Origin of the sequence: Streptosporangium saharense, from assembly GCF_014203715.1 — a bacterium.
Classification (GTDB): domain Bacteria; phylum Actinomycetota; class Actinomycetes; order Streptosporangiales; family Streptosporangiaceae; genus Streptosporangium; species Streptosporangium saharense.
Window position 1 is genome coordinate 529,216 of record NZ_JACHJP010000001.1, and the last position, 54,767, is coordinate 583,982.

At 69.0% G+C, this 54,767-nt stretch carries 59 protein-coding genes (2 of these 59 only partly in view); 31 read left to right on the plus strand and 28 right to left on the minus strand.

The window, feature by feature from the left end; all coding sequences use genetic code 11:
- A protein-coding gene (locus tag FHS44_RS02680; protein ID WP_312863509.1) for a hypothetical protein crosses the window boundary here: on the minus strand, window positions 1-237 show its 5' portion. It extends 207 nt beyond the left edge of the window; the window shows 237 of its 444 coding nt (coding positions 1-237); the start codon lies at window positions 235-237; its stop codon lies off the left edge, out of view.
- A gap of 216 nt (window positions 238-453) precedes the next feature.
- Here FHS44_RS02680 and FHS44_RS02685 point away from each other — a divergent pair, with 216 nt between their 5' ends.
- Window positions 454-1,050 carry a response regulator transcription factor gene (locus FHS44_RS02685; protein WP_184713402.1) on the plus strand — a complete coding sequence of 199 codons (597 nt, stop codon included), beginning with the start codon at window positions 454-456 and terminating at the stop codon, window positions 1,048-1,050.
- A gap of 22 nt (window positions 1,051-1,072) precedes the next feature.
- Here the strand turns inward: FHS44_RS02685 and FHS44_RS02690 are convergent, their stop codons facing one another.
- The 3 genes from FHS44_RS02690 to FHS44_RS02700 all read right to left on the minus strand — a co-directional run bounded on the left by FHS44_RS02690 (window position 1,073) and on the right by FHS44_RS02700 (window position 5,523).
- The gene (locus FHS44_RS02690; RefSeq protein ID WP_184712250.1) at window positions 1,073-3,163 is read right to left on the minus strand and encodes a tetratricopeptide repeat protein; all 2,091 of its coding nucleotides are present in this window, start codon (window positions 3,161-3,163) and stop codon (window positions 1,073-1,075) included.
- Window positions 3,164-3,165: 2 nt separating this feature from the next.
- On the minus strand, window positions 3,166-4,389 hold the full coding sequence (locus tag FHS44_RS02695) for a hypothetical protein (RefSeq protein ID WP_184712251.1): 1,224 nt from the start codon (window positions 4,387-4,389) through the stop codon (window positions 3,166-3,168).
- Between the two features lie 435 nt (window positions 4,390-4,824).
- Window positions 4,825-5,523: a DUF998 domain-containing protein gene (locus FHS44_RS02700; RefSeq protein WP_312863510.1), complete on the minus strand. Its 699-nt coding sequence runs from the start codon at window positions 5,521-5,523 to the stop codon at window positions 4,825-4,827.
- Window positions 5,524-5,627: 104 nt separating this feature from the next.
- On the opposite strand from FHS44_RS02700, the gene FHS44_RS02705 reads away from it, so the two are divergent.
- Together FHS44_RS02705 and FHS44_RS02710 are read left to right on the plus strand one after the other, a co-directional pair.
- Window positions 5,628-5,945, plus strand: a complete 318-nt coding sequence (locus FHS44_RS02705) for a YciI family protein (RefSeq protein ID WP_184712252.1) — start codon at window positions 5,628-5,630, stop codon at window positions 5,943-5,945.
- 112 nt (window positions 5,946-6,057) lie between these two features.
- Window positions 6,058-6,936, plus strand: coding sequence for a hypothetical protein (locus FHS44_RS02710; protein WP_184712253.1), 879 nt, complete (start codon window positions 6,058-6,060; stop codon window positions 6,934-6,936).
- Between the two features lie 12 nt (window positions 6,937-6,948).
- On the opposite strand, the gene FHS44_RS02715 is transcribed toward FHS44_RS02710, so the two are convergent.
- Complete coding sequence (locus FHS44_RS02715; protein WP_184712254.1) at window positions 6,949-7,512, minus strand: TetR/AcrR family transcriptional regulator; 564 nt, start codon at window positions 7,510-7,512, stop codon at window positions 6,949-6,951.
- Window positions 7,513-7,602: 90 nt separating this feature from the next.
- Here FHS44_RS02715 and FHS44_RS02720 point away from each other — a divergent pair, with 90 nt between their 5' ends.
- From FHS44_RS02720 to FHS44_RS02730, 3 genes are all read left to right on the plus strand, one after another.
- The gene (locus FHS44_RS02720; RefSeq protein ID WP_184712255.1) at window positions 7,603-7,971 is read left to right on the plus strand and encodes an ester cyclase; all 369 of its coding nucleotides are present in this window, start codon (window positions 7,603-7,605) and stop codon (window positions 7,969-7,971) included.
- 46 nt (window positions 7,972-8,017) lie between these two features.
- Window positions 8,018-8,428, plus strand: a complete 411-nt coding sequence (locus tag FHS44_RS02725; protein ID WP_184712256.1) for a VOC family protein — start codon at window positions 8,018-8,020, stop codon at window positions 8,426-8,428.
- A gap of 147 nt (window positions 8,429-8,575) precedes the next feature.
- The gene (locus tag FHS44_RS02730) at window positions 8,576-9,763 is read left to right on the plus strand and encodes an oxygenase MpaB family protein (protein WP_221460296.1); all 1,188 of its coding nucleotides are present in this window, start codon (window positions 8,576-8,578) and stop codon (window positions 9,761-9,763) included.
- A 75-nt stretch (window positions 9,764-9,838) separates the two neighbouring features.
- On the opposite strand, the gene FHS44_RS02735 is transcribed toward FHS44_RS02730, so the two are convergent.
- Window positions 9,839-11,065, minus strand: coding sequence for an amino acid permease (locus tag FHS44_RS02735; protein WP_184712258.1), 1,227 nt, complete (start codon window positions 11,063-11,065; stop codon window positions 9,839-9,841).
- A gap of 80 nt (window positions 11,066-11,145) precedes the next feature.
- On the opposite strand from FHS44_RS02735, the gene FHS44_RS02740 reads away from it, so the two are divergent.
- Both FHS44_RS02740 and FHS44_RS02745 read left to right on the plus strand, forming a co-directional pair.
- Window positions 11,146-11,598, plus strand: coding sequence for an Lrp/AsnC family transcriptional regulator (locus FHS44_RS02740; RefSeq protein WP_184712259.1), 453 nt, complete (start codon window positions 11,146-11,148; stop codon window positions 11,596-11,598).
- Window positions 11,599-12,469: 871 nt separating this feature from the next.
- Window positions 12,470-13,426 carry a hypothetical protein gene (locus tag FHS44_RS02745; RefSeq protein ID WP_184712260.1) on the plus strand — a complete coding sequence of 319 codons (957 nt, stop codon included), beginning with the start codon at window positions 12,470-12,472 and terminating at the stop codon, window positions 13,424-13,426.
- A 1,186-nt stretch (window positions 13,427-14,612) separates the two neighbouring features.
- Here FHS44_RS02745 and FHS44_RS02750 read toward each other — a convergent pair.
- Window positions 14,613-15,986, minus strand: coding sequence for a xylan 1,4-beta-xylosidase (locus FHS44_RS02750; protein WP_184712261.1), 1,374 nt, complete (start codon window positions 15,984-15,986; stop codon window positions 14,613-14,615).
- Between the two features lie 360 nt (window positions 15,987-16,346).
- Here FHS44_RS02750 and FHS44_RS02755 point away from each other — a divergent pair, with 360 nt between their 5' ends.
- A complete protein-coding gene (locus FHS44_RS02755; protein ID WP_184712262.1) occupies window positions 16,347-17,189 on the plus strand; it encodes an SGNH/GDSL hydrolase family protein in 843 nt (280 codons plus the stop codon).
- A 6-nt stretch (window positions 17,190-17,195) separates the two neighbouring features.
- On the opposite strand, the gene FHS44_RS02760 is transcribed toward FHS44_RS02755, so the two are convergent.
- Window positions 17,196-17,972 carry a GNAT family N-acetyltransferase gene (locus FHS44_RS02760; RefSeq protein WP_184712263.1) on the minus strand — a complete coding sequence of 259 codons (777 nt, stop codon included), beginning with the start codon at window positions 17,970-17,972 and terminating at the stop codon, window positions 17,196-17,198.
- Between the two features lie 417 nt (window positions 17,973-18,389).
- Between FHS44_RS02760 and FHS44_RS02765 the strand changes: the two genes are divergently transcribed.
- Complete coding sequence (locus FHS44_RS02765; RefSeq protein ID WP_184712264.1) at window positions 18,390-18,659, plus strand: GlsB/YeaQ/YmgE family stress response membrane protein; 270 nt, start codon at window positions 18,390-18,392, stop codon at window positions 18,657-18,659.
- Window positions 18,660-18,840: 181 nt separating this feature from the next.
- Here FHS44_RS02765 and FHS44_RS02770 read toward each other — a convergent pair whose 3' ends face one another.
- A complete protein-coding gene (locus tag FHS44_RS02770) occupies window positions 18,841-19,866 on the minus strand; it encodes a sporulation protein (RefSeq protein ID WP_184712265.1) in 1,026 nt (341 codons plus the stop codon).
- Window positions 19,867-20,118: 252 nt separating this feature from the next.
- Here FHS44_RS02770 and FHS44_RS02775 point away from each other — a divergent pair, with 252 nt between their 5' ends.
- Complete coding sequence (locus tag FHS44_RS02775) at window positions 20,119-20,742, plus strand: YoaK family protein (protein WP_221460297.1); 624 nt, start codon at window positions 20,119-20,121, stop codon at window positions 20,740-20,742.
- Here the strand turns inward: FHS44_RS02775 and FHS44_RS02780 are convergent.
- Window positions 20,737-21,276, minus strand: a complete 540-nt coding sequence (locus tag FHS44_RS02780; RefSeq protein WP_184712267.1) for a hypothetical protein — start codon at window positions 21,274-21,276, stop codon at window positions 20,737-20,739. The genes FHS44_RS02775 and FHS44_RS02780 overlap by 6 nt on opposite strands.
- Window positions 21,277-21,690: 414 nt before the next feature.
- Between FHS44_RS02780 and FHS44_RS02785 the strand changes: the two genes are divergently transcribed.
- On the plus strand, window positions 21,691-22,842 hold the full coding sequence (locus FHS44_RS02785) for a methyltransferase domain-containing protein (RefSeq protein ID WP_221460298.1): 1,152 nt from the start codon (window positions 21,691-21,693) through the stop codon (window positions 22,840-22,842).
- 164 nt (window positions 22,843-23,006) lie between these two features.
- Window positions 23,007-24,149, plus strand: coding sequence for a methyltransferase domain-containing protein (locus tag FHS44_RS02790; RefSeq protein ID WP_221460299.1), 1,143 nt, complete (start codon window positions 23,007-23,009; stop codon window positions 24,147-24,149).
- A gap of 3 nt (window positions 24,150-24,152) precedes the next feature.
- Here the strand turns inward: FHS44_RS02790 and FHS44_RS02795 are convergent, their stop codons facing one another.
- Window positions 24,153-24,959, minus strand: coding sequence for a class I SAM-dependent methyltransferase (locus FHS44_RS02795; protein ID WP_246435055.1), 807 nt, complete (start codon window positions 24,957-24,959; stop codon window positions 24,153-24,155).
- 72 nt (window positions 24,960-25,031) lie between these two features.
- On the opposite strand from FHS44_RS02795, the gene FHS44_RS02800 reads away from it, so the two are divergent.
- Entirely contained in the window at window positions 25,032-25,634 is a 603-nt protein-coding gene (locus FHS44_RS02800) for a TetR/AcrR family transcriptional regulator (protein WP_184712268.1), read from the plus strand.
- Between the two features lie 160 nt (window positions 25,635-25,794).
- On the opposite strand, the gene FHS44_RS02805 is transcribed toward FHS44_RS02800, so the two are convergent.
- Window positions 25,795-26,742, minus strand: a complete 948-nt coding sequence (locus FHS44_RS02805) for a helix-turn-helix transcriptional regulator (RefSeq protein ID WP_184712269.1) — start codon at window positions 26,740-26,742, stop codon at window positions 25,795-25,797.
- Between the two features lie 101 nt (window positions 26,743-26,843).
- Between FHS44_RS02805 and FHS44_RS02810 the strand changes: the two genes are divergently transcribed.
- The gene (locus FHS44_RS02810; protein WP_184712270.1) at window positions 26,844-27,791 is read left to right on the plus strand and encodes an alpha/beta fold hydrolase; all 948 of its coding nucleotides are present in this window, start codon (window positions 26,844-26,846) and stop codon (window positions 27,789-27,791) included.
- 45 nt (window positions 27,792-27,836) lie between these two features.
- Here FHS44_RS02810 and FHS44_RS02815 read toward each other — a convergent pair whose 3' ends face one another.
- The 3 genes from FHS44_RS02815 to FHS44_RS02825 all read right to left on the minus strand — a co-directional run bounded on the left by FHS44_RS02815 (window position 27,837) and on the right by FHS44_RS02825 (window position 29,247).
- Complete coding sequence (locus FHS44_RS02815) at window positions 27,837-28,049, minus strand: DUF397 domain-containing protein (protein ID WP_184712271.1); 213 nt, start codon at window positions 28,047-28,049, stop codon at window positions 27,837-27,839.
- Between the two features lie 170 nt (window positions 28,050-28,219).
- Complete coding sequence (locus FHS44_RS02820) at window positions 28,220-28,432, minus strand: DUF397 domain-containing protein (RefSeq protein ID WP_184712272.1); 213 nt, start codon at window positions 28,430-28,432, stop codon at window positions 28,220-28,222.
- Window positions 28,423-29,247 (minus strand): helix-turn-helix domain-containing protein, encoded by an 825-nt coding sequence (locus FHS44_RS02825; RefSeq protein WP_184712273.1) that lies wholly within the window; start codon window positions 29,245-29,247, stop codon window positions 28,423-28,425. The genes FHS44_RS02820 and FHS44_RS02825 overlap by 10 nt, the downstream gene beginning before the upstream one ends.
- A gap of 215 nt (window positions 29,248-29,462) precedes the next feature.
- Between FHS44_RS02825 and FHS44_RS02830 the strand changes: the two genes are divergently transcribed.
- Complete coding sequence (locus FHS44_RS02830; protein WP_184712274.1) at window positions 29,463-29,930, plus strand: ATP-binding protein; 468 nt, start codon at window positions 29,463-29,465, stop codon at window positions 29,928-29,930.
- A 189-nt stretch (window positions 29,931-30,119) separates the two neighbouring features.
- Window positions 30,120-30,314, plus strand: a complete 195-nt coding sequence (locus tag FHS44_RS02835; RefSeq protein ID WP_184712275.1) for a hypothetical protein — start codon at window positions 30,120-30,122, stop codon at window positions 30,312-30,314.
- A 126-nt stretch (window positions 30,315-30,440) separates the two neighbouring features.
- Here the strand turns inward: FHS44_RS02835 and FHS44_RS02840 are convergent, their stop codons facing one another.
- The gene (locus FHS44_RS02840) at window positions 30,441-31,031 is read right to left on the minus strand and encodes a dihydrofolate reductase family protein (RefSeq protein ID WP_184712276.1); all 591 of its coding nucleotides are present in this window, start codon (window positions 31,029-31,031) and stop codon (window positions 30,441-30,443) included.
- 168 nt (window positions 31,032-31,199) lie between these two features.
- Here FHS44_RS02840 and FHS44_RS02845 point away from each other — a divergent pair, with 168 nt between their 5' ends.
- Genes FHS44_RS02845 through FHS44_RS02855 form a run of 3 tightly spaced genes read left to right on the plus strand, consistent with a single transcriptional unit; the run spans window position 31,200 to window position 33,024 of the window.
- Window positions 31,200-31,922: a CPBP family intramembrane glutamic endopeptidase gene (locus FHS44_RS02845; protein WP_184712277.1), complete on the plus strand. Its 723-nt coding sequence runs from the start codon at window positions 31,200-31,202 to the stop codon at window positions 31,920-31,922.
- A 14-nt stretch (window positions 31,923-31,936) separates the two neighbouring features.
- The gene (locus FHS44_RS02850) at window positions 31,937-32,302 is read left to right on the plus strand and encodes a PadR family transcriptional regulator (protein ID WP_184712278.1); all 366 of its coding nucleotides are present in this window, start codon (window positions 31,937-31,939) and stop codon (window positions 32,300-32,302) included.
- Window positions 32,299-33,024, plus strand: coding sequence for a hypothetical protein (locus FHS44_RS02855; protein WP_184712279.1), 726 nt, complete (start codon window positions 32,299-32,301; stop codon window positions 33,022-33,024). Before FHS44_RS02850 ends, FHS44_RS02855 begins: the two co-directional genes overlap by 4 nt.
- Here FHS44_RS02855 and FHS44_RS02860 read toward each other — a convergent pair.
- The 4 genes from FHS44_RS02860 to FHS44_RS02875 all read right to left on the minus strand — a co-directional run bounded on the left by FHS44_RS02860 (window position 32,998) and on the right by FHS44_RS02875 (window position 36,007).
- Window positions 32,998-33,861 (minus strand): class I SAM-dependent methyltransferase, encoded by an 864-nt coding sequence (locus FHS44_RS02860; protein ID WP_184712280.1) that lies wholly within the window; start codon window positions 33,859-33,861, stop codon window positions 32,998-33,000. The genes FHS44_RS02855 and FHS44_RS02860 overlap by 27 nt on opposite strands.
- A 220-nt stretch (window positions 33,862-34,081) precedes the next feature.
- Window positions 34,082-34,267 carry a hypothetical protein gene (locus FHS44_RS02865; protein WP_184712281.1) on the minus strand — a complete coding sequence of 62 codons (186 nt, stop codon included), beginning with the start codon at window positions 34,265-34,267 and terminating at the stop codon, window positions 34,082-34,084.
- Window positions 34,268-34,568: 301 nt separating this feature from the next.
- Window positions 34,569-34,766, minus strand: coding sequence for a ferredoxin (locus tag FHS44_RS02870; protein ID WP_184712282.1), 198 nt, complete (start codon window positions 34,764-34,766; stop codon window positions 34,569-34,571).
- Window positions 34,767-34,795: 29 nt separating this feature from the next.
- A complete protein-coding gene (locus FHS44_RS02875; protein WP_184712283.1) occupies window positions 34,796-36,007 on the minus strand; it encodes a cytochrome P450 in 1,212 nt (403 codons plus the stop codon).
- A 152-nt stretch (window positions 36,008-36,159) separates the two neighbouring features.
- Here FHS44_RS02875 and FHS44_RS02880 point away from each other — a divergent pair, with 152 nt between their 5' ends.
- Entirely contained in the window at window positions 36,160-36,741 is a 582-nt protein-coding gene (locus tag FHS44_RS02880; RefSeq protein WP_184712284.1) for a TetR/AcrR family transcriptional regulator, read from the plus strand.
- A 9-nt stretch (window positions 36,742-36,750) separates the two neighbouring features.
- Here FHS44_RS02880 and FHS44_RS02885 read toward each other — a convergent pair whose 3' ends face one another.
- Complete coding sequence (locus FHS44_RS02885) at window positions 36,751-37,224, minus strand: RrF2 family transcriptional regulator (protein ID WP_184712285.1); 474 nt, start codon at window positions 37,222-37,224, stop codon at window positions 36,751-36,753.
- Window positions 37,225-37,304: 80 nt separating this feature from the next.
- On the opposite strand from FHS44_RS02885, the gene FHS44_RS02890 reads away from it, so the two are divergent.
- A complete protein-coding gene (locus FHS44_RS02890; protein WP_184712286.1) occupies window positions 37,305-38,048 on the plus strand; it encodes an SDR family oxidoreductase in 744 nt (247 codons plus the stop codon).
- 459 nt (window positions 38,049-38,507) lie between these two features.
- Complete coding sequence (locus tag FHS44_RS02895; RefSeq protein ID WP_312863511.1) at window positions 38,508-40,169, plus strand: fibronectin type III domain-containing protein; 1,662 nt, start codon at window positions 38,508-38,510, stop codon at window positions 40,167-40,169.
- Between the two features lie 168 nt (window positions 40,170-40,337).
- Here FHS44_RS02895 and FHS44_RS02900 read toward each other — a convergent pair whose 3' ends face one another.
- Complete coding sequence (locus tag FHS44_RS02900; RefSeq protein WP_312863512.1) at window positions 40,338-41,384, minus strand: GlxA family transcriptional regulator; 1,047 nt, start codon at window positions 41,382-41,384, stop codon at window positions 40,338-40,340.
- A gap of 42 nt (window positions 41,385-41,426) precedes the next feature.
- Between FHS44_RS02900 and FHS44_RS02905 the strand changes: the two genes are divergently transcribed.
- Window positions 41,427-42,116, plus strand: coding sequence for a DJ-1/PfpI family protein (locus FHS44_RS02905; RefSeq protein ID WP_184712288.1), 690 nt, complete (start codon window positions 41,427-41,429; stop codon window positions 42,114-42,116).
- A gap of 40 nt (window positions 42,117-42,156) precedes the next feature.
- Here the strand turns inward: FHS44_RS02905 and FHS44_RS02910 are convergent, their stop codons facing one another.
- The 5 genes from FHS44_RS02910 to FHS44_RS02930 form a co-directional block, all read right to left on the minus strand.
- Window positions 42,157-44,019, minus strand: a complete 1,863-nt coding sequence (locus FHS44_RS02910; protein ID WP_184712289.1) for a siderophore-interacting protein — start codon at window positions 44,017-44,019, stop codon at window positions 42,157-42,159.
- A gap of 155 nt (window positions 44,020-44,174) precedes the next feature.
- On the minus strand, window positions 44,175-45,188 hold the full coding sequence (locus tag FHS44_RS02915; RefSeq protein WP_184712290.1) for an ABC transporter substrate-binding protein: 1,014 nt from the start codon (window positions 45,186-45,188) through the stop codon (window positions 44,175-44,177).
- Window positions 45,185-45,976, minus strand: a complete 792-nt coding sequence (locus FHS44_RS02920; protein WP_184712291.1) for an ABC transporter ATP-binding protein — start codon at window positions 45,974-45,976, stop codon at window positions 45,185-45,187. Before FHS44_RS02920 ends, FHS44_RS02915 begins: the two co-directional genes overlap by 4 nt.
- Entirely contained in the window at window positions 45,973-47,031 is a 1,059-nt protein-coding gene (locus FHS44_RS02925; RefSeq protein WP_184712292.1) for a FecCD family ABC transporter permease, read from the minus strand. Before FHS44_RS02925 ends, FHS44_RS02920 begins: the two co-directional genes overlap by 4 nt.
- Window positions 47,028-48,065 (minus strand): FecCD family ABC transporter permease, encoded by a 1,038-nt coding sequence (locus FHS44_RS02930; RefSeq protein ID WP_184712293.1) that lies wholly within the window; start codon window positions 48,063-48,065, stop codon window positions 47,028-47,030. The genes FHS44_RS02925 and FHS44_RS02930 overlap by 4 nt, the downstream gene beginning before the upstream one ends.
- Before the next feature lie 130 nt (window positions 48,066-48,195).
- Between FHS44_RS02930 and FHS44_RS02935 the strand changes: the two genes are divergently transcribed.
- The 6 genes from FHS44_RS02935 (at window position 48,196) to FHS44_RS02960 (ending at window position 53,553) form a co-directional block, all read left to right on the plus strand.
- Window positions 48,196-48,924 (plus strand): helix-turn-helix transcriptional regulator, encoded by a 729-nt coding sequence (locus tag FHS44_RS02935; protein ID WP_184712294.1) that lies wholly within the window; start codon window positions 48,196-48,198, stop codon window positions 48,922-48,924.
- 205 nt (window positions 48,925-49,129) lie between these two features.
- Window positions 49,130-50,152 (plus strand): ABC transporter substrate-binding protein, encoded by a 1,023-nt coding sequence (locus tag FHS44_RS02940; RefSeq protein ID WP_184712295.1) that lies wholly within the window; start codon window positions 49,130-49,132, stop codon window positions 50,150-50,152.
- Between the two features lie 13 nt (window positions 50,153-50,165).
- Complete coding sequence (locus FHS44_RS02945) at window positions 50,166-51,182, plus strand: FecCD family ABC transporter permease (protein ID WP_312863513.1); 1,017 nt, start codon at window positions 50,166-50,168, stop codon at window positions 51,180-51,182.
- Window positions 51,179-52,240 carry a FecCD family ABC transporter permease gene (locus FHS44_RS02950; protein WP_184712296.1) on the plus strand — a complete coding sequence of 354 codons (1,062 nt, stop codon included), beginning with the start codon at window positions 51,179-51,181 and terminating at the stop codon, window positions 52,238-52,240. Before FHS44_RS02945 ends, FHS44_RS02950 begins: the two co-directional genes overlap by 4 nt.
- A gap of 36 nt (window positions 52,241-52,276) precedes the next feature.
- Entirely contained in the window at window positions 52,277-53,065 is a 789-nt protein-coding gene (locus FHS44_RS02955) for an alpha/beta fold hydrolase (RefSeq protein ID WP_246435057.1), read from the plus strand.
- The gene (locus FHS44_RS02960; protein ID WP_184712298.1) at window positions 53,062-53,553 is read left to right on the plus strand and encodes a GbsR/MarR family transcriptional regulator; all 492 of its coding nucleotides are present in this window, start codon (window positions 53,062-53,064) and stop codon (window positions 53,551-53,553) included. The genes FHS44_RS02955 and FHS44_RS02960 overlap by 4 nt, the downstream gene beginning before the upstream one ends.
- A 14-nt stretch (window positions 53,554-53,567) precedes the next feature.
- Here the strand turns inward: FHS44_RS02960 and FHS44_RS02965 are convergent, their stop codons facing one another.
- A complete protein-coding gene (locus FHS44_RS02965; protein ID WP_184712299.1) occupies window positions 53,568-54,203 on the minus strand; it encodes a TetR/AcrR family transcriptional regulator in 636 nt (211 codons plus the stop codon).
- 94 nt (window positions 54,204-54,297) lie between these two features.
- Here FHS44_RS02965 and mca point away from each other — a divergent pair, with 94 nt between their 5' ends.
- Window positions 54,298-54,767, plus strand: partial view of a mycothiol conjugate amidase Mca gene (gene mca / locus FHS44_RS02970; protein WP_246435058.1) — the 5' portion only. It continues 427 nt past the right edge of the window; only the first 470 of its 897 coding nucleotides appear in the window; it begins with the start codon at window positions 54,298-54,300; its stop codon lies beyond the right edge, outside the window.

Consider the following 54,767-nt stretch of genomic DNA (forward strand, 5'->3'; position numbering starts at 1 on the left):
CAGGGCCCCCGTGACGACCGTGACCAGCACGACCACCGCGAAGACGGCCTCGGCCGTGTTGAGCGCCCTGAAGACGAGCCTGCCGATGCCGAGCCCGATCGCGAGGCTCACCCCGGGGGCGCGGAACTTCAGCGGCGCCTCGACGAACGAGATGGCCACCACCATGCCGAGCCAGACATACGTCACCGCCGTCGCGACCGCGTGCCCCACCGCAACGCCCTCCTCACCGGGATTCACCGGAAACCAGATTAGTCCGTGGTGAGTCCCGGCTCGGGACAAACCCCTTTCACGGAAGGTGGAATAAGCGCGGCCCCCATTTGGCCCCCAAATCAACCCGCGATATGGCCGGGGGGCCGGAACTGGGTTAGAAGTGGAGCTCTGGCGAAGGAAAAAGCACCGGGGGGCATTCACCAAAGGCAATTCATCAGGCAAGGAGGAGAACGGGTGCATCGAATGGTCTCGATGTTGCTCGCCATGCTCGCCGCGACGATGACGGTGAACGAGTCAGCGCTCGCACGGACGGAGACCGACGGTCCCGGAGGCGACGGCGACTATCCAGGGCCGGGAGGCCCCGTGGCGGCCGACACGCTGCGCCTGCTGTGGGCCGCCTCCCACGGCGGGCAGGACCTGGCGCGCGAGCTCGCCGGGAACGGGCCGAAGCTGGGGGTGTTCACCCGCCACGAGGACCTGTGGTGCTGGGACGTGACCCCCGACTCGGCCGGGGAGTGGCTGGCCGGGCTGATCGGCTCCGGCGGGGCCGTACTGGACGAGGCGCAGCTTGAGGCGCTGGAGACGCTGGTCAGGCCCTACACGGCGATCACCAGGACCGCGGAGCCCGCCCATGACGTACGGCTCACGCCCAGGGAGCACGACGTGCTGCGCCTGCTCTGCGCGGGCCTGAGCGCGGTCGCCATCGCCCGCAAACTAGGACTTTCCCCGCGTACGGTGACCAAGCACCAGGAGCGGCTCTACCGCAAGCTCGGGGTGTGCGACCGGGTCAACGCCGTGCTGCTCGCGCAGCGCCTCGGCATCGTCGCCGGTCCCCCGTGACCCCCGCCGGTGGCGCGGCCGGTCACACCCCGGAGAGCTGCCGCCGGCACCGCTCCCGAACGGGTTCGAGCTCGGCCACGTCGGCGCCGGGCAGTTCGAGCGCGGTCTCCACGTCTCGCAGCGCCAGGTCGGCGCTGCCCGCCGCCTCGTGGGCCAGGCCACGGTTGAGCAGTACGTCGGGGTCGGGGCCGAGCAGGTCGAGCACCCGGGTCAGGTCCTCGACGGCGGCCCGTGGGTGACCCAGCTCGAAGTGCGCGACCGCCCGGTTGACCAGCGCCGCCGCGTAACCGGGGTCGGCGTCGAGCGCGGTGTCCAGCAGCCGGGCGGCCCGCTCGGCGTCGCCGCGCTCCAGGGCGACCGTGCCGCGCATGCACAGCAGCTCAGGATCGGTGGGCCGCAGGTCGAGGCCCGCCACGACGTCGGCCTCCGCCGCCTCGAAGTCCCCGAGGCCGAGGAACACCTCCGCGCGTCGCATCCGGGTCGCCACGTCGTCCGGTTCCATCTCCAGCACGTAGTCGAAGTCGGCGAGCGCGCCCTCCACGTCACCCGCGTCGAGCCGGGCGGTGCCCCGGTTGTAGTACAGCTCGGGGAAGGGCGGCGCCATGGTGACGGCCCGGTCGTAGTCGGCGAGCGCCGCGTCGAGGTCACCCCGCCTGCGGGAGATCTTGGCCCGTTCGCAGAGGTAGTCGGTGTAGTACGGGTCCATCTCGATCAGGACCGTGAAGTCGGCGTAGGCCTCGTCGACCCGGCCGAGCGCGGCCAGCAGCCGGGTCCTGTTGTAGAGGAGCTGGGAGCGGTGCACCACCCACTCGTCCGGCTCAAGCATGGCGTCGAGCCGTTCGATGCCCACCCGGATGAGGTCGAGGCCGTGCTCCAGGTTGCCCCGGTGCATCTCGATGAGCGCGAGCGCGTTGTCGTTGAACACCTGGCGCAGGGTGCGCTCCCTGGCGTCGGGGAGCAGGGCGGCGATGGCCACCGCGTTGTTCTGCCAGGCCAGCGCCGTCTCGTGGTCGCGGGGCGAGAAGAACCGGGTGTACAGCATGGCGATGCCGTAGCTGGAGATCATGTGCGCGTTGGGGTCGGTGTAGCGCCTGCGCAGGTCCATGTAGAGGTCGAACGACTCCTCAAGGCGGTGCAGCGGCACCAGCGCGTTGGCCGCCAGCGCCGTGAAGCGGCGGAAGTCGTCCGGGTGGGCGACCGGGTCGGTCACCGCCCTGCCGCGCAGCCCCATGTCCAGGGTCATCGCGGAGAAGCCGATCTCCGCGCTGATCCGCAGCCCGTCGGTGAGCGCCTCCCGCCCCAGCCCACCGGGGTCGGCGCCGCGCTCACGGTGGTAGGGGATCGCGCCCATCCTGGTCCCCACGTCCGCGCCCACGGACAGCTCCTCGGCGCGCAGGTCGTGCAGCCGCCGTACGAACTCGGGGTCCGCCGCCTCGTAGGCGGCGAGTTCGGCCGGGTCGTCACCGATGCCGTCGGCCATGACGTGGGCCCTGACCAGCTCCTCCGCGGAGCGCCCGTCGAGGGAGCGCTCGCCGGGTACGGCGTGCACGCTCAGCGCGTGGCGGGCCAGCGCCCCTTCGAGCTCCTCCGTCAGAGCGGCCGTGGAGGTCGTGCAGACGAGGACCCGCAGCCTTTCCGGGTCCGCCCTGCGCAGCAGCAGCGCGATCAGCTCCTGCGTCGAGGACTCGGCGGCGTGCGCGTCCTCGAACACCACCAGGAGTGACGGGTCGCCTGCCTCGGCGAGCCGCCGCGCGTGCTCGTTCAGGAACGTCACGATGCCCTGGTTCATGCACCGGATCATCTGCGAGCCGTAGAAGCGGGTGCGCTCCTCGAACGGCCCCTTGAAGGCGAGCTGCTGCGGCGCCTCCCCGACCAGCTCCGCCAGCTCGGGGACGCCGTAGAGCAGCTCGACCCGGTGCCGCTCGACCAGCTCGGGCCAGCGGCCGTACGCCTCGGGGAGCATGGCGCGCAGCAGCGTGTCCACGCCCGTGTAGGGACCGCGCAGCCGCTGGTGGCACCCGGCGACGACGGCGCGCTCGCCGTACGGCTCCTCGGTGGCCCGGCGCGAGCGGTCGGTACGGCGCTCGCCGACGATCCTCAGGTGGGCAGGCATCTCTAGTTCACTCCCTTGCTGGTTACCGGCTCGGCGACCGTCCGCGCGCTGTTCTGACGGGCCTGGCGGCGCTTGCGCCGGGCGAGATAGGCCGGGGTGACGAACCAGTTCACGAGGATCAGCAGTCCCAGCGCCCCGTCCCAGAAGGCGGGGGTGCCCACTCCGCCGCTCATGCTCCGCAGGGCGGTCTGGACGTACTGCACCGCCACGGGCAGCGAGCCGAACACGGTGATGAGCAGCATGGCCAGGATGCCGAGGCTGATGAAGGGGCCGTACCACCGGCCGACCCTGCGGTCGTACTCGGTCCACTGCTCCTCGTCCACGAGCCGTTCGGGACGCCGCAGCAGCCGCCAGATCCTGTTGCGCAGCAGTGCCGTACTGGCGTTGTGCAGGTCGTGGCAGTTGAGCGCGGTCGCGAACACGTAGTAGAGGTCGGTGCGCAGGTAGAGCTGGAACTGCCAGGCGAAGCGCATCAGGACCGTGAAGGCCAGCGCGAGACAGACCCGCCCGGTCAGTGAGAAGGTGCCGTCGTCGGCCCTGGTGAGGTGCGCGGCCAGCCCGAGCAGGCCGAAGACGACGACGTCGCACACCATCCCGACCAGGAACGGCAGGTAGCGTTTGCGGCGCTCGACGCTCAGCAGGCCGTTCATCTGGGTCTCGAAGACGATGTACAGGTAGCGGTTGCTGATGCTGAGCCTGCTGCGCAGCCCGAGCCGCCTCCCGGCGAGCATGTGGAACGCCTCGTGCAGGAAGACCAGCGGCAACTGCCCGAAGATGATGCCGAACTGGACGACGAGCAGCGAGTCGGCGAAGAAGATGTGGTGGGGGCTGGGCAGCAGGTCGCGGTTGTTCACGGCGGTGAACAGCCACACGCAGAACACGGCGCCGTAGAGCACCCAGGCGAGCGGCGAGAAGGCCGCCTCTCCCAGCCACCGGAGCGGCAGAGGTCTTTCGGGAGCGCTCTTTTCCGAAGAGCCGTCGGAGCGGACGAACCCCAGTTCGTGCAGCGTCTCCAGGAACTCGTCGATGTCGACCTGTTCGCCGTAGGTGTCCTCGTACCACCGCGCTGCGCGTTCCGGCGGCATGCCCCGGGCCATCTCCATGAGCAGGGCGGCGCCGTCGCCGGGCAGCACCGCGTAGGAGTCCGCGTCCACCCTGCCGACCACCACCTCGTCCCCCTCGGGGACGAAGCTCAGCTCGTGGAAAGCGATCCTGACGTCGTCCACGACCCTCACCTTTCCGCCGTACGGCCCGGCCGGATGGCTGTGCGCACAACCGGTGCGCACAGCCTCGTTCCGTTACCCGGTGGCTCCTAGTTGGCCTGGGGGTAAGGGCAGGAGCACGTGGCGCTGGTCAGACGGACGTCGCCGGCGCGACGGACAGTGATCTTCTTCATCTTCGTGGTCGGCTTCATGGCTCCTCCTCCAGTGGGACATCCCGGGCCGAGGCCGCGGTCGTCGCCGGTTCTTCGGGCGACACGACAAAGGATGCATGCCAAAAACGACCCTAGATATCAGGAGAAATGCGTATACGTCGGAATTCAATTCATGGGTACATTCGCAATGTGCCACGGGGGCGGTCCAGAGGTGGTCGCCCGGGGAAATGCGGAAACCGCGGCCCATGTCTTCCGCGTGGGCCGCGGTTTCTCCTCCCGGTGGTTCTCACCGGCAGCGGACGGCGACCACGGAGACCCAGAGCATCGCGGTGATGGCGCCGACGGCCAGCGTCAGGGAGCCCGCCGTACCACCCGTCATGGCCCACAGGTCACCGACCAGCAGGGCCGTGCCCGCGACCCGGGAGGCCACCGCGAGTCCGCGCTCACCGGTGCGGGCGAAGCGGTGCCCCAGGACGTAGCAGGCCGCGATCAACGTGCCGAAGGCGACCGTGCCCGCCGCCATGTGGCCGTAGCTGTGCCAGCTCATCACCTGCGGCATGCCGTACGGCGTGCCGACCGGGAAGCCGTCGGCGGGGTCCATGACGAGGAGACCCGCGGCGACCATGCCGAGGCCGTAGGCCCTGACCAGGCGTGGCGCCCACCGGCCACCGGGGCCGCCTTCCAGGGCGCGGCGCAGACCGCTCGCCCCGGCGACCGTGAGGGCCCCGGCGAGCAGGAAGTTGGCGATCTGCAGCCAGCCGAGGGAACCGGTGCTCAGCGCGCTCAGCGGGTGGCGGAGCAGGTCGAAGCCCTCGCGGGTCGCGGCCTGGGCCAGGGAGACGGCCGCCCACAGGGGAGAGGCGACGGCCAGGCAGGTGAGCAGGGCGCGGGGGCTGGCGGTGGAGGCGGCGGTGGAGGCGGTGGTGCGGGGGAGCTGGACGGCGGTCATGTCCTTGGCCTTTCTGCGGGGCTTGTTCGCTGACACGTCGTCTGGGCGATGTGACAGGGAACGCTGCCATTCCCTGTCACATCGGTTGTTCGACGTAGGGGCGGAGAATGGAACAGCACACCGAACAGAAGAGGTAAGACATGCGTTACCTGATGACCACCAAGCCCACCGACGCCGCCCCCGACGAGCGCCTCTACGCCGAGATGGCGGCCTTCGTCGAGGAGCTGACGGCGGCGGGCGTCCTGCTGGCCACCGGGGGCCTGGAGCCGGGAGGCGTGCGGGTGACCTCCTCCGGCGACGAGATCACGGTGACCGACGGCCCGTTCGCGGAGGCCAAGGAGGCCGTCGCCGGGTTCGCCCTGGTCGAGGTGCGCTCCAAGGAGGAGGCGATCGAGCTGACCCGCCGCTTCCGCAAGATCGTCGGCGACGGCGAGAGCGTCATCCAGCAGGTCTTCTGATCTCACCCGCCCAGGGCCTTCGCGGGGAGGCCCTGGGCGGGTATTCGTGATCATCCCGTGATCACAGTCCAGGATGATCTTTCCCCTGTTTGTTGATACAGGGGGAAATATCATGAGACGTCTCGCCATCGCGGTCGCCGCCTCGGCGGCGGCCGCCGTCGTCGCAGGCAGCGGCCAGGCCCAAGCCCAGGCCGCCCCGGTCCCGCGTCCCGTCGAGAGCGTGAAGGCCCAACTCGTCCCGGGAGGTGGGGTCCTGATCTCGGAGACCGCCCGGGCCACCTACACGGGGATAAAAGGCACCTTCTCCGTCAAGACCACGGGGTCGGTCGGATTCGGACGGGCCGGAAACACGGACTACGACCTCGTCTCCAGGGGCCAGATCTCCCCGGAGGCCGAGAAGTTCTTCTCCGAGAAGGACCTGGAGCGGCTGCGGACCCCCATCCACACGATCAAGGTGGGCCGCCACACCTACGTCTCCGGCCTGAGGCCGGACAGGGGAGCCGATGACTGGCTCAGGTTCGGCGGCGACGTCACCTGGGGTGAGGAGGACCAGCGGGGCAGTCAGTTCCTGGACGTCCTCAATGTGACGGTTCTCAAGAAACTGATCGCCAAGGCCGTCAGCCCCAGACCCGGGGAGTACCAGGGCACGATCACCAGGAGGGAGCTGTACGGCGAGCGGCCCTGGGAGATGGACGTGCGCAAGCTCTCCTACCGGCTCTTCGTCGGCACCGACCAGCTCCCCGTCCGCCTGGTCACCGAGACCAGCCAGAAGACCACCGTGAACCTGGGGGAGAAGGGCAAGCCGGTCCGCCGTACCGAACACGCCGTGGTGGACACCCGCTACCGCGCCTGGGGAACCAGGGTGACGATCACCGCCCCCTCGGAGAGCGAGGCCGTCACGGCCGGGAGCCTGATGACGCAGCTGTTCACCCCGCTGTCGCCGGTCCCGATCGGCCCCGCGGGAACACCCGACGCCAACCGCCCCCGCTGAGCCCCGGCCCGCTCATCGCGGGACGATCCCTTCGAGCAGGAGGTCGAGGAAACCGGCCGCCTGCTCCGGGGTTCCCGCGCGGGCCACGGCGGTGGTGAGCGCCACCAACTCCGCCACACCGAGGCCGGGCCGTACGGCTCCCGCCTCCTGGGCCGCCGCCAGCAGCGGGGCGGCGGCCTCGCGCACGGACCGGTGCCAGGCCGTGATCTGCGGCGGCTCGGCGTCGGCCGGTCCCTGGTAGGCGGCCATGAACGCCTCGCCGAGCACCCGGCTCTCGGTGATGTGGACGACCACCTCGCGCAGCCAGCCGACCAGGGCCTCGCCGGGCCGCCCCGCCGCCGCCCACTTCTCCGTGGCGTCGCACAGCGCCCGGATCCGTCGGTCGTAGACGGCCTCGATCAGCTTCTCCCTAGTCGGGAAATGCCGGTACAGGGTGGCGTTGCCGACTCCGGCGACCTTGGCGATGTCGTCGAGTGAGGCGCCCGCCCCCTGCGCGTTGAGCACGGTCTCCGCGGCGGCCAGCAGGCGATCGTAGTTGCGCTGCGCGTCCGCCCTACGCGGAGGTCGAGAAGTCACCTCCCCATCCTAGTTGCCAACCGGGGACGAGTCCCCGTATCTTCCTTTCCATGGAAACGGGGACATGTCCCCATTTATGAGGGAGAGCGGATGACCGAGGGACCTGCGGCCGTGGTGAGGGCGATCATCGCGGCCCGCGAGGACAACGACCTGGACGCGGGCCTGCGCCGTATCGCATCCGACTCGCTCGACCAGGGCAGGCACGTCAGCCGGGAGGACTGGCGACGCAAGTGGGAGCACATGCTGACCGGCTGCCCCGACCTGGAGGTGGTCACCGAACACAGCGTGGAGAACGGCGAATGGGTCGCCAACCGCTACACGATCCGAGGCACCCACACCGGAGACTTCTTCGGCCAGACCCCGACCGGCGAGCGCTTCGAGATCCACGGAATGGACATGGTCCGCGTCCGCGACGGCCAACTCGTCGAACACTGGGCCTTCGCCGAACCCCTGCCTTAGTGTCTGCCTCAAAGTCCGGCTTTTGATCTTGTGACAGGATCGCGGGATGCTGCGACTCACCGACTTCATCATCGACTGCCCGGACACGATGAAATTGGCGGCCTTCTACTCCGAGGTGACGGGTCACCCGGTCAAGGAGGGCAGCGACGAGAGCTGGGCCGGTATTCGGTTCGGTGAGATCGAGCTGGCCTTCATCCGGGTGGAGGACTACCGCGCCCCACGGTGGCCCGACAGCGAGCACCCCAAGCAGTTCCACCTCGACTTCGAAGTCGACGACATCGAGGCCGAGCAGAGCCGCGTCCTGGCCCTCGGCGCGTCCCTGCAGCAGGACTCCATCGGCTCCGACGGCTACGGCTGGCGCGTCTACACCGACCCCGTGGGCCACCCCTTCTGCCTCTGCCACAACAGGGGTGTCGTCTGGACCGACCAGGGCCCCATCTGGCCCAAGCGCGGCTAGCCGCAGTCGCCCTCCCCGGCCACGGACAGGGCCGGGTGGGCGAAGGCCTCGTGATCCCAGACCGGTTCAGCGGATCGATCCTGCTGAGGCGCTTTCCGGATATATGCGGATTTTGTGCGGGTGATTTCTCGCATTATGAATGGAGGTATGGCCCCCACCCGCTTCCGGGAGGCCGAGCGGCGCGGCCGGGCCATCTCCCGCCCCCTGCTCCGGCTCGCCCACGTCAGCCCCGAGATCGACGAGTCGCTCATGGAACGGCTCCGCGCCGCCCTGATGGAACGCGACGAACTCGGTGCAGCCCTGGCCGGGGCGATGCGCCTTCCGCCCGGCGACCCCGGCCGGGTCTCCCACCGACAGGTGGCCGCCGCCCTGCGCGACGCGCCCCACCTGGCCGACGACCTGCCCCCGGCGCTCGAACGGTTCATGGCCGAGCTGACCACGGTGCCCGGATGGGTGGACTGGGAACGGGTCGAGCGGGGGGCCGCGGCCTTCCGCTATCTCGGGAGCAACGCGAACGACGTGCTCCTGCAACTGTCGCTGATCGGGGGCTACCGCTTCGGCGGACCGGCCGACCTCCTCGTGCTCACCGACGGTCTCGGCGGAGAGAACACGCTCGGGCGCCTTGCCGAGACCCAGAAGTGGACCCACGAGGTCACCAGGGCCGGTGGCCTGCGCCCCGGCGCCGAGGGCTGGCGGCTGACCGTCCACGTGCGGGCGATGCACGCCCTGGTCAACGCACGCTTCGAGCCGAGCTGGGACAGCGGGCGCTGGGGACTGCCGATCAACCAGTCCGACCAGGCGGGAACGCTCGGCCTCTTCGACAGCACCGTGATCCTGGGCTGCCTCGGGCTCGGCGTGCCCCTCAGCCGTCGGCAGCGCGACGACCTCATGCACCTGTGGCGCTACGTCGGCTGGCTGATGGGCGTCGCGCCGGACTTCCTCACGGACGTGGAGAGCGTGCGGCACCGGCTGAACTACCACATCCTGCTGTCCGCGGGAGGCCAGACGGAGGCGGGACGGACCCTGGCCCGCGCGGCGGTCGAGACCCAGCGCATGCGCGCCTTCGGCCACCGGAACGCCCTGGTCGAGCGCCTGCACCAGCGCTACGAGCGTGCCCGCACCCTGAGCATGCTCACCGCGTTCCTCGGCCTGTCCGGCATGCGTGACCTCGGGCTTCCGGTGCGCCTGCCCTGGGCGCTCGTCCTCGCGTTCGTCGGAAACACCCTCCGCTACCGCGTGCTCGGAGCCCTGCCGGGTGGCCGCCGCCGTACCGAGGAACGCGGAGCCCGCGCCCAGGAACGCGTCCTCGCCTCCACCTCCCGCGAACTGCCCTAGGCGTGTTCTACGCCTGGGGCAGTCGCTTAGGCGGCGCGTCCACCTGGACGATCCTCGCAACGGCGAAGACCCACCCTAGGTCGTCGCCACGCGAACCCGCAGTCCGAGTACGGCGAGCGCCGCCAGGGCCAGGGTGAGCGGGACCAGGAGATACCACCCGCAGAACGCCGTGGCCACCCCCGAGAAGACCGTCGCCGTGACGGCGACCGCCCGGCGGCTCCCGGTGAGCGTCGGGATCGCGGCGGCGGTGCCCGCCGTCGTCACCGCCGCCAGACACGCGGAGGTGGCCCGCATCAACGGATCGACGTCCAGCCCGGAAACCAGCGCCACGGCCGCGACCCCACCCGTCAACGCGCCCAGCAGCGCCAGGCTCCGCCGTACCCCACCGGCCGGGTCGGCGAAGCGGCGTGGCAGCGCGCCCTCGGCGGCCAGGGCGGCACCGAGGCGGGCGGCTCCCGCGATGTAGGTGTTGACCGCGCCGAACGTCAGCAGCAGCGCGAGCACCCCGGTGACCGGCCGCGCCACGGGTCCGACTCCCGTCTCCAGCAGGGCCGTCAGCGGCACCGGGCTCCCCGTGGCGCCGGTGCCCGTGGCCACGACCGCCACGCCTAGATACAGCACCGCGACCACGGCCAGCGTGATCCGGGTCGCCCGGACGAGACCGCGCCGCCGGTCGGCGAACTCACCCGACAGGTGGCTGGCCGCCTCCCAGCCGACGACCGCGAACAGCAGCACCCCGGCCGCGTCGGCGACCCCGGCCATGCCGTACGGGGCGAAAGGGGTGAAGTGGGTGGTCGAGACCGAGGGGGCGGCGACCACGACGGCGACCGCCAGCAGCCCGACCAGCGTCAGCACCATGACGAGCTGCAGCCGTCCCGAGACCCGCAGCCCCGCCGCGTTGGCCGCGAACGCCCCCGCGAGCAGCGCTCCCGCCACAGCGTTCGCCAGGCCGGAGCCACCCCCGAGACTCGCCGCCACGTATCTGCCGCCGACGAGTGCCCCGGCCAGCGTGCCCAGGGGAACCGCGCCGTAGAACCACCAGCCGACCACCGCCTCGGCCCGTGGCCCGAACACCGGTCGCACGAACGCCGCGACCCCGCCGCCGCCGGGGCGAAGCGTGCCCAACGCCGCGAACGTGGCCGCGACCGGCACGCTCAGCGCGAGCAGCCCGGCCCACGCCAGCACCGAGGCGGGTCCCGCCGAGACGGCCGCGAGGTGGGGGAGCACCAGCATCCCCGGCCCGAGAACCGCTCCGACCAGCAACGCCGTTCCCTGCCAGGCGCCAAGCCTGTGTCCTGTCATAGCGCCAGAAACTAGTCATGTGCACGGTTGATCAGCGTCGTCACCGAACGTTCGGCCGGAAAACGCGCGATGATCGAGGGATGGACGAACTTGATTCGGAGATAGTCCGTCTTCTCCAGACGGATGCGCGGCAGTCGAACAGGGAACTGGCCAGACAGCTCGGCGTCGCCCCCTCAACCTGTCTGGAGCGGGTCCGCTCCCTCACCCGGCGCGGCGTCATCCGTGGCTACCACGCCGACATCGACCCGGCCGCGCTCAACCGGGGCACCCAGGCGATGATCTCCGTCCGGGTGCGCCCGCCGAGCCGGGAGGTCATCGACACCTTCCAGCGCACGGCGGCGGCCCTGCCCGAGGTGCTCAGCGTCTTCGTCGTGGCGGGGGACGAGGACTTCCTGCTCCACGTCGCCGTCCAGGACCTCGACCACCTGCACGCCTTCCTGCTGGACCGCCTCAGCAAACGCCGCGAGATCGTCGGCTTCAAGACCTCGGTGATCTTCCAACAGGTCCACACCCCACCGACCCGCCTCGGATGACCCTGTACGGCATGTCGTTGAAAAGGCCGGTGTACCAGGGGCGGCCGGTGATGGCTTATGGAGATCGACTATTCCGAAGCATGAGGTATTCCAAGGGCGGCAGGCTGACCGCCGCGGACCGTGCCAGGCGGGATTTGAAACCGCAGAGTCGTTCGCGCAAGGAGTGCCTGAACTGGAGGTGGCGCGGTAGTTTCGAATGAGCCGGACGTCGGCCAATCGCTTCCCGGCGCGGCGGGCTGTTGAGTGCGGCGAGGGGGTGATCGAGTCGTGGGCCGCCGAGCAATGGCCGGTGATAAAAGAGGCGGCGCTTGACATGGGCGCCTGACTGTATTGGGAAGACGAGTTTAGGTAGAACCTGAGGACGCCCAGAACGACCGGCTGGGCGCCGTGCGATCGCACTCCGGTGGCGAGGGTGACAGGCAGAGGGTATGGACGGGTAGCGGTGACCGGGTGGTGCGTGCTCGGCTGATGTACCGGGTCTTAGTCCTGCGCGGGCAGCCGGGTGAGGTCAAAGGCTCGGGGCGGCCGATTCATCGACTCGTTCTTCGTCGAGATGTCAATGTTTGAAATCTCGCTTAGCTGTGCTTTCTTCGCTGGTGCCCAGCTTAGAGGAAAGCATCTCTCTGGCGGAGAGTTCTTGCCCGGCAGTCGAGCTTATTGCAATAGCATCCAAAAATTGGCTTCGCCTGTCTAACTCGCCGCCATCATGAGGAGGGAAGGCAGACTTGCCGCACAGGCAGAAACACCCGTTACGCACAGCAAGGAAACGAGTCGACTCGCACGCACTACTATCAGTTTTGGGCAGCCTTCTCCAGGCAGGCTTGCTATATTGATAGTCCCCGGCCAAGGACGACTTGTCGAGTGAGGCCCTATGGCGCGCACGAAGAAGAAGTCTCCACGCAGTACCCGCGCCACCAAGCCCTGGTGGGAGAAGTGGGGCTTGCCCGCAACGATCGCGACCAGCCTTGTGGGTCTGGTCTTCGCGTTCGTGCAAGGCTACGGTGAAAAGCTGCTCGGCCTAGATGGTGGCACACCTGAGACAACGCCTGCTCCATCGGCCCCTGTCTCCCCGACACCCTCGGGAGAGCCACTGCGCGTAACCAAAGTGACTCCCGTGCAACGCTTTGATGATCACACATGGGTGATGAAAACGGCTCTCGATCGACCCCAACTAGCTCAGGTCAATAAGGAGATCGAGGCGGCAGGAGGGTTGGAAAGCGAGGGCGGTGAAGCGATAATGCGGAAGCTGGGTGCAGTGGAAGCAGAAATGGCGACTGTCGAGATAGAGCTGGAAGGAAATCATCCAAAAGGCGTCAGAATTATCGGTATTCAAGCGCAGAAAAAGTGCTCCGCGCCTTGGAGCGGGACTCTACTCTATGGAGCCCCGCAGGGAAGCGTGGATCCGGTTAAATTGGGCTTTGATCTGGAAAAACCAACACCATACGCTCAGTATATTGAGATGGACGGCAGAGATCTACCTTCCTTTCGAGGTGATTATTTTGCCGACCACAAGTACACCCTCGCCCAGGATGAACAGGTCACGTTTCGAATGGCCGCACGCACGCGCACACAATCATGTGAATACAGATACCAGTTCAAGTTAATCATCAACGGAAAAACCTACATTCAGGCCGTCCCCAAAGAAAGCGACTCGCCCCTCCTTGTGTCTGCCCTGTATACCGATGGCTTGGATGGCGAAAACCTCTGTTCGCCTTACAAGAGGGTGTATGCCTGGAATTCTTATTCGAAAGGAATAATAAAAGGAATGATAAATGGCCAAAATCCTACCTGGATAGAAAAATCTGAGGCATGGCCTTTCTGTAAGTGATGCACCATTTCTGTGATCCCACTTGCGTTGGTTCGAAAATCTCTGGACATATAGTGTTCTGTCGGTCAAGAAATGCGAGCGTGGTGTAACGCCAGCTCCTTTCTGAGTCAGACTTTCCCTGGTGGCAGGCTTGAGGGATGAGATTCTCCACAGAAGTGGGGCCATCGACAGCAGAACGGGAGCAGCGCCAGGAGCTAGGGTTCCAGGCATCGCTGACATGTTCGCCGAGAAGATCACCTCTCCGTGACTACCCACCTCCTGGGCATCATCCGTAAATCTGCCGACGAATAGCGTGCGCTGTAGAAACACAGTGGCAAGGACGCGCTGATTTCCAAGGGTGCCGGGACCGGCTGCAAACCCACCGACAAGCAACTGGGCCGACTACGGGCACTGCTGGACGGGGGCGCGGCCGCGCACGGCTGGGACGCCCCGTGCTGGATCACTCTGCGCATCGCGATGCTGATCCCCGACATGTTCCACATCCCTATATCCCACGCGGATGTCCAACCCGCTCAAGCGGCTGGGCTGGTCGTTCCAGATCTCGGCGCACCGAGCGATCCGCCGTGATGAGGCCCGCGTGGCCACCCGGGTCAGGCGGGGGCGGCTGGCAAAACCTAGGGCTCTGGCACGTCTTCGCCGACGAGTCCGGCCATGCCTGAGACCGCTCAAAGGCCACACTTGAGCCCGCACGGGACACACTCCGAGGCGGCCGGTGTCCTACTGCGGCTCGGGTCTCGATCGCCTCGCTAATCTGTGTCAAACCTGGATAGCGCACCCGGCTGAGCCCGCCGCACGCTCACCTACCACTGCCGCGCGAACGAACCCAAGGGCTTCAGTGAGGAGACCTTCCAAACCCTACTGAGTGCCGCTCATGCCCAACTGGGCGAAGTCTGGGGCAAAGTGCCCAAGCACGTCAGCATCCCGATGCGCGAGCGGATCGCCGCACACGAGGACTGGCCGCGAGTTCACCGGCTGTCGCCGTACGCGCCCGATCTCAATCTGGCCGAGGCGTTTGGCCGGCATTGCGCACCAAGCTGTTCACCGTCAGCGACATGGACCAGCTCGCCAGCCAGCGCAAACCCATGCGGTACCATTCCGACCTGTCAACGGATTCATCGCCGAGACAGGTCTCACGCTCGACCCGCTGCAATCCCTGGCTTTCTTCCTCGGGACGAGGAGATCCGTTTTAGCGGGCGCTCCACCTGACCTCGTGGGGCTGGAGGGTGACCTTCTTGCCGTCCACGGTGGCGTCGATCTTCTTCTCGGTGGTGTTGACCATCACCAGTTGTTCGGGCTGGGCCAGCACCCGGATCGCGGGGTTGGAGGAGGTGACGTCCTCAAGCTTGGCGTCGGCGGGGAACCATTTGGCGAAGCCGCTGACCAGCTTGCCGGTCGGCAGCAGGGCGCCGGTCTTCGGGTCCCACATGCAGCCGTCACAGGCACCGCTCTTGGCCTGCGGGTTCCAGTACAGCGCGGTCGCCGCGCCGCTCCTGGCGAACTCGATCATCGAGGCGGCCTGTACGGCGAGCCGCTTGGCAGCGGGCCACGCGGTGCCGTCCTCGGGGACGAAGTACCACTCCGACCACCAGATCGGCATGTCCCCGGTCTTCTTCCGCAGCCAGGAGGTGACCGCGCTGAACTTGCCCAGCGCGCCGAAGGCGTCGGGCAGCAGCTCGTGGGCGTCGGTCAGCGAGGCGCCGTCGACTACGACGAAGTCGGCGCCCTTCTTGTTCTCGAACCAGTAGGTGAAGGCGTCCAGGACGTTCTGGTTGACGACCCCCCACGACCCGCGCAGCTCGGAGGTGCCCTCGCGGTTGGTGTCGAACCCGATGTACGGCCCGCCTATCTTGGCGTCGGGCCTGACCTTCTTCACCGCGTCGTAGACCTTGTTGTACAGCTCCGTGTAGCCCTTGTAGTCGGCGGGCTTCGAGTGGTCCTTCCAGAATCCCTTGAGCTCGTTCCAGACCATGAAGTACTTGACGTCGCGATACCGGTCGGCGACGGCCGCGGACAGTTTCGCGAAGTCGTCGAAGTGCTCGGGGTAGGGGGCGTCCTCAAGGTGCTCGGCCCAGGCCGACTCCTCCGTCGGTCCCTGGGGGCCGCCCTTCATCCAGTCGGGCGCGCAGCACAGCGTGATGACGGGTGTGCCACCGGACTGCCGCATGAGGTTCGTCCGGCTGTCGAGGTCCTCCCAGTAGTAGTCCCCGGGATGCGGCTCGGGGTTGAGCGCGCCGAAGCCCATGATGTGCTGGTTCTGCAGCATCGGAATCGGGGAGAGCGCCTGGCTCACGTCCTGTTCGAACCGCTGGGTGACGTTGTTGGCGCTGATCCCGGTGTGGGTGAAGCCCCAACGTGGCCAGTCGGGATCGACCGAGGGCGGCGTGGCGATCTCACTGGCCGCCTGGGGCGAGGCGCTGAAGCGCTGCGCGTCGGGGGTCGCCCCACCGTCGTCGCCGGAGGAGCAGCCGGCCGCGACCAGCGTCACCGCGACGATCGCGGCGGCCGAGGCGATCGCCCGGCCGCGGAGACGCCACGTCGATCCCGCGTTACCCGATGACACCTTGGTCTCCATCCGATACTCACTGTTCGCTTTGTCCAGAGCGTTCCATGGTCGTGGAGTAAGCGGAGAACACGGGAGATGGTTCACAGGCAAGCGTTATGCCAACTTCACCGGCCTCTGCCGTGCCGTACGGCCTGAGCTGGGGTGATTTAACAGGGAGTAAGCAGAAGGTGAGGAAAGTCACCGGCTCTCCCGAGAGCCGGGGGTCGCCGGGGCGGTGTGGGATCTACGACATCCGGGGCTCGGTGCTCGGCACGGCCCTACAGTGGGTCTCCGAAGAACGGGGTGTCCCGTTCCCGTTTCCCCCGAAAAACCCGGATATTTGCTCATTTGTCCACCGAAATGGTGCAGCATGGCCGGGTGTCTCCTCCTGACAAGAGCGACATGACCACGGACGATCCCCATCCCCGAAGGACCGCGCGGACGGCCCTCCTTCTCCTGATCGTCCTGCTCGGCCTCACGCTCGACCTCCCCACCACCGCCCCGGTGCGGGCCACGGCGGTCAGCCGTACGGTCGTCAAGGAGAAGCAGGAGAAGAACGTGGTGCGGACCGTCGTCGGGCTCGGGGACTCGGTGCCCGCGGGGTCCGCCTGCGACTGCGACCCCTACGTCTCCCTGGTCGGCGACGCCCTGGCCACCCGGCAGGGCACCGGCGTCGCCACCGAGAACCTCGCGGCCGCGGGGCTCACCACCCGGGGACTGCTCGACCAGCTCGACGACGACACGACCAGGCGAACCCTGCTCGCCGCCGACCTGACGATCATCACGATCGGCGCCAACGACTTCGACAGCGGCACGGTCACCGACGACGCCTGCGGCCCCGGCAACGACCTGGCCTGCTACCACGACGATCTGGTACGGCTACGCGCCAACATGGACGCCATCCTCGCCAGGGTGCGCGCCCTGCGACCCCGCCGTGAGACCCGCGTCCTCGTCACCGGCTACTGGAACGTCTTCATGGACGGTGCCATGGCACGGGCCGAGGGAACGGCCTACGTGACCAACAGCGACAGCCTCACCCGCGCGGTCAACGCGACCCTCGCCGCGTCGGCCGACGCCGCGGGCGCCCGGTACGTGGACCTCTACACGCCCTTCAAGAACGGTGGCGACGACACCGCCCTGCTCGCCGAGGACGGCGACCACCCCGCCGCGACCGGCCACAGACTGATCGCCCGCGAGGTGCTCTCGGCGATCTTCCGCTGACCGGCGTCAGGGAGCCCAGACGTAGGGGGTGGTCGTGGTCACGGCGTGGAAACCGAGCCGGGTCAGGATCGGCCTGCTCTCGTCGGAGGCGTCCACCTGGAGATAGCGCACCCCACGCGAGGCCGCCCTGCGCGCCCGCTCCGCGACCAGCGCCCGGTAGATGCCCTTGCCCCGCCAGGAGGCCAGCGTCGAACCACCCCAAAGTGAGGCGAACTCCGTGCCCGGCCGGTAGGCCAGCCACGCCGCGGAGACCACCTGCCCGTCGGCCTCGGCGACCAGCACGGTCAGGTCGTCCGGCGCGGCGGCCAGCCGTGCCGCGAGGTCGTCGACAAGCCACCCCATGTCGGTCTCCCACACCTGGGACTCCATCGCGGCGATGCGCCGCAGGTCGGCGAGGCTGTGGACCTCCCGCAGGACGACCCCGGCGGGCAGAACCGGCTCGGCCGCGGTCTCGGCAACCAGGCCGATCATGACCGTCTCGGTCTCCTCGGCCTGGAAACCGGCCTTGACCAGCCGTTCCACGATGTCCTCCGGGTGGTCGTGCCCCCGGGTCTTCCACTCGACCGCCTCACCGCGCGCCGCGAAGAAGTCGCGCTGCCTGGCGATCAGTTTGTCCAGCGCCGCGCCCTCGATCCCCAGGTCACGGGGGCCGGTCACCAGACCCCGATGCTCGCCGACGACCCGCAGCACCGGGCCGTCCTTCTCATGGGAGACACCGGCCGCGGGCCTGGGAGGGACACCGCGCATCTGCTGGTCATAGACGTTCAAAAGGCCGCGGATCATATCCCGAGCGTACCGGCGAGGGACGGAGCACACGCTAGGCCCAGGAAATCGTTCTCGGCGGGCGGACACGGACGGGAAGGAACACGGCGTGGCTTTGCGGAACGTTAACCCCGAACCCCGGTCGCATCGGGCAGAGTAGGAGGGGGGCCGCGATCGAGGGAGAAGAACATCGTGGTTCTGCCTGGCGGGGGTGGTCTCTGGCGGAGACACACCCGGTTTCCCGCCGTCGCGCTGTGGATCCTGATGACGCTGCTGAACGTCTACGAATTCCTGATGACCTTCTGAAGCGCCGCCGCCCCGCGCGGCGGCGCTTCAGAGCACCGGGAACCACGGCGGGGTGTCCGGCCGTTGAACGCGGTGTCAGGTTGACCGCCTCCCACCCCCGGTCGGAGGCAGCCTCACAGGAGTGTGCGCACCATGGCAGTGACCGGCATAATCTCCGCCCTCATCGTCGGTCTCGTGGTCGGAGTCCTCGGACGGCTCGTCGTCCCCGGCCGACAGAACATCCCGATCTGGCTCACCATCGTGATCGGCATCATCGCCGCGCTGATCGGCACGGCCATCGCGACCGTGCTCGGCGTGGCCAGCACCCGAGGGATCGACTGGATCGAACTGATCATCCAGATCGCCCTGGCCGCCGTCGGCGTCGCTTTGGCAGCGGGCCAGTACGGCAGGCGCCGCCCGTAGCCGCCCTCCACGAGAACGAACGTGGCCCCCACCCACATCGGGCGGGGGCCACGTTCGTTTCACCGTTCAGGCAACCGAGCCATCTGAGAACTGTTCAGAACCGTCCGGTGGCCGAGCTGCGGAATCACCGGAGACCAGGCGTGAAGGTCGAACGGCCAGAACCACGTGATGACCGGACCTATCAGTCGTCGTCGCCCTCGTCGTCACCCTCGAAGATCTCCTCGACGATCTCACCGGCGACGAAGCCGCCCACCACACCGGCCGCCCCGGCCGCCGCGACCGTGCCCCACCCGGGCCCGCCACCATGGTGACCGCCGTGGTGACCGCCATGGTGATGGTCCCCATGGTGCCCTCCGTATCCTCCGTGGCCCCCATGGGCATAGGGGTCGTGGTGACCGTACGGGTCATGGTGACCGGACTGGAAAGCGCCGTGACCGCCCTGGGCCAGACCGGCGAGCCAGCCGTTGATCTCCGCGGCCCAGTCGCGGTGCGGCGCCCCGTGATGGTCGGTCTGCCAGTGGGCGTAGACGTCGCCGCCGTGGCTGTAACCACCGGAGCGCTTGTCGGCCTCCAGGATGATGTCGATGCCGCCGGGGTTGGTGACGAAGGTCAGCTCGACCTCGTTGATCCGCCCCGAGTACGCGGGCGGCGGATAGAACTCGATCTCCTGGTAGAAGGGGAGCTGCTGGTGGACGCCACGGATGTGGCCCATCTCCAGGTCGGCGCTCTTGAAGTGGAACCCGAGCTGGGAGAAGGCCCGCAGCACCGCCTCCTGGGAGGGCAGCGGCTCGACCACCAGCGGGTCCAGGTCGCCCTTGTCCACCGCGGCGGCGATGGCCAGCTCGGTGCGCACCCCCAGGGCCATGCCGTGCAGGTGCTGCCCACCGATCTCGGAGATCGGCGCCTCCCAAGGAACCGGGATCTGGAAGGGGATCACCCTGTCCTGTCCGGTGCGCAGGGAGAACGGCCCGGAGACCGTGGCGTGGTGGAACTCCAGCAGCCCGACGTGCTCTCCTTCGCCGCGCTCGGACTCGGCCCGGGCGACCAGCCCGAGCGCGACGTACTCGATCTCGGCGTCGAAGTCACCCCCCTTGATGCGCACCTCGCCGTGCAGCGCCCCACCGGGCTGCACGCGCGGGGTGGACAGGACCGTGTCCACCGAGGGACCTCCGACACCGAAGGCGCCCAGCATCCGTTTGAAGATCACAGCTTCCTCTCCTGCTACCGATGCGTGTGAGATGTGATCATCTGCCCAAACGGCCGCGCCACCACCGGAGTTCCCAACGACCGGATGCGGCCACCCTCCGGTTGGGGCCGTGCGTTTTCGCGGGTAGGAACCGTCTCACGTCGGCACGGCGGTGGGGAGCACGGGGATGAGCCGTACATGGGGACGGTTGTGAGGGGTGGGTTTCGGTGGGTTTCTGACCTGCTGTTTGATTTTGGGGAGAACCGGCACGGGGTGCTGCCCGCTCTGCTGGTGGTGCTGACCGTCACGACCGGGCTCGTGGACGCGCTCAGTTTCCTCGGGTTGAGCCGGGTCTTCGTCGCCAACATGACCGGAAACGTGGCCTTTCTCGGATTCGCCCTGGCCGGGGACCCGCAGTTGTCGGTGTGGGCCCCGCCCCTGGCCGTCGCCGTCTTCACTGCGGGGGCCTGGAGCACCGGGCGCCTGGCCCGGTGGATGCCGGACGCGCGGCGGGAGTTCACGATCCTCACGGCCGCGCACGCGCTCCTGGTCGCGGTGGCCCTCGTGGTCGCCCTGCTCGCGGGTCACCGCACGGTGGGTGTCCGGGCGGCGCTGATCGCCCTTTTGGGGTACGGCATGGGCCTGCAGAACGCCGCGGCGCGTCGGCTCGCGGTGCCCGACCTGGTGACCATCACCGTCCTGACCAGCACCCTCACCCGCCTGGCCGCCGACCCGCCGGAACGGGCAGGGCTGCGCCGTTCGGTCTCGATCGCCGCCCTGTTCACCGGAGCCCTGGCGGGCGCCGCCCTCTTCCTGAACCTCGGCGCCGTACCGGTCCTGGCCCTCGCCGTGGCCCTTCTCACGGTCGTGACCTTCGCCTCGCGTTCCCGGTCATGACGCGTTCTGCGGAACTCCCGTGTGCGATGCCCTGACCCATTTCTCGTCGACCTTTTCTCCGAAGAGCGACTCGGCGGTGATCAGGGCGGCCCTGGCCCAGTCGTCCTTCCATGTGTCGTATCCCGCGGGTGTGGCGGAAATCCATTTATTGACGCTTTCGATGTCGGGTTCTGGAATGAATTCCCAGTCGAAGGGATCGAAGAAAATCGCGGGTTTTTCGCCCGTGACGTAGGTGATTCCGGGCGGCGTGGTGTCGCTCCAATGGACGCTCAGACACGGTCCGTACTGGGCGAGAGGTCGCAGGACATCGTTCGTTGGGCAGCCGTTGGGCTGAATCACCAGCGTGCCTTTGCCGAGACGGCCGACAAGCAGGCGAAGCTCGGGAAGCAGGGCGAGAGTGGTGGGCTCCGCCTCGGTGGCGGCCACGCCGTACGCGGCCAGGACGTCGTGGGGTGACGTGGCCGAACACCATGTCAAACCATCCACGTAGCCAAACTCGTCATTGAACCAGGTGAGATACTTGTCGTCGATCACGGGTTTTCGCCTTTCTTATTTTGAATTCGGCGTGTAGCCGGTCATCGACTTCGTTCCTTCCCGGAACGGGTCTTTCCCAACAGTCCGATCCGCGTTCACACGGGACAGGATGGCGACAACATCTCCGAATTACCATGGAGAGCCGCACGTCGCCATTGCGTACAGACCAGACTTACCGCCCCACACATCGCCCATCATCCCAGAGATCTCGTAATACCGTGGTTATTGAATTGTTTCTCCCTGGTATCTCATCGTGAGATTACGATGACCGCGAGCGCTCCAGATTGGGGGCAGGCGAGGAAAGGAAGACAGCCGAATGGGAGACCACGAAGGCAAGCTGACGCCGGCGCACTCGGACGGTGCCGTCCCACATGGAAAGCACGAGAAGCCGAACGAGGGCCCGAAGAAGTGAGCATGCAGCGGGAGCTGCGTGATCTGTTGATGGAGACGGGGATGCTGACCCCGGACTGGGAGACCGCCTTCGAGACGGTTCCCCGGCATCTCTTCCTGCCCGAGGTGATGTGGCCCGCCACTGAGAAGGGGCATATCACCGTCTCCAGGACCAACGATCCCGATGGGTGGTGGCACTGGGCCGACGCCGACGTGCCCATCGTCACCCAGTGGGACGACGGCCGTCACACCGGCTCCGCGCCCGGCGCGCTGGCCACCAGCTCCAGCTCGATGCCCACCGCCGTGCTGCTCATGTTCGACGAACTGTCGGTGTTCGATGGAGCGAGGGCGCTGGAGATCGGCACCGGCACCGGCTGGTGTGCCGCCCTGCTGTCGGCTCGGCTCGGCGAGGCGAACGTCACCTCCGTCGAGATCGACGAGGCGGTGGCCGACACCGCGCGCAAGGCCCTGGAGGTCGCCGGTTGGCACCCCGAGGTCGTCACCGGGGACGGCCTGCTCGGCTGGCCGGAGGGCGCGCCGTACGATCGCATCCTCGTGACGGTCGGCGTTCACGAGGTTCCCCGGGCCTGGATCGAGCAGACCAGGCCCGGCGGGGTGATCGTGATGCCCTGGGGCACCCGCTACAGCGGGCAGAACGCCGTCGTCCGGTTGGTCGTCGCCGACGACGGCACCGCCAGCGGGCGGTTCTCCAGGGCCACCCGGTTCATGCACGTGCGTTCCCAACGTCTGGACTGGCCCGAGTTCGATGACTACCTCCCCGGAGAGGGATGGCCCGCCGACACACGCAGCTCGACCACGGATCTGCCATCCGCGCAGATCATCGACGAATCCGACTACGCCGCCTCCGACTTCGCGATCAGTCTCCTGGTGCCCGACTGCGTCCGTACTTTCGCGCGCAGCCCACAGGGGGTGCAGACCATGTGGCTGTACGGCCTGGCCGACCGGTCCTGGGCGGCGGTGTACTTCGACGAGGACTCGCAGGTCTACCAGGGCGGTCCGCGCAATCTGTGGGATGAGGTTGAGAGCGCGCATCGGTGGTGGGTCGAGCGGGGAAGGCCGGGGCACGAGGAGTTCGGCCTGACCGTCACCGCCGATGGACGCCAGGAAGTATGGCTGGGCGAGCCATCCACGCCCGTGCCGCATATCGTTTCTTGATCATCACAAGCTCCCGAGCTGGGAGCCCGCCAGAGGAAGGAAGGCACGCGCATGGGAGACCACGAAGGCAAACCGGCCGAAGACCGACCGAAGGGGCCGGAGTTGGATGGGGGAGCGCCGAGGGGTAAGCACGCGAAGCCGGAGCCAAAGCCGGAGTCCGAGAAGTGACCTTGGAGGCCGGGCGGCGGGAGCTGCGTGGGCTCGACTGGGAGGCGGCCTTCGAGGAGGTTCCTCGGGAGCTGTTCCTGCCCGAGACGATGTGGCCGGACGGTGGGAGTGCCGTCTCCAGGGCCGACGATCCTGAAGGGTGGCGGCGCTGGGCCGACGCCAATGTGCCGATCGCCACCCAGTGGGACGACGGCCTCCACACCGGCACCGACCCCGGCCAGGTGGCCAGCAGTTCGAGCTCCGCTCCAAGCCTGGTGTTCTGGATGTTCGCCGAGCTGTCGGTGTTCGACGGGGCGAAGGTGCTGGAGGTCGGCACCGGTACGGGGTGGTGCGCAGCCCTGCTGTCGGCCCGGCTCGGCGAGGCGAACGTCACCTCCGTCGAGATCGACGAGGCGGTGGCCGAGGTCGCGTGCGGGGCGCTGACCTCGGCCGGGTGGCATCCGAGGCTCGTCGTCGGGGACGGCCTGCTCGGCTGGCCGGGGGGCGCGCCGTACGATCGCATCCTCGTGACGGCGGGTGTGCGGAACGTGCCGCGGGCGTGGATCGAGCAGACCCGGCCCGGTGGGGTGATCGTGATGCCCTGGGGGACTCGCTACAGCGGGCAGAGCGCCGTCGCCCGGTTGGTCGTCAACGGCGACGGCACCGCCGGTGGGCGGTTCTCCTGGGCCACCCGGTTCATGCACGTGCGTTCCCAGCGCCTGGAGTGGCCCGACCACGAGGACTATCTCTCCCCGGGCGAGGACTGGCCCGACGGCACTCGCCGCTCGATCACCGGCGTGCCGGTCGCGGAGGTCGTGGACGAGTCGGGCTACGAGGCGTTCGACTTCGTGCTCGGCCTGCTGGTTCCCGAGTGCGCCCGCACCTACGCGCGCAGCCCTCGGGGAGTGCAGACGATGTGGCTGTACGGCCTGGCCGACCGGTCGTGGGCGGCGGTGTATTTCGACGGGGACTCGCGGGTCTACCAGGGTGGTCCGCGCAGTTTGTGGGACGAGGTTGAGGTGGCGTATCGGTGGTGGGTCGAGCGGGGGAGGCCGGGGCACGAGGAGTTCGGCCTGACCGTCACCGCCGATGGACGCCAGGAGGTGTGGCTTGGCGGGCCGTCGGCGCCGGTGCCGTGTGCCGCGTCAGCCGTACGGTAGACGTCAGGTGGTCCGGGGTGCGGTGAGGGCCAGGGTTGTGTAGGGCATGGTGAAGCCGCCTCCGAGGGTGTCGATGGCGGCTCCGACGCTCTCCAGGACCTCGGTCAGTTTGTCCGGGGGGAGCTGGGTGAGCGCGCCGGTGGTGGGGAGCAGGTCGAGCCAGTCGGCGCGGCTGTAGTGGCGCTCCCAGTCGAACCGCCACTGTTCCGGCTCGCCGAACCCGGCCTCCTGCCGGATGCCGTCGGCGAACGTCGCGAACATCAGCCGGTAGATGTCCCCGGCCGGTTTCGGCGGCGCGGCGCTGAACGGTGAGTCGGGGACGACCTTCCTGAGGGCCGTGGCGAAGGCCTCGGCGACGAGGGGCGGTGGGTCGTAGACGTGCGCGAACACCGCCAGCAGGCCGCCGGGCCGCAGCACCCGCGCCGCCTTGGCCGCGCCCGCGACCGGGTCCACCCAGTGCCAGGACTGCCCGGCGACGACCGCGTCGAAGGTACGGCCCGCGTCATCCCAGTCCTCGAAGGTCGCGACCTCCACCTCGACTCCGGTACGGCGGGCGAACCCGGCCATCCGCGCGTCCGGCTCGACCCCGAGGACCGTGCATCCGGCCGCCAGGAACTGCCGGGCCTCTATGCCGGTGCCGCAGCCGACGTCGAGGAGGTCAGGGCCGGGGGCGGCGGCGATGATCCGTCGCACCAGGTCGTCGGGATAGTCGGGCCTGGCCCGGTCGTAGCGTTCGGTGTCCACTCCGAACGACTCGGCCATCTGCCTGGCCTCATGTGCCTTGTTTCGCTGGGGCTCTATAGTGGGCATGCGCCCACCATAGTGGGCACGTGCCCACTCGACAACCGGGCAGTGGTTCGCGGTGAGCGAAGGAGGAACGGGATGCCGACCGGGGTGGCCCTTCGGGACGTACGGCAGCAGCTTTTCGACGCCGCCGAGCGCATCCTGCTCAGGGACGGGGCGAACGGCCTGACCAGCCGGGCGGTCACGACCGAGGCGGGCGTCGCCAAGGGTGTCCTGCACCGGCACTTCGAGGACTTCGACGCCTTCCTCGCCGACCTCGTGGGGGACCGCATCACCCGGCTTGAGGGCCAGGCCGCCACTTTGCGAGGCTCGGCCGGGACCGGTGACGTCGCGGGCAACCTGACCGAGGCGCTGGCCGACCTGTTCGATCCGGTCGCCGTGGCGATCGTCGGTCTCATCATCTTCCGGGACGAACTACGCGTCCGGCTGCGTCGGACTCGTCCGGCCCCGGGCATCCCGGTCCTGACGGAGGCCGTGACCATGGTCGCGGCCTACCTGAACGAGGAGTGCGAGATGGGCCGCATCGCGGCGGACGCCGACGTGGACGCGCTGGCACTCTCGCTGATCGGTGCCGGGCACCTGCTGTTCGCCGACCGGGGGAGACCCACGCCGGGTCCCGGGGAGGTCGGCAGGGTCGTGAACGCGGTCATCGCCGACGTCGTCCAGAGACGCCTGCTGTAGCTGAGGCTTGGTGGCGAACTTCTCCTGTCCGGGGGTCTTCGCCGCCCAGGCGTTCTCCTGCGGCCGACACGGCCACCGCATGATCTTCAGGTCGAATGGTCACAGCGAGGGCCGTTCTCTCCAGAACCTGATGGTACGTACACACGCGCACCTGCCGGTCTCAGCCGTATCGCTCGATGAGCGCGTTGCCGATCGAGGCCAGGTGGTTTCGCACCTCCGGAGGGCCGGTCACCTCGATCCATTCGACCAGTCCGGCGAGCTCGCCGGCGATCATGTGCTCGTCCTGGCCGCGGATCGCGACCTCGACGCGGCCGTCGGGCGTGGGACCTCCCACTTCGAGTCGGCCGCCGAAGGCTATCCGGAGCAGGCCTATCCCGTGGGGTACGCATACCGCCCGGATCTCAAGGGGCGTTCGCCTGCGGTCGACCTCGTCGGCGATCTCGCGCCAGCTCTCGGCGAGGTCGAAGTCCTCGGGCCGGTGCACGGGGTCGTCGGTCGGCTCGACGGATGACACGCGGTCGATCCGGAACGTCCGTCGACCGGCGTCGGTGTCGGTGACGAGGTACCACGTCGGTCCTTTGGCGACGATGCCCAGCGGGTGGACGGTTCTCTCGGTTTCTGCGCCTTTGCTGTCGACGTAGCCGAGCCGTACCTGGACGCCGCGGATCACCGCGTCCTGGAGTTCGTCGAGGAAGCGAGGTGGTCGGTGCTCGACCCGGCTTGACCCCCAGCGTCGCGGGTCCATGACCACCGACGACGCCGCCGCCTCGGCCTGCACCCGGAAGGGCTCCGGCAGGGCATGGACGAGCTTGCGCAGCGCCGCTTTCACGGTCGGCGTCGCGGCCGAGGCCGGACCGGCGACCAGGAACAGGGCGCGGGCCTCGCTCGCGGTCAATCCGGACAGGTCGGTACGGGCGCCGCCCACGAGGCGCCAGCCGCCGCCCCGGCCCTGCGTGGAGTACACGGGCACCCCGGCCATGGCCAGGGCGTCGAGGTCGCGGCGGGCAGTGCGCTCGGAGATCTCCAGCTCTCGGGCGACCTCCGCCGCTGTCACCTGCCCGCGCCGTTGGAGCAGGAGGAGGGCGGCCACCAGCCGGTCGGTTCGCACCCCACAAAACTCTCACACAAACCGGTCATGAGGTGACCGGTTTCGGTCGGCAAGATGGCGACACGAAACCGATCACCCAGAAAAGATGAAGAGGAAGCGCGATGCTCAGTCCAATCGATTTTCCCGAGCCCACCATCGTTCCGGTCAACGGTGTGGAGCTCGAAGTCTTCGAAGCGGGCCGGGAGAACGCGGGAAAACCCATTGTGCTCTGTCACGGCTGGCCGGAGCACGCCTTCTCCTGGCGCCACCAGATGCCCGCTCTCGCCGCGGCCGGTTATCACGTCATCGCACCGAACCAGCGGGGTTACGGCAACTCGTCCCGCCCGGCCGAAGTGACGGACTACGACATCGAACACCTGTCGGGTGACCTTGTCGCGCTCCTCGACCACTATGGATACGAGGACGCCACCTTCGTCGGCCATGACTGGGGCGCGTTCGTCGTCTGGGGGCTGACCCTGTTGCACCCCAGCCGGGTGAGCAAGGTGATCAACCTGAGCCTGCCCTACCAGGAGCGCGGAGAGAAGCCCTGGATCGAGTTCATGGAGGACATGCTCGGCGGCGACTTCTACTTCGTCCACTTCAATCGGCAGCCGGGTGTCGCGGACGCCGTGTTCGAAGACCACACCTTCCAGTTCCTCCGCAACCTCTACCGGAAGAACGAGCCCCCCAGAGAGCCTCAGCCGGGCATGGCGCTGATCGATCTCGCCAGATCGGAAACACCACTCGGTGAGCCCATCATGAGCGACGGCGAACTTGCCGTCCTCGTCTCCGCCTTCGAATCATCGGGATTCACGGGCGGCATCAACTGGTACCGGAACCTCGACCGCAACTGGCACCTGCTGGCGGACGTGGACCCGATCATCCGCCAGCCCGCACTCATGATCTACGGCGACAGGGATGTGATCGCACGGGGCGCGAACCTGGCGGAGTTCGTGCCCAACGTGGAGGTGGTCAGCTTTGACTGCGGTCACTGGATCCAGCAGGAGAAGCCGGAAGAGACGAACCAAGCGATCCTGAAGTGGCTGGACCAGCACGATGCACTGACCTGAGAGGTCGGGAACAGGGCGGTGCGCAGGTGTTCCTGCGGCGGAAGGTCAGAAGTCGAACTCGCCGTTCTTCGCGCCGTCGATGAAGGCGTCCCAGACGGCGGCGCGTACGACGTAGGGGGCCTGGTCGGGGGCTTCGGTGTCGCGAATGCCGACGCGGCCTCCGGAGAGCGGAGCGACCTCAAGGCAATTGCCGCCGTTGGAGCCGCTCCTGGTGGCCTTTCTCCAGGAGGCGTTTTCAAGCTCTTCGCTCAGGTTCATCGCTGGCATCTCCTCTGACTCCGAGTCGGCTTTCGGTTAAGGGAGGGGTTTTGCCTGGTGGGGGGCGCCGTCCGAGGGTGGGCGGAGCCCCCTTTTTTTGTTGCTGTACGGCTCGCGGGCGTTTTGGCATTCCCTACGGCCGCTGGGAACCGTGGTCCGCGAGATAGGGGTTAGAAGTCGAACTCGCCCTTTTTGGCGCCGTCGATGAAGGCGTCCCAAACGGCGGCGCGTACGACGTAGGGGGCCTGGTCGGGGGCTTCGGTGTCACGGATGCCGACGCGGCCTCCGGAGAGCGGAGCGACCTCAAGGCAGTTGCCGCCGTTGGAGCTGCTCTTAGTCGCCTTCCTCCACGAGGCTTCCTTCAGCTCGTCGTTTAGGTCCACTTTCGGATCTTCTCCTCTATTAGGCGCTTGCTCTCCCTGCGAGACAGGGCGTCCGCCCTAATGGCCTCATACCGGATGCTTATGTATCTAACTGTCTCGGGCTGGTCGGTGACCTGGCCCGTTCCTGCGGACTCCAGATACGCCGTGTCCCTGGCTCCGGGAATCGTTGCCAAGGCGAAGCCACCGAGCATGCCGGTGGTTGAGCCCAACTCCAGGGGGGAAACTTGGACGCTGATGTAAGGAGACTCTACCGTTTCAAGTAGATGCTCAAGCTGTCCACGCAGCACCTCCTTGCCTCCCACGGGCCTGATTAGGGCGCACTCATCAAGCACCGCCCACAGCATGGGAGGAGTTTCCTGGAGGAACACGTTCTGGCGAGCCATTCGTACCGCCAGCTTGCTCTCCACGGCCTCCTCCGTCAGTCCAGGCTCTCCCCGGATAGCTGCTCTGGCATACTCCTCCGTCTGGAGCAGACCCGGGACGACCAGCGGTTCCCAGGATCGGATCGAGGTCGCGACCCGTTCCACTTCCACCCACGACCTGAACCAGCTCGGCGTGCTCTCTGCCTCTGTGGCGTCGTAAAGCTTGAGCAGCTCGCCCTCCGCACCCAGCACTCGATCGCATCGTTCGACGAGACCCCTTGCCGGACGGCGACCGGCCCGCTCCACCTGGCCGATCTGGCTGTGGCTGTAGGAGACACGGTCGGCGAGCTGTTCCTGGGTGAATCCTGCGGCCTCTCTGTAGTAGCGGAGTGCCAGGCCTAGGGCGGCCAGCGGGGTCTTCGGGTTGGGGTCGAGCTTCTTGGGGGCAGGCACGGACCCTCCTGATACCGAGGTGCTACAGATGCGACATACAGATTCCGCGCATCCGTCTAATAGATGTGCGCGGAATCCTCGTTCAGAAGGTAACCGGTTGACGGCACTCTGGGAACTGCCCAAGGGAACACAAGGGCACAGTCAAGGACTTCGTTGTACGGCTCAGCGGATATTTGCGCTATAGCCGGACGGCCTGGAGAAGGTGGGTGATTCCTATGGCAATCGGACAATCCTGGCGGGAAAGGCCGCTGGGGGAATTCGTCCTGGAAAGGGATCCGGAGTCGGTTCCGATTGCCAGGGAGAAGGCGCTGAGCATTGTCGGGGAGGACTGTTCCGTACGGGACGACCTCCTCCTCGTGGTCTCCGAACTGGTGACCAACGCGATCCAGCACCCGGAGCTGACGGGCACGATCCATGTCGGCCTGACGGCGGGCATGGGGTTGCTCATCGTGGAGGTTCGTGACCCCGGGACCTGGTACGAGGCGCCCAGGGTGGTGCCACCGTACGACCCGCTCGCCGTCGGGGGCAGGGGGCTGCTGCTGGTCGTGCTGCTGTGCGGGGGACGGTGGGGGACCTACGTCATCCGAGGTGGTGAGCGGATCGTGTGGGCCGCGATTCCTACGGCGGAGTGGGCGCCACGCGCGCAGGACGTGATCGTCGCTCGCAGACGGCTGGTGGCCTGAGCCCACAGGCGGCCGATGGCCTGAGCCGTCTCTTCGAACGGCCTCGGCGGGGGTGTCCATGGGCGATCTCGCCTGGCTCCGTCTTCCGGAGTCCCTCCCGCCGAGGTTGTCCATCCGTTCCGGAAAAGCCGAAAAGCCGGAAAGCCGAGAAGCCGAAAAGTCCGGAGAGCCGGAGAAACCGGAGAACCCATGTCCTCGAAGACGAAAAGCCTGGTCGAGTTCGTCGCCGCCCTCGTATTCCTGGGCGGGCTGCTGTCCCTTTCCATCTGGGCCGTGGCCGACCCCGCCTCGATTTCCGTGCCGATTCTGATTCTCATGGCCGTGTTGAGCGTTTCCGCGCTGATCGCGGTGCTCAAGCCGCCGAGTCGCGGGCGGCGCTGGTAAAGACTCCCCGGTAGGGCCTGAGCGGCCTTCACGGCGGCGGTCGCGGTTCATTCTGTGAACCGTACGGGCCCTACCGGGGTAAAACGCAGCAGCCCTCTCCGACGGCATCCGGAGAGGGCTGCTGTTCTACCGGTGGGACCGGTAGACGCACACCTGGGCGCCCGTGGTGGTGGTGATCGAGGAGACCAGGTCGAAGGTGCTCAGGGCGCCGTCGGCGGGGAAGATCGTCTTGCCGCCGCCGAGGAGCACCGGCATGACGACGAGTCTGAGTTCGTCGACCAGGCCCTCGCCCAGCAGGGTGCGCACCAGCGTGGGGCTGCCCATGACCAGGAGGTCGCCGCCGTCGCGTTCGCGCAGCTCCCGGATGTGGGCGACTGCCTTCTCCCCGGGCAGCAGGGTGGTGTTCTCCCAGGTCAGGTCGTCGTCGCGGAGGGTTCCCGAGACCACGTACTTCTGGATGGAGTTCATCCGGTCGGCGAACGGGTCGCCGCCGCGCTCCGGCCAGGCCGAGGCCATCGTCTGCCAGGTGCGGCGGCCGAACAGCAGCGCCTGCGCCGCCGTGAGCCCGTCGTCGAAGAAGCCGCCGATCACCTTGGGGTCGAAGAACGGGTGTGACCAGCCGCCGTGGGTGAAGCCGCCGTCGGTGTCCTCCTCGGGGCCGCCCGGTGCCTGCACGACGCCGTCCAGGCTCATGAACTCGCTGATCACGATGCGCATGGGTCTCGCTCCTTCGCTGTGCTCTCGTCCGACCGCAGACTATTGCCGACGATTTTTCCTGTCAAGACAACTCAATTCGTCGGTAGGAACGGCAGAGCAACCTAGGTTGTATCCCTAACTAGATTGCTCTACGGTTTAGGTAGCGAAGCACCAAACGGAGGTTCCCCCATGTCGTTCACCCCGCTGGCCCTTGGACTGTCGGCCGTCCTGGTCGTCTATCTGGTCGCCGTCAGCCCCCTGATCGGCAAGCGCACCTACGACAGGCTCGGCCGTACCCGAGACCAGGACCCCACCATCTACCGCAGGATGATCATGCTCTGGAGCGCCGAGCTGTGGGCGCTGGCCGGGGTGGCGCTGCTCATCGTCGCCATCGAGCCGAGCCTCGACCTCGCGGACCTCGGGCTGGAGTTCAGCAGGCCGCCGAGCACCACCCTCGGGATGGTCGTCGGCGCCGTGCTCTTCCTGACGGTCATCCTGTTCGCCCGCAGATGGGCCTCCTCCAGGAGCGCCACCCCGCGGAAGCAACTGGCCGCCGAGCACCTGCTGCCGCGCACGAAGGCCGAACGCTGGTACGCCGCGGGCCTGTCGGTGACCGCGGGCATCACCGAGGAGATCGTCTTCCGTGGGCTGCTCATCGCGGTCGGCACCGAGGCGTTCGGCCTCAGCAGGGAGGTCGCGGCGGCGCTCGCGCTCGCGGTGTTCGTCGCGGGCCACCTCTACCAGGGCTGGTTCGGCATGCTCGCGGTCTCCGTGGCGGGGCTCAGCCTGACCTTCGTCTACTTCAGGACCGGTGACCTGCTCGTGCCGATCCTGGTGCACGCGATGATCGACCTGTTCGCCATCGTGTTCACCCAGCGGAAGCGAACCGAGCTGGTCAGGGAAGCGGCATAGGTAGGATCGCCAGCGTGACGAGCGACCGACGTGCGAGCTGGCTCAAGGGCGTTCTCGACCTGCTGGTCCTGGCCAGTCTGACGGCCGGGGAGAACTACGGCTACGAGATCGCCAAGGACCTGGCCGAGTCGGGTCTTGGCCAGATCAAGGGGGGCACCCTCTATCCGGTGCTCAACCGGCTTGAGGAGGCGGGGCTGGTCACCGCCGAGTTCCGGGTCACCGAGCGCGGGCCGGGGCGCCGCTACTACCGGCTCACCGAGCAGGGCAGGCAGACGCTCGCCGAGCAGAGCGGGCTGTGGCTGAGCTTCGACGAGTCGGTGCGCGCCGTACTCGGCAGGGGCGAGGCAAGCAGGGGCGGCGGGGAGAAGGTGTCACGATGAGCGGTTACTTCGAGCGGCTGACCACTGCCCTGACCGGGGCGGGCATGTCCGCGGAGCGGGTCGAGGCGACAGTCGCCGACCTGCGGGCCTACCTCACCGAGAGCGGGGGCGACCCCGAGGAGGAGTTCGGCCCCGCGGACGAACTGGCCGTCGAGCTGACCGGCGCCTCGGCCCCACCGGAGGAGGGCGCCCGCGCATGGCGCTGGACCGCCGACCTGTTCCACGACGTCAAGATGCTCGACGAGTACGGCGCGCAGGGCTGGGAGGTCGAGCGGGTCGACGCGAAGGGGCTGTTCGTCAGCGTCCGCGACCCCGGCAGGGCCCAGCAGTGGGAGTACCGCAGGGAGCCGCGCCGTCCCGGGGTCGCCGCGCTGCTCGCCCCCGACGGCTGGGAGCCGTGCGGCACCTGGGTGGCCTTCGAGTACTACAAGCGGCCAAGAGCCGCCAGTGTGGGACCGGCCGCCGAGCTGAGCGCCCCGCCACGGGCGCCGAGGCGGGGCGTCTTCCTCAGCCCGAAGTTCTACGCCCTGGCCGCCGCCGTCCTGGCGGTCGAGGTCGTGATCCTGGTGCTGCTGGTGGTCGTCATGGGGGTCGAGCTCGGTGAGTCCGAGGGTCTCGACACCCTGCTCGGCCTGCTCACCGGGGGAATCCTCAGCGTGGCGGCCGTGACGGCCGCGCTGTGGCTGCTCAGCAGGTCACGCGGCGGGGGCCGCGACCACTGAGCGGACCAGACGGCAGCTCTCCGCGGGCAGCAGCTTCTCGTTGCTCCGCCAGCTCTCCGGATCGGCCACCTCCCGCTGACCCACATGTTCGGCGACCGTCAGGCCGTGCTCGGCGAGCGTGGCGGACAGCTCCTCGGGGGTGAAGAAGCTCAGCCAGGGCTCACCGCGCTCGGCCGCCGCTGCCGTGGCCAGCTTGGTGAAGGCGGTCGCGGTCTCGTCGCACAGGCCGGGTGCCAGGGCGTACTCCATGACGAGCTCGCTGCCGGGGGCCAGACCGGCGACCGCCGTGAGCGTGGTGCCGATGGCCTCACCCGTCAGATACATGCTGACGCCGAGCCAGCTCACCAGCGCGGGCTCGGCCGGGTCGAACCCGTGGGCGACGAGCCGTTCGACGAGGTCGTCTGTCTCGAAGTCCGTCTCGACGAAGACGGGCCCCGCCTGGGGGGCGAGGCCCGCCGCCGTGAGCAGGTCGCGTTTCCAGCGCTGGGTGGCGGGGTGATCGACCTCGAAGACCGTCACCTGCCCGGCCAGCGGCGAGCGGTTGGCGAAGGTGTCCAGGCCCGCGCCGAGGATCACGTACTGCTTCAGCCCGTCCTCGACCAGTTCGGCCAGGCGGCGTTCGGTGTACCGACTGCGGGTGGTGACCTGCGCGCGGACCCCCGACAGGATGAGGTGCTCCCCGTAGGCGCGGTGGTAGCCGACCAACTCCTCCGCCCGGTCGCCGAGCAGGGAGTGGGCGAGGGTGTCCTCGAAGACGAAGGGCTTCCTGTCGACCACCAGATGGGCCGCGCGGGCCGCCGCCGCCATGAGCGCGGTCTGGCTGTGTTCGTCGTTCATCGGCTGATTCCTTTCGCGGTTTCCAGGCCGTTGAACGACGATGCTAGGCGCACGTCAGGGTGATTGTTTCCAGCATATCATTTGAACATTAATTTCATGTAACGAGCGGATGATGATACGGAATCGTCGGGCTTTCCGTCCGCGCACGCGAAAAACGGGACCGCCCGTTTGGGCGGCCCCGCTGAGGGGTCAGACGCTCGCCGAGATCAGAACCGGACCGTCAGAGGAAGTAGTAGACGTCGACCCGGCCGTCGGAGCGGTTGGCGAAGGAGACTTCCCCCGCCTGCTGGGCCGGGGCCCTGTTGACGAACGCGGCCGCCGCGGCCGGGTTGGCCTGGATGGTGTGCCGCCAGATCTTGGGGGCCGCCGCCAGGCTTTCCTTGCTGACGCTCTCGGTGTCGCTCATGAGGTTCTGCCTTTCTGTCGAATAGCCGTCGTGGAGAGGTGGTGCAGCTCATGTATCGCACGACGAGAAAGGCGGTGTGTATGGCCCCAGGGTATGGATTGCATTTCTTTTCGAGCGGCCTGGGCATTGTTTTGAAAGGGGAAGCGCTTAATATATGCCTTTGTGTGGAAATGGCGTGCCGGGTGATTGTCGCCATTGACGGTATATGTGGCCGGGGTGGGGTGTGACATGGCGAGAAACGCGAGGCCAGAAGAATGGGCACCGGGAGTAATCGTAACGTCACGGAAATGGCTCCCGGGGGTCAGTCCTCGTGGACCGTGATGGCGGAGGTGGGGCAGACGGCGGCGGCCTCACGGACCGTGGAGTGGAACTCCTCGGCGGGTTCGGGATCGAGCAGCACGACGATGCCGTCCTCCTCGCGCTGGTCGAAGACCTCGGGCACGGTCAGCACGCACTGCCCGGCGCCGCAGCACCTCGTCTGGTCCACGCTCACCTTCATACTCAAGGCTCCTCTCGTCTCCGGGGGATTCACCACCGGACCGGCAGCTCGCTCAGCCCACCGACCGCCAGCCCCTCGACCCGCCGCAGCTCCTCCTGGGGTACGGCCAGCTCCAGGGTGGGCAGCCTGCGCAGCAGTACCTCAAGGACCACCTGCAGTTCGGTACGGGCGAGCGCCTGGCCGAGACAGGAGTGAATCCCGGAACCGAAGGCCAGGTGCTGGTTGGGGGAGCGGCCCAGGTCCATCTCGTCCGCCGCGTCGAAGACGCCCTCGTCCCGGTTGGCCGAGGCCATGCTGCAGATCACGGTGGTGCCGCGGGGCAGCGCCGTACCGCTGACCTCGATCTCCTCGTGCAGGTAGCGCGGCAGGCCGAAGCCCGCGTTGGCGTCCAGGCGCAGCGCCTCCTCGACCGTGGTGCGCACCAGCGAGGGGTCGGCCAGCAGCCGCTCCCACCGGCTCCGGTCGCCGAGCAGCATGGCGACCATCTTGCCGATCATGTTGGCGGTGGTCTCGTGCCCGGCGACCAGCAGTCCCATGCCGGTGACCACGATCTGCAGGTCGGACAGGCCGCCGTCCTCCGGGGGACCGACCGCGATCAGCTCGCTCAGCAGGTCCTCGCCGGGCTCGGCGCGCTTGGCGGTGACGTGCTCGGACATGTACTGGAAGAACTCGACCTGGGAGGCCTCGGTCTCCGCCTTCGTGTAGCGGGTGAGGTTGAGCAGCGCGTCCGACCAGTGGGAGAAGCGGTCCCTGTCCTCCGCGGGCACGCCGAGCATGTCGCAGATCACGTAGACCGGCAGCGGGAAGCCCAGGGCGGCCCGTAGGTCGCCGGGCGGCCCCGCGGCGACCATGTCGTCCACGAGCCGGTCGGCGATCTCCGTCATGGCGGGCCGCAGCGCGATCATCCGCTTGGCGGTGAACCACCTGGCGACCAGGCGCCGCCAGTGCAGGTGGCCCTCGCCCATGTCGGGGATGATCTGCGACATCTCCCCGCTGAACACCCCGCCGCCCTCGGCGGAGAGCCGGGCCGCGTCGGGCGCGGTGAGTTGGCGGGTGAAGCGGGGGTCGGCCAGCACTCGCTTGACGTCGTCGTACCTGGTCAGCAGCGTCGCCTGGTCGCCGCTGGGCAACCGCACGTGGGCCACGGGACACTGCTCGCGCAACCGCTCCCACTCGGCGGGCGGCTCAAGTGCCGTCTCGCCGGGAAACGGGTAGTTCAGGACCTGCTCGTCGGTAGTCACGCGGGCCTCTCCTCCGAACCTCCGAACGGAATGGTCTACGGGGCCTCGCCTCGGGCCGTGATGCCCGCGCCGTCGGCCTTGACCCCCGCTGTCAAACGTAACCTACATATGGAGGAAAACCTACATGTGTAGGGAGAAGGTAGATTTGTCCTGTGACCACGAGCAGAGCCCTCGGTGATCGGCGGGTGCGCCGTACCCAGAAGGCGTTGCAGCGCGCGCTGATCGAGCTCGTCGAGGAGCGGGACCTGTCGCGTCTCAGCGTGGCCGACGTCGCGGAACGGGCCGGGGTGAGCCGCTCCACCTTCTATGACCACTACCGGGACGTCCACGAGCTGGCCGAGGCCGCCTGCACCGTGATGATCGACGAGCTGATCGGGTCCGTACCCGGTCCCGGCACGGACGCGACGCGGGACGCCCCCGGGAAGCTGCTGGCCTTCTTCACCACGCTGGCCGAGCACGCCGGGCTCTACCGCGCCCTGCTCGGGCCGAGCGGGAGCGCGCGGGTGATCGACCACATCCGCCGCCGCGCCACCGCCGCCGGACATGCCGGGGCACGTCAGGCCGCGGGGGAGAGCGCACCGGACGGCGATCCGCACGACGTGCCCGCGGCCTTCGCCGCCGGGGCGCTGGTCGGGGTGGCGGCCGACTGGCTGGAGCGCGGCTGCCCGCGCACGCCCGCCGAGATGGCCGACCTGACCTGGCCGCTCTTCGTCGCCCTCTACCGGCCCCTTTAACCCCCGACGTCAGGGCTGGGTCAGCAGCCGGGAGCGGGTGCGGGCGGGGGCCGTGGCGGGCAGGGTGTCCAGGATGTCGGCGAGGGAGACCCCGGCCAGACTGCTCCGCCAGGCGTCGTGCGCGTCGGCCATCTTCCTGGCCAGCACGCAGGTGTTCCGGCAGTCCTCCTCGGGCAGCGCGCCGCGTCCCTGCCTGCGGATCTCCCTGCACTCGTACGGCGAGGCCGCCCCGCCGACCGCCTCGACGATCTGCAGGAGCGTGATCTCCGAGGCGGGCCGCGCGAGCCTGAACCCGCCCCGGGGACCCGTCGTCGCGGCCAGCACCCCGGCCCTGACGAGCAACTGCAACTGCTTGGCGAGGTAGGGCGAGGGCAGGTCGTAGTACAGCGCGAGCTGCGTCGCCGACGCGATCTCTCCCGGCGCGAGCTGCGCCAGGGACGTGGCGCAGTGCAGGACCCACTCGGTGCTCACGGGCAGCTTCATGCCATGAGTCTATCTAAGACATTGCAGATCTTTTTAGTCCGAGATACCGTACGGAGGTCAACTGGGGAGGAAAGATCATCATGCGGATCGCAGTCGCCGGGGCCACCGGCAACATCGGGGCTCTCACCGTCGCCGCCCTTGAGGGGCAGGGGCACGAGGTCGTGCGCGTCAGCCGCTCACTCGGCGTCGACCTGACGACCGGAGAGGGGCTCGACGCCGCCCTGGCCGGGGTGGACGCCGTCGTCGACGCCACCAACGCGGGCCCGGGGGACCGGGACGAGACGGTTGCCTACTTCGGCACCACGACGCGCAACCTGCTGGCGGCCGGGAAGCGGGCGGGGGTCCGCCACCACGTGCTGCTGTCGATCGTCGGCATCCACAAGGTGGACGGCAACGCGCACTACGCGGGCAAGCGGGAGCAGGAGCGGCTCATCTCCGAGGGGCCGGTGCCGTGGACGATCGTGCCCTTCACGCAGTTCCACGACTTCGCCGCCATGGTGGCGAGCTGGACCGAGCAGGACGGCGTCGCCACCATCGCGCCGCTGCTGGTGCAGCCGATCGCGCCCGCCGACGTGGCAGCCGTCCTCGCCGAGGTCGCCACGGGTGAGCCCGGGGGATACCACCCCGACGTGGCGGGGCCGGAGACGCAGGACCTGGTGGACATGGCCAGGCGCACCCACGAGGCGCTTGGCCGTACGGTGCGGCTGGTGCCGACCTGGGAGGGGCCGTTCGGGGTCCAGATGGCCGGTGAGGTGCTGCTGCCCGGTGAGGGCGCCCGCATCGCGCCGACCACCTTCGAGGAGTGGCTCGCCGGGCAGCGGTAGTCCCCGGCAAGGAGGAAATGTCGCGGTCTTTTTCCGGTGCGTTCTCCCCGGGCGATTGTGTGGCGGGTCCGGGGAGAACCGGCAGATGGGAACGCGCCAGAGGGTGCCGGGTGCCTGCCCGTTCATGACGGGAAACGGCGGACCGGTTGTCAGAGGCGCTTTTACGGGGGTTCTTGCAGGGGCGTCAGAGCGACGTTACAATCCGAATCTATTAGGAAAGTTTCCTAATGGAAAAAACGGTGAAGGGGTGTTTACCTGCCCCTTCGCGCTTAACGGGATCGCTTCAGTGCGTGCACGGAACGCGGCCCTGTCTCGCTCCACATGCCGGCCAGGCAGTGCCGACGTGACATCTCGGTACGGCCCGCCCGGTGGAAGACGCACTCCGGCCCGTGGCCGTCCCCGCTCGTGCGGGACAGCGGCGGGCATGCCAGAACACCCCCCATCCTCTGGAAGTGTGACGTGAGATTTCGTGTCCTCATCCTCGCGCTCTTAGCCGTCGCCATGACGGGCTTGGGCGCTCCCGCGCTGGCGGACGTCGGCGCGGCGCAGACGAGCATCCAGGCCGTCGCGGCGGCCTGGGCTCCCTACACGTCCTACGCGACGGGCGCCGTGGTCACCCACAACGGTGTCGACTACCAGTGCCTGCAGGGCCACACCTCGCTGCCCGGCTGGGAGCCCGACCGGGTCCCGGCCCTGTGGAAGGTCAGCACGGGCGGTCCCAGCGACCCGACGCCGCCCTCGACCCCGGGCAACCTGCGGGTCACCGGCACCTCGGCGAACAGTGTCTCCCTGGCCTGGGACGCCTCGACCGACAACGTCGGCGTGACCGGCTACGAGGTCTACCGCGGCGGCACCCTGGTGACCACCGTGACCGGCACCAGCCACACCGACTCGGGCCTGACCGCCTCGACGACCTACACCTACACCGTGCGCGCCCGTGACGGCGCGGGCAACCGCTCGCCGGAGAGCTCCCCGGTCAGCGCGACCACGCAGGGCGGCAACGGCGCCCCCGGTCAGCCCGGTACGGCCTCGGCGACCACCACCAACAGCAGCATCACCCTCACCTGGGGCGCGTCGAGCGGCACCGTGACCGGCTACCGCGTCTACGAGGGCACCACCCAGAAGGCGCAGGTCACCGCGACCACCGCGACCATCTCGGGTCTGGGCACCTGCGAGGCGCACAGCTACACGATCAAGGCCTACAACTCCGTCGGCGAGTCGGCGGGCCGCGACGTGAGCGCCACCACCAGCGGCTGCACCAACCCCAACCCCGGCAAGCTGCCCGGCGCGCCGTACCTCTACATGGGCTGGGGCAACCCGCCCAACCCCGGCACCGTGATGGACGCGACCGGCGTCAAGGCCTTCACGATGGCCTTCATCCTCGCGCAGAACGGCTGCAACCCGGCCTGGGACGGCCAGCGTCCGCTGACCGGCGGCTCCGACGCCTCGGCGATCAACACGATCAAGTCCAAGGGCGGCAGCGTCGAGATCTCCTTCGGCGGCTGGAGCGGCAACAAGCTCGGCCCGAACTGCTCCACCCCCGAGGCCTTCGCCGGTGCGGTGCAGAAGGTCATCGACGCCCTCGGCCCCGCGGCCGTCGACTTCGACATCGAGAACACCGACGAGTTCGAGAACTACACGGTCCAGGACCGCATCCTCAACGGTCTGAAGATCGTCCGGCAGAAGAACCCGAACGTGAAGATCGTCGTCACCATCCCGACGTTCAAGACCGCGCTGAGCGCGGCCGGCGTCCGGCTGGTCAACCAGGCCAAGGCCCTGGGCTCGCCGATCGACAACTTCACGATCATGCCGTTCAACTTCAGCGGCACCGACATGTACCAGGACACCGTCAACTCCTCCGAGGGCCTCAAGAGCGCGCTGAAGAGCGCCTACGGCTGGAGCGACGCCGACGCCTATGCGCACATGGGCATCTCCGGCATGAACGGCAAGTCCGACCAGGGCGAGACCACCAGCCCGGCCCAGTGGACCCAGATCCGTGACTGGGCCAAGTCCAAGGGCCTGACCCGGTTCAGCTTCTGGGCGGTCAACCGTGACCGTGTCAACGGCGGCGGCGTTCCGCAGGCCGAGTGGGAGTTCACCAGGATCACCGCGGGCTTCTGACCTCTCTGACCTGGTCTGACCAGTGATCTGAGCGGAAGCGGGGAAGGGGACGGGGCGCCACCCGTCCCCTTTCTCGCTTTTTATTTAGCTTTTTGTGGATTTATCCGGATTTGTCGGGTGGCTTCTGGGACGTCTCCCGGACATTCCCGGGACGCCCAGGACGTCCGCTCAGACGTCCTGAACGTTCCGGTTTTCCCGGCGGGCGGTCTCGTGGAAGCGGAAGGCCGCGCGGTAGGCGCTGGGGCTGACGCCGGACCGCTGGGCGAAACGGGCGCGGAAGGTCGCGGGCGAGCCGAAGCCGCAGCGCTCCGCCACCCGCTCGACCGGCAGGTTCGTGCTCTCCAGCAGCTCACGCGCCCGATCGACCCTGGCCCGCAGCAGCCAGCGCAGCGGGGTGGTCCCCACCTGGTCCTGGAAGCGGCGGTTGAGGTTGCGGACGCTGGTGTTCGCCCGGCGGGCGATGTCGGCGAGCGTCAGCGGCCGGTGCAGGTGCTCGCGCATCCAGCCCAGTGTCGGCCCCAGGTCGGTCTCGCCGGGCCCGGGTGGCGGATGCCGTACGAACTGGGCCTGCCCTCCCTCGCGCTCCGGGGCCATGACGACGCCCCTGGCGACGTCCGCGGCGACCGCGGGGCCGTGGTCGCTCCGCACCACGTGCACGCACAGGTCGAGCCCGGCCGCGACCCCCGCCGAGGTGAGGACCTGCCCGGCGTCGACGTAGAGGGCCTTCGGCTCGACCTCGACGAGGGGGCGGGCGCGGGCCAGCTCCCCGGTCATCCGCCAGTGCGTGGTGGCCCTGCGACCGTCGAGCAGCCCGGCCCTGGCGAGCACGAACGCGCCGGTGCAGATGGACAGGACCCGGGCGCCGTGCCGCACCGCCGTACGGAGAAGATCAAGCACTTCCGGCGCCACCTCGGGGGCGTCACGGGCCAGGCCGGGCACCACGATCGTGTCCGCGCGGGCGGCGTCGCGCAGCGGGTGTTCCGGGCGCAGGCGGAAGCACGCGGTGCCGACGGCCGTGGCCATCACGTCGTCGGGCCCGCAGACCATGACCCGGTAGAGGGGAGTCCCGTCGGGCGCGTACGCGCTGGAGAACACCTGACAGGGCACCCCCAGGTCGAACGCCACAACCCCGGGAAACGCCAACACGGCGACGGTCCGCACAGTGGGTACGGCGGGGGCAGACACGGCCAGAACCTGGCGCACGACGGCACTCACGCCGCTGGTCCGTCCCAGCTCTCGCGCACAGACTCGTGATCCATGGAACGCAGAACCCTTCTCCAGAGCGCCGCCGCGCTCGTCCCGACCGCCATGACCGGCGGTGGAAGCCACGTGTCCCTGCGGCGGGTGCACATCGTGCTCTTCGACGGTGTCGAGGAGCTCGACTTCGCCGCGCCGCTGGAGACGCTGGACATCGCGAGCAAGTTCGGCGCGCCGATCGAGACGACGCTCGTCACCTGCGAGGGGCCGAGGACTGTCGTCGCGAGCTGCGGCACCAGGATCGAGGTCCGCGCCCCCTGGCAGCCGGAGAGCGCGGACGTGATCCTGGTGCCCGGCGGCGACGTGCTCGACCCCGAACGGCCGGGCGTGGCCAGGGAGATCAGGCGGGGCGTGATCCCCGCCGCGCTGCGGGCCGCCCGGCGCCGACGCCCGGTCATGGCCTCGGTCTGCACCGGAGCGCTGCTGCTCGGGGCGGCGGGCCTGGTCAGGGGACGGCCCTGCACGACCCACCGGATGAGCAGGGACAAACTCGCCGAACAGGGCGGCAAGGTCGTCGACGCCCGGGTGGTCGACGACGGCGACCTCGTGACGTCGGCCGGGGTCACCAGCGGCCTCGAACTGGCCCTGTGGCTCGTCCAGCGCGGCCACGGCATCGACCTCTCCCTCGACGTCGAACGTGTCCTTGAGTACGAACGCCGGGGCGCCGTCTACCGAACCGGCCAGGGGTGAGCCGGGGGACCCTCGGATCCCCCGGCGTGGAGTACGAGCCTCAGCGGGCGGCCTCGAAGACCCAGAGGCGGTGGTCCCAGCCGATGTCCTTGGACTGGCGCGTCCGCAGCCCGGCCTGGGAGGCGAGCTTCTCGACCTGCTCGGCGGAGCGCAGCCCCGAACCGAAGGCGCACTTGAGCCGCAGGTGCTGGAGCGCGTCCTCGGGGTCGTCGAAGCTGCCCGGCATGCACGGCTCGACCAGGACCAGGTCGGCGCCGTCGGGCAGGCCGTTGGCGGTCTCGGCGAGCACCTGCACGGCGTCGTCGTCGGGCAGCCAGTTCAGCAGGTGCGCCAGCAGGTAGGTGCCGTCCCCGCCGGGCGGCACCGCGCTCGCGGAGGGGAGAAGCTCGACCTTCGGCAGCACGTCGGTGTCGAGGACGCTGTCCCTGAGCACGCCGAGCGCGGACGGCAGGGCCGCGATCCGCACCTTCAGCGCGGGGAAGGCCTTGACCAGGGAGTTGACGATGCTGCCCGCCCCGCTGCCGCCCGTGGTGAGCGAGGTCGCCGCGCTCCAGTCGTAGGCGCCGACGACGCCGGGCGCGACCCACAGCGCGGTCTCCTCGACGACGGAGCGGGCCGAGCCGCCCAGTGCCTCGTCGGTCCGTACGGCGGCGCCCAGCGTCTCCCCGGCGAAGGTGCGGTAACCGGCCTGGCCGGTGCGGAGCGTGTGCACCAGCCCGGACAGCGACAGGTCGAGGGCCGCGTGCGCCCCGCCCAGGTGGTACTCCTCGGCGGAGTGGTCATCCTCGACCAGCTCGTCACTGATGGGCGTGAGCCGGTAGCCGCCGTCCTCGTCGAGGCCGAACACCTCCAGCGACACCAGGTAGGACATCAGCACACCCAGGGTCTCCGGGTCGGCCGAGGCGCGCCGGGCGAGCTCGGGCAGGTCACGCACCCCGGCGTTGACCAGGTCCACCAGGCCGAGCGTGATCGCGGCCCTGATGGCGAAGCCGGGCGCCAGGTCGGTCAGCTCGTGCAGCCGCTCGTGGGCGTCGTCCTCGTCCTCCTCGTGGACCTCCGCGTCCGGCGAGTCGGCGTTCGCGGGGGCGTGCGAGGTCTCGGTGCGCCGCCAGTAGCCGGTGAGGTGCATCCACTCGCGGGGCACCTGCCGCTCGTTGACGAGGTGGCGCCGGACGCCCTTGAGGGCGATCGTCTCCCCGGCCGCCCAGACGAACACGGTTCCGGGCAGCCACTCCAGGTCTCGTACGGCGCGCTCAAGCAGGTCGGTCGTGCCCGCCGGGGCGCCGTCGCGCGACAGCCAGATGATGTCCGCTTCGGCCCTGGTCGGCAGTTCCTGCTGGTGAGAGGGGTTTCCGATCTCGATGAGGACCTTGGCCCTGGTGCCCTCGGGCATCTCCTCAAGCCAGCGTCCGATGGCGGGCAGCGCGGTCTCGTCGCCGATGACCAGGATCCAGTCGGCCCCCTCGGGGTGACCGTGGGACATCTTCGGCCCGGCGATCCAGGCGCTCTGCCCGGGGCTCGCCTGCTCGGCCCAGGACGAGGCCACGCCACCGTCGTGCCGTACGAAATCGAAGTCGATCTCACCGGCCTCGGGGTCGAAGCGGCGCGGGGTGTAGTCCTTGGCGAGCGGACGCTGGCCGACCGGCCAGTCGAGGCTGCTGACGTTCTGCCTGGGCAGCACGGGCGGCTCGTCCCCGACGCCGAAGAAGAACTTCACGTGGTCGTCGAAGCCGTCGGAACGCAGTCCGGGCAGGTCGAGCCCGTCGCGGGTGAAGGCGCGCAACTGTTCGCCGCCGAGGGTGACACGCCGCATCCCCGGCGTGACGTCCGAGACACGCAGGACGGTCAGCTCTCTCAGCACGATGGGAAAGGTGACGACCGCACGGGGGTTGCGGGTGGGCATCTGCGCTTCTCCTTAGTAGAGGGCGTGCCGGGTCTGTTTCCTGGGGTCCTCGAAGGTGACGAGGGTCCCAGGAAACAGACCTTAGGACGATCCGGGCGAGACGGATCCAACCGGGTGGTCAACCCGTGTATCCGACTGGGCCATCGAAAGGCCACTCAGGCCCCGGCGACAGCCTTGGCGAGGATCGGGGTGAGCTGCTCGACGACCCACGACGAGCTGAGCGCGTCGGGGTAGGCGATCGAGGAGGACAGGGTGTTCTCCGAGGGCACCACCGCGAAGTGCTTGTTCTTCACCGCGCCGAGCGACTGGAAGAGCTTGTTGCTCTCCAGCTCGGAGAGGCTGAGCAGGCCCTCGTCGCCGAACGGGAAGGTGATCAGGAGGACGTCGGCGTCGAGCTGGTCGAGATTCTCCAGGCTGACGCTGTTCTTGTCCGCCGAGTAGTCCTTCGCCCTGTCGGTCTTGCGCAGGCCGAGGTCCTCGAACACGCCGGGGTCCTGGTCACCGTACGACATGAAGGTGACCTGCTCGGGGTGGATGACGGCGTAGGTGTAGGTCTTGCCCTTGAAGGCGGGGTTGGCCGCGGCGGCGTCCGCGATCGTCTTGCGGTTGGCGGCGATCACCTCGTCGGCCTTGGCGCTCAGCCCCAGCGCCTTGGCGGCCGTCTTCAGCCGCTCCTGCCAGGGCAGGGTGTCGGCGTCCTCCTTCTTGGCGAAGGTCACGATCGGGGCGACCGGGGCGAGCTTGGCGTAGCTGGTGTCCATCTGCCAGTTGTTGACGGCGAGGATGACGTCGGGCGCCTCCGCGGCGATGGCCTCGTAGTCGACGCCGTCGGTGTCGTCGTAGGTCTTCAGCTCGGTCACGCCGAGCTTGTCCATGGCCCGCTTCTTGTACTCGGCGGGCGGGTCCCCGTCCTCGACGTCGGGGACGATCACCGGGACCAGGCCGAGTGCCAGCGCGATGCTGGTGTCACCGTCGGAGACCGTGGCCACCCGCACCGGCTTCTTCTCGATGGTCGCCTTGCCCCACGCGTTGGTGAGGGTCATGGGGAACTCGGCGGAGGCGGCCGGTGCGGAGGGGTCGGCCGCGGCCTTCTCCACGGGGTCGTTCTGCGCGCCACAGGCGGTGACCAGCCCGACGCAGACGAGGGCCGCCACGAACATTTTTCTCATACGTTTTTCCTTGAGAGTGGGAAGAGTTGCGGTGCGCCGGTTATGGGATGGGGGACGACCACGCATTTCAGGCCGAAGACCTCGGCGATGGTCTCCTCGGTGATCACCTGCTCGGGGGAGCCCTGGTGGATGATCTTTCCGTCCCGCATGGCGATGACGGTCGAGGCGTACAGCGCGGCCTGGTTGAGGTCGTGGGAGACCAGGACGATGGTCTTGCCGGTCCGTTCGTTGAGTTCGGCCAGCAGGTCCATCACCTCGATCTGGTGGGCGATGTCCAGGTAGGTGGTCGGCTCGTCGAGCAGCAGCGTGGGGGTGTCCTGGGCCAGCGCGAGCGCGATCCACACGCGTTGCCGCTGGCCGCCCGAGAGCTGGTCGACCGGCCTGTCGATCAGCTCGGCGGTGCCGGTGGCCAGCAGCGCGTCCGCGATGGCCACCTCGTCCGCCGCCGTACGGCGCTGCCCGAACCGCCGGTGCGGATGGCGTCCCCGCCAGACCAGGCCGCCGACGGTGATGCTCTCCGGGGCGATCGGGGACTGCGGCAGGATGCCGAGTTTGCGGGCCACCTGTTTGGTGGGCATCGCGTGGATGTCCGCGCCGTCGAGCAGCACCGAACCCGAGGCGAGCGGCAGCAGCCGGGCGACCGACTTGAGCAGCGTGGACTTGCCGCAGGCGTTCGGGCCGACCAGGGCGGTGATCTCCCCGGCCGGGATGCCGACGGACAGCCCGTCGATGATCAACGCCTTGCCGTACCCGCTGCTCAGCAGGCGCGCTTCGAGGTGGTGTGTCATGAGGTTGCTCCCGCTCCGCGCCGGAGGACCAGCCAGAAGAAGTAGGGCGCGCCCAGCAGCGCGGTGAGGACCCCGGTCGGCACCGGGCTGATGAGCGGCGCGTGCTGGGCCAGCAGGTCGGCGCCCAGGACGATGACCGCGCCGACGAATGCCGACAGGCCGAGCGCGTGCTCCCCGCCGACGAGCCGGGCCGAGATGGGGCCGCTGATCAGCGCCACGAAGCCGATCGGCCCGACGACGCTGGTCGCCAGTGCCGCGGCCGCCGCGCCGAGCAGCAGGGCGCAGACCCGGGTGAACGAGACGGGCAGGCCGAGCCCGGTGGCCAGCTCGTCGCCCAGCGCCAGGCCGCTCAGCCCACGGCCGAGTACGGCCACGCCCACCGCGCAGACCGCCAGCGCGAGGCCGAGGGTCAGCACGCCCTCCCAGGTGGCGTCGTTCACGCTGCCGATCAGCCAGCGCATCGCGGCGGCGATGCTGTGCTGGTCGGCCACGGTGAACAGGTAGTTGGTGTAGGCGCTGCAGACCGCGCTGAGCCCGATGCCGACCAGGACCAGCCGGTAGGTGTCGACGCCCTGCCGCCAGCTCAGCGCGTGGATCGCCGCGACCAGCGCGAACGCCCCGAGGATGGCGGCCAGCGGGACGCCGAAGGGCAGGGTGGGCGCCAGGATGAGGACGGTGGTCGCCCCCGCGCTGCCGCCCGCGGAGATGCCGACGATGTCGGGGGTGGCCAGCGGGTTGCGGATGAGTTTCTGGTAGAGCGCGCCGGACAGGCCGAAGAGGGCGCCGGACAGCAGCGCGGCCAGCGCGCGGGGCAGCCGGTTCTGGAAGACCACGTAGTCGGCGAGGCCGGTGCGCAGCCCGAACGCGGCGGGCAGGATGTCGGCGGCGACGACCCGTCCGCCGCCGAGGAAGAGGGAGGTGGCCAGCAGCCCGGCCAGCAGGACGCAGCAGGTCGCGAGCACGACCGCGAGCCGTCTCACCTGGACGTTTCTGGTACGGCGCAGCGCGCGGACAGTGTCCGCCTGGGTCGTCGGCACGGTGAGTGAGTTCGTCACACCCGCACCAGGTTCCTGCGGCGGGCCAGCCACACGAAGAACGGCGTGCCGATGATCGCGGTCATGATCGCGACCTGGATCTCGCCGTGTTCGAGGATCAGGCGTCCCGCCGTGTCCGCGCCGACGAGGAGGATCGCCCCGCAGAGCATGGACAGCGGCAGCGACCAGCGGTGGTCGGCGCCGACCAGCATCCTGGCGCAGTGCGCGGCGACCAGTCCGACGAAGGCGACCGGGCCGACCGCGGCGGTCGCCGCCGCGCACAGCAGCACGGCCGCGCCCGCGCCGAGCAGCCGCGCCCGGTTGACCCTGACGCCCAGTCCGGCCGCGGCCTCGTCGCCCATGCTGAGGACGTTGAGCGTACGGCCGAGCGGCAGGGCGAGCAGCAGTCCGGCGGCCATGAACGGCAGGGCCTCGCCGAGGACCTTGGCGCGTCCGGTGAGCTGTCCGACCGACCAGAACCTCAGGTGCGAGTAGACCGCCTCGTCACGGACCACGAGCAGCGTGATGACCGAGGCCATGACGGCGGCCACCGCGACCCCGGCGAGGACCATCCCGATCGTGGTGCTCGCGGCGGCGGCCCGGGTGCCCGTGGCGTAGACCAGGGCGGCGGTCAGTCCCGCCCCGGCCAGCGCCAGCCAGAAGTAGCCGGTCACCCCCCGGATGTCGAGGAACAGGATGCCCAGTACGACGAACATGGCGGCGCCCTGTTCGACGCCGAGGACCCCCGGGTCGGCCAGCGGGTTCATGGTCAGCGCCTGCATGACCATGCCGGAGCCGCCGAGCGCGGCGCCGACGGCGAGGCCGAGCAGGGTCCTGGGGATGCGTTCGGTCCACAGGACGTGGGTGTTGTAGCTGTCCCCGCCCGGGTTGACCAGGATCCTGATGATCTCCAGTGGGGAGATGTCGCGGGCGCCGAGGCCGATGCTCGCGACGGTGACGACGACCAGGGCGAGGATCGCGGCGACGGCGACGGCCGTACCGCGGGTGAGTCCTGTCCTGGGGATCGGCGTCACGGGGACGGGGGGATCAGACATCGGTCATCCTGGCTCCTAACCTGACAAACAGCCGGTTAGGTTACCCTTACCTTATTTGGGTCGATCCAATGTGGAGGGCGGCCGTTCACACTCGGGGACCACGTGCCCCTGATCGTCGGGAGGTCGGACCGTGATCGAAGAGGCAGCCGGGGTGGAGACCCTGGTGGACGACGAGTTCATCGCGGACTGGGGTCACCCGCCGCACGTGCACACCTACCACCAGTTCCTGTTCGTCCCGCTCGGCTGGATCACGGTGACGGCGCAGGGCCAGGAGTACCGCCTGTCGGCGTCGGTGGCCCTGTGGATCCCGGCGGGGATCGTGCACAGCTCCAGGTTCGGCGAGGACTCGATGATCGTCTCCGAGGCGTTCGACGCGGACCGGTACCGCCTGCCGTACACGGAGATGACCAGCGTGAACGTCACCGACGCGCAGCGCAGGCTGCTGCTGAGCAGGACCCGCAGGTCTGTGCTGTCGGACGACGCGTTCGCGTTCGCGTCCCTGTCCGCGGCGACGCGGGCGAGCCTTCCCCTGCCGCAGCCGAGCAGCCCGCTTGCCGTGACCGTCGCCAGGGAACTCGGCCGCAGGCCCGACGATCCGCGTACGGTCACCGAGTGGGCGCTGAGCCTGCACACGAGTTCGACGAGCCTGCGCCGGGCCTTCCGGGCCGAGACGGGGCTGGCCTTCTCCGAGTGGCGGACCCGGCTGCGGCTCAACCACTCCCTCGACCTGTTGCAGCGGGGACACCTGGTCGGCGCGGTAGCCGCCATGGTCGGCTTTAGCAGCGTAAATGGCTACATCATGGCGTTCCGGCGGCATTTCGGACAAACGCCGGGTGCATATGCGAAACGCTCTGCGTAATCAGCAATTGCCTGACGGATCGGCATAAGGGTGGATAAGAAGGCAGAGGGGAGAGTGCGCGGAGAAAGTCTGGAGTTCCAGGAGAAGGTCTCTGGTTATTAGGCTAGCCTTGCCTAACCTAAAGGATCATACTTGTCGTGCCATGCGGTCGAACCCTGATGGGGAAGGAATCATTTTGGCACGTCGTGAACTGTCTGTCGGGATCATGAGAGGTGCGCGGACGGCCGCGCTCGCCGTCGGAGCCGTGGTCCTCGCCTTAACCGCGGCCTGCGGCGCGAGCGGTGGAAGCGCCGCCCCGTCCCAGGCCACCACTGACCCCTCGGCGGGAGCGGGAGGCGCGGGCGCCTTCCCGGTGACGATCCACCACGCCGCGGGAGACACCCGCATCGACAAGGCCCCGGCCCGGGTGGTCGCTCTCAGCACCGGCTGGGTGGACGCGACCCTGGAACTCGGCGTGGTCCCGGTCGCGGCCAACCGGTGGAGCACGACCGAGCCCGTCTTCGCCCCCTGGAACAAGGACCTGCTCAAGGCTCCCGAGACCGCCCCGATCAACACCGTCGCGGACATCTCCGTCGAGGAGATCGCCAAGCTGCGCCCTGACGTCATCTTCGGGTCCTACCAGGTCACCACGAACAAGAACCTCTACGCCGCTCTCAGCCGGATCGCCCCGACCATCGGCATCATCGGCGAGAACAACCAGGACGGCTCCTGGCAGGAGATCCTGCGCACCGTCGGCAAGGTCCTGGGCAAGAGCGCCGAGGCCGAGGCCGCGGTGAGCAAGGGCGAGGCCCAGCTCACCGGAATCACGACCACCTACCCGGCCCTGAAGGGCAAGACGGTCGAGTACGTCGTCCTGCGTCAGCCGGGCACCGTCCAGGCGGGCGCCAAGGCGACCGACCACCTGGTCAGGTTCTTCCAGGCCATGGGCCTCGAACCCGCCCCCGGCCTGGTGAAACTGGAGGAGAAGGGTGGCGAGACCGGCTTCCTCAGCTACGAACAGCTCGACGCGCTCGACGGCGACCTGATGTTCGTCGGCGGCTTCAGCGACGAGGAGATGGCGACCTTCGAGAAGTCGGAGCTGTTCAAGAAGATCCCGACCGTCCGCGACGGCACCTACCTGGTCCTGGACGCCGAGAAGATCGGCGCGATGCGCACCCCGACCGTGCGCAACATCCCCTACCTCATCGAGGCCATGAAACCCGCGCTGGAGAAGGCCGGGAGCAAGTGAAGTCCGAGGTTCGGTGAGCCGGAACCACAGGGGCGGGGCGGCGTGGCGCGGCGCCGCCCTGCTGGTGGCACTGGTCCTCCTCGTCCTGGTGTGCGCGCTCAGCGTGGGGCTCGGGGCGATGGACATGTCACCGGCCAACGTCATCTCGGCGTTCCTTTCGCCCGACGACTCCTACTCCACGCTCATCGTGACGTCCATGCGCGTGCCCAGGACGCTCGTCGGCCTGCTGGCCGGGGCGGCGCTCGGCGCCTCGGGGGCGCTCATGCAGACCATGACCCGCAACCCGCTCGCCGACCCCGGGCTCCTCGGGGTCAACGCGGGCGCCGCGACCGCCGTGGTCTTCGCCGTCGCCTTCCTCGGGATGAGCAGTCTCAGCTCCTACGTGTGGTTCTCCTTCGCCGGGGCGCTGGCCATCTCGCTGCTGGTCTACGCGGTCAGCTCGACCGGGCGCGGCGGGGCCACCCCCGTACGGCTCGCCCTGGCGGGAACCGCCGTCGGCGTCGTGCTGACCTCGATCATCCAGGCCGTCCTGCTGGTCCAGCCGGTCACCTTCGAGCGCTACCGCTTCTGGGCCGTCGGCGCGCTGGCCGGGCGGGACCTGGCCGTCGTGTGGCAGGTGGTGCCCTTCATCGTCGCCGGCCTGGTGCTCGCGCTGTTCCTGGCGCCCTCGCTCAACGCCATGGCCCTAGGGGAGGACAGTGCCCGCGCCCTGGGTGTACGGCTCGGCCGCACCCGGGTGTTCGGGGCCATCGCGATCACGCTGCTGTGCGGCGGGGCCACGGCCGCGGCCGGACCCATCGGGTTCGTCGGCCTGGCCGTACCGCACATGGTGCGTTTCCTCACCGGCCCCGACCAGCGCTGGGTCATCCCCTACAGCATGGTCGTGGCCCCCATCCTGCTGCTGAGCGCCGACATCGCGGGCCGTCTCGTGGCCAGGCCGAGCGAGCTGGAGGTCGGCATCGTCACGGCCTGCCTCGGGGCGCCGGTGTTCATGTGGCTCGTCCGCAGGCGGAAGGTCGCCAAACTGTGAAGGTCTCCTCGCGGCGGCAGCCGTACGGCAGGGCGGTCCGTCTGTTCGGCGACGGGCTGTCGGTGCGTCTCGGCGTCAGGTCGCTGGTCGTGTGCGCGCTCGTCACGGTGGCCGTCGCCCTCCTTGGGCTGACGGCGCTCTCGCTCGGCGACTACCCGATCCCGTTCGCCGACGTGATGGACATCCTGGCCGGGGGCGGCACCGGCGGTGACCGCTTCATCGTCGCCGACCTGCGCCTGCCGCGTGTCGTGTGCGCCCTGCTCATCGGGGCGGCCCTCGGCGTCGCGGGCGCCATCTTCCAGGGCCTGACCCGCAACCCGCTGGCCAGCCCCGACGTCATCGGCTTCACCACCGGGGCGGCCACCGGGGGCATCCTGGCCATCGTGCTGTTCGCCGGGAACTCCTCCCAGGTCGCCGTGGGCGCGCTCGCGGGCGGCGGGCTCGTCTCGGTGATCGTCTACGTGATGTCGTTCCGGCGCGGCATCCAGGGCTACCGGCTGATCCTCATGGGCATCGGCATGACCTCGATCCTGGTCTCCGTCAACAGCTTCATCCTGACCAGGGCCGAGTTCGAGACCGCCGCCAACGCCCAGCGGTGGCTGATCGGCTCGCTGAACGGCTCCGCCTGGGGCGACGTCACGGTCCTGGTCGGCGCGCTGGCCGTCCTGCTGCCCGCCGCGATCCTGATGGGCGACCGGCTGCGGCTGCTCGAACTCGGCGACGAGCACGCGCTCAGCCTGGGCCTGACGGTCGAGCGTTCACGGTTCGCGCTGGTGCTGGTCTCGGTAGCGCTGACCGCGCTGGCCACCGCGGTCGCCGGGCCCATCGCCTTCGTCGCACTGGCCGCGCCGCAGCTCGCCGGACGGCTGACCGGCGCGAGCGGGACGGGCCTGGTGGCCTCGGCGCTGCTCGGTTCGCTGCTGCTGGTGGCGGCCGACCTGGCGGCCCAGCGGGTGATCCCCGGGGTGCAGCTTCCGGTGGGCATCCTGACCGGCGTCATCGGCGGCCTCTACCTCCTGGTCCTCCTGACCGCTCAGTGGCGGGCCAATCACGGGTGAGCCCGCTTTGTTCGCTATATTTAGAAAATGGTGAATATGGCTGACGTGTTCCCCTTCCAGGGCTGCGACCTGCGCTACGGCGACACCGGGGGTGACGGCACGCCACTGGTGTTCTCGCACGGCGCCGGGGCCGACCACGTGATGTTCGACGCGCAACGGGAGCACCTGCGCGCCCAGGGACACCGCGTCATCACCTGGGACATGCGCGGCCACGGCCTCTCGCGTCCGGCCGGTGCCCCGTTCACCGCCGAGCAGGCGGTCGCCGACCTGCGTGCGCTGGTCGAGCACCTGGGGCTGGACCGGCCGGTGCTCGTCGGGCAGTCCCTCGGCGGCAACCTCAGCCAGGCCGTCGTCCGGCGATATCCAGGTCTCGCCCGGGGCCTGGTCGTCATCGGCGCGACGTGGAACACGGCGCCGCTGTCCCTGCGGGAACGCCTGCTCGTGAAGGCCGCCGCGCCGATGCTGGCGACGATCCCGGCCGGGTCCCTTCCCCGGGTGATGGCCGACGCCTCCGCGGTCACCCCCGAGGCGCGGGCGGACGCCCGGCGGGCCTTCGGGCAACTGTCGAAGAAGGAGTTCGTCGAGGTGTGGCGGGCGACCGTCGGGTTCCTCTCCCCGGACCCCGGCTACCGCACCCCGGTGCCGCTGTGCCTGATCCGCGGCGAGCGGGACGGCACCGGCAACATCGCCTCGGCCATGCCCCGCTGGGCCGAGACCGAGGGCGTGAAGGAGATCGTCATCCCCGGCGCCGGTCACATCGCGAACCAGGACAATCCCCGGGCGGTCAACGAGGCTATCGACGCGTTCCTGCGGGAGCGGGTGTGACGGCGGACAGGCGACAGGCGTTCGTCACCTCGGTCGGCGACCTGCTGGCCTCGTGGAACCTCCCGCACGCGACGGGACGCGTCTACGGGCTGCTGCTCCTCGGCGAGGAACCGGTCTCCCTCGACACGATCGCCGCCGAACTCGGGCTGAGCAAGGGCGCGGTGAGCACCGCCGTACGGCAACTGGACTCCTGGGGACTGGCCAGAGTGATCCCGCAGCCCGGCAGCAGACGGCTCCTGGTCGAGGCCACCGGGGGCATCGAGGCGCTCCTTGAGGCCAGCCAGGCACGGGCCAGGACGCTGATCGCCGCCCTGGGCGAGGGCGAGGACCTGGTCGGCCCCGGCCCGGCGCGGGAGCGGCTCCACGATGTGATCGGGTTGTTCGCCGGATATGTCGAGGTGGGCAGCGAACTGCTCGCCAGCCACCGGCGCCGCCGGACCGGCCCTGACCCCGCTCCTCCGTCCGGTACGGCTGGCACCGCGCCCTGACGGCGTGGAGGCCGTCACGATGGCCGTGCGCGCACCGCGTAGTCGGCCAGGGACGGTTCCAGCAGGTCGAAGGCCAGGCGGGAGCTCTCGGCCACGACGGCGGCGATCTCCTTGTGGTCCCTGCCCGCCGCCGTCAGCTCCATGACCTGCTGGAACAGGGCGCGGTGGGTGGCGGCGAGCAGGGCGGCCACGGCCCGGGGCGTGAAGTCGCCGGGAGCGGCGGCCTCGGCGGTGAGCGCTTGGGCGAGGGCGTCCTCGCGTTGTTCGTACAGGTCGCGGAGCCGCGCGGTGAGGGTGGGGCTGTCGGCGATCATGCGGGCGAACCTGGGGCTGGAGAAGCCGAGCAGGGCGTCCCGCCGTTCGAGCGCGGCCAGGAACTCACGGCGCAGGGCGGCCAGCGCCGACTCACCCGGCTCGCGGTCGGCGACGGTGCGCGCCAGCCCGGCCACGAAGACCTCGTGCACGTCGAGAGCCAGGTCTTCCTTGCGCGGAAAGTAGTTGGTGACGGTCATCTTGGCCACCTGGGCGGCGGCCGCGATCTCGGCGATGGTCACCGCCTCGAAGCCGCGATCGAGGAACAGCCGGGTCGCGGTGTCGGAGATGGCCTGGCGGGTCTGCCGCTTCTTGTGCTCGCGGAGGTGGGCGGACATGGCCTCCATCCTTCCATGGGTCCGACCTCGGAACAGGTTTGACACATCTTTATGTCGAACATAAATTTGGGTGCGACCAACCGAAGGGGGAGGCATGAACCCGCGCATCACGCCTGAACGACCGCTGCGACTGATGAGTGTGCACGCCCACCCCGACGACGAGTCGAGCAAGGGCGCCGCGACGCTGGCCAAGTACGCCGCCGAGGGCGTGGACGTGCTGGTGGTCACCTGCACCGGGGGTGAGCGGGGCGACGTGCTCAACCCCGCCATGGACCGGCCCGGCGTGCGCGAGAACCTGCCGGAGATCCGCCGGGCGGAGATGGCCGCCGCCCGGGAGATCCTCGGTGTACGGCACCGCTTCCTCGGCTTCGTCGACTCCGGGCTGCCCGCGAACGGCGAACCGCTGCCCGAGGGCTGCTTCGCCCGCACCCCGCTGGATGAGGCGGCCGGTCGGCTGGCGGCGCTGATCCGTGAGTTCCGCCCGCACGTCGTCGTCACCTACGACGAGACCGGGGGCTACCCGCACCCCGACCACGTCAGGACCCACGAGGTGACGGTCGCCGC

Bases quoted from the DNA above. Each gene is read 5' to 3' on its own strand.
- FHS44_RS02685 (WP_184713402.1), top strand. From the start codon at position 454: ATGGTCTCGATGTTGCTCGCCATGCTCGCCGCGACGATGACGGTGAAC.
- FHS44_RS02690 (WP_184712250.1), bottom strand. From the start codon at position 3,163: ATGCCTGCCCACCTGAGGATCGTCGGCGAGCGCCGTACCGACCGCTCG.
- FHS44_RS02705 (WP_184712252.1), top strand. From the start codon at position 5,628: ATGCGTTACCTGATGACCACCAAGCCCACCGACGCCGCCCCCGACGAG.
- FHS44_RS02710 (WP_184712253.1), top strand. From the start codon at position 6,058: ATGAGACGTCTCGCCATCGCGGTCGCCGCCTCGGCGGCGGCCGCCGTC.
- FHS44_RS02720 (WP_184712255.1), top strand. From the start codon at position 7,603: ATGACCGAGGGACCTGCGGCCGTGGTGAGGGCGATCATCGCGGCCCGC.
- FHS44_RS02725 (WP_184712256.1), top strand. From the start codon at position 8,018: ATGCTGCGACTCACCGACTTCATCATCGACTGCCCGGACACGATGAAA.
- FHS44_RS02730 (WP_221460296.1), top strand. From the start codon at position 8,576: ATGGCCCCCACCCGCTTCCGGGAGGCCGAGCGGCGCGGCCGGGCCATC.
- FHS44_RS02735 (WP_184712258.1), bottom strand. From the start codon at position 11,065: ATGACAGGACACAGGCTTGGCGCCTGGCAGGGAACGGCGTTGCTGGTC.
- FHS44_RS02740 (WP_184712259.1), top strand. From the start codon at position 11,146: ATGGACGAACTTGATTCGGAGATAGTCCGTCTTCTCCAGACGGATGCG.
- FHS44_RS02745 (WP_184712260.1), top strand. From the start codon at position 12,470: ATGGCGCGCACGAAGAAGAAGTCTCCACGCAGTACCCGCGCCACCAAG.
- FHS44_RS02760 (WP_184712263.1), bottom strand. From the start codon at position 17,972: ATGATCCGCGGCCTTTTGAACGTCTATGACCAGCAGATGCGCGGTGTC.
- FHS44_RS02765 (WP_184712264.1), top strand. From the start codon at position 18,390: ATGGCAGTGACCGGCATAATCTCCGCCCTCATCGTCGGTCTCGTGGTC.
- FHS44_RS02785 (WP_221460298.1), top strand. From the start codon at position 21,691: ATGCAGCGGGAGCTGCGTGATCTGTTGATGGAGACGGGGATGCTGACC.
- FHS44_RS02795 (WP_246435055.1), bottom strand. From the start codon at position 24,959: ATGCCCACTATAGAGCCCCAGCGAAACAAGGCACATGAGGCCAGGCAG.
- FHS44_RS02800 (WP_184712268.1), top strand. From the start codon at position 25,032: ATGCCGACCGGGGTGGCCCTTCGGGACGTACGGCAGCAGCTTTTCGAC.
- FHS44_RS02810 (WP_184712270.1), top strand. From the start codon at position 26,844: ATGCTCAGTCCAATCGATTTTCCCGAGCCCACCATCGTTCCGGTCAAC.
- FHS44_RS02815 (WP_184712271.1), bottom strand. From the start codon at position 28,049: ATGAACCTGAGCGAAGAGCTTGAAAACGCCTCCTGGAGAAAGGCCACC.
- FHS44_RS02830 (WP_184712274.1), top strand. From the start codon at position 29,463: ATGGCAATCGGACAATCCTGGCGGGAAAGGCCGCTGGGGGAATTCGTC.
- FHS44_RS02835 (WP_184712275.1), top strand. From the start codon at position 30,120: ATGTCCTCGAAGACGAAAAGCCTGGTCGAGTTCGTCGCCGCCCTCGTA.
- FHS44_RS02840 (WP_184712276.1), bottom strand. From the start codon at position 31,031: ATGCGCATCGTGATCAGCGAGTTCATGAGCCTGGACGGCGTCGTGCAG.
- FHS44_RS02845 (WP_184712277.1), top strand. From the start codon at position 31,200: ATGTCGTTCACCCCGCTGGCCCTTGGACTGTCGGCCGTCCTGGTCGTC.
- FHS44_RS02855 (WP_184712279.1), top strand. From the start codon at position 32,299: ATGAGCGGTTACTTCGAGCGGCTGACCACTGCCCTGACCGGGGCGGGC.
- FHS44_RS02860 (WP_184712280.1), bottom strand. From the start codon at position 33,861: ATGAACGACGAACACAGCCAGACCGCGCTCATGGCGGCGGCGGCCCGC.
- FHS44_RS02865 (WP_184712281.1), bottom strand. From the start codon at position 34,267: ATGAGCGACACCGAGAGCGTCAGCAAGGAAAGCCTGGCGGCGGCCCCC.
- FHS44_RS02870 (WP_184712282.1), bottom strand. From the start codon at position 34,766: ATGAAGGTGAGCGTGGACCAGACGAGGTGCTGCGGCGCCGGGCAGTGC.
- FHS44_RS02885 (WP_184712285.1), bottom strand. From the start codon at position 37,224: ATGAAGCTGCCCGTGAGCACCGAGTGGGTCCTGCACTGCGCCACGTCC.
- FHS44_RS02890 (WP_184712286.1), top strand. From the start codon at position 37,305: ATGCGGATCGCAGTCGCCGGGGCCACCGGCAACATCGGGGCTCTCACC.
- FHS44_RS02905 (WP_184712288.1), top strand. From the start codon at position 41,427: ATGGAACGCAGAACCCTTCTCCAGAGCGCCGCCGCGCTCGTCCCGACC.
- FHS44_RS02910 (WP_184712289.1), bottom strand. From the start codon at position 44,019: ATGCCCACCCGCAACCCCCGTGCGGTCGTCACCTTTCCCATCGTGCTG.
- FHS44_RS02915 (WP_184712290.1), bottom strand. From the start codon at position 45,188: ATGAGAAAAATGTTCGTGGCGGCCCTCGTCTGCGTCGGGCTGGTCACC.
- FHS44_RS02920 (WP_184712291.1), bottom strand. From the start codon at position 45,976: ATGACACACCACCTCGAAGCGCGCCTGCTGAGCAGCGGGTACGGCAAG.
- FHS44_RS02930 (WP_184712293.1), bottom strand. From the start codon at position 48,065: ATGTCTGATCCCCCCGTCCCCGTGACGCCGATCCCCAGGACAGGACTC.
- FHS44_RS02940 (WP_184712295.1), top strand. From the start codon at position 49,130: ATGAGAGGTGCGCGGACGGCCGCGCTCGCCGTCGGAGCCGTGGTCCTC.
- FHS44_RS02955 (WP_246435057.1), top strand. From the start codon at position 52,277: ATGGCTGACGTGTTCCCCTTCCAGGGCTGCGACCTGCGCTACGGCGAC.
- FHS44_RS02965 (WP_184712299.1), bottom strand. From the start codon at position 54,203: ATGTCCGCCCACCTCCGCGAGCACAAGAAGCGGCAGACCCGCCAGGCC.